Consider the following 52577-nt stretch of genomic DNA (forward strand, 5'->3'; position numbering starts at 1 on the left):
TCGCAGGGACCGCCGACCCGTCGCAGGCTTATGGGGTTAGGCGATAAGACCGCCACCGCTCGGCGCCCCGAGCTTGCAGGCCAACTTTCCGCGCGGAGCGTCATACCCTTCGTCGAAACGGTACTTCACATCACAGAACTCCGGGCGAAGGCCCGGCGCTCCGCCCAGCCCTCCACCAACTTCGCTGCGATTGCGCGAAGGCGCCGTCGCGTGTCCAGTCGCCTCCCCGACAGACAGGGGGGTGCGACCATGACGCCGCACCCCATCGCTTGATCGGAACCCGCGTCGGCCCTAGCGCTTTCCGCTCAAGCTTTATCCTCCACCAGGAAACCCCATGCTCGACAGCATAACCCCCCTGCTCTCCGATCCGGCCGCCTGGGCTGCATTGGTGACCCTCATCGTGATGGAGGTCGTGCTTGGCATCGACAACCTGATCTTCATCTCGATCCTGTCGAACAAACTGCCCGAGCATCAGCGGCAGAAGGTGCGGCGCATCGGTATCGGCTTGGCGCTGGTCATGCGTCTGGCCTTGCTGTCGATCATCGCCTGGCTCGTCGGTCTGGTGCAGCCGGTCTTCACCGTCATGGGCAATGAATTCTCTTGGAAGGACCTGATCCTGATCGCGGGCGGTCTGTTCCTGGTCTGGAAGGCGACCAAGGAAATCCACCACACAGTCGATCCCACGCCCAGCCACGATGTCATGGACAAGAAGGACGTGGTCATCGCCAACGCCGGCGCGGCCATCTTCCAGATCATCCTGTTGGACATCGTCTTCTCGATCGACTCGATCCTGACCGCCGTCGGCATGACCGAGCACCTGCCGATCATGGTCGTCGCCGTCCTGGTCGCCGTGACCGTCATGCTTCTGGCCGCCGACCCCCTGGCCAACTTCATCAACAAGAACCCCAGCGTCGTCATGCTGGCGCTCGGCTTCCTCCTGATGATCGGCATGGTGTTGATCGCCGACGGCTTCGGCTATCATGTGCCCAAGGGCTACATCTATGCGGCCATGGCCTTCTCGGCCGGTGTTGAGGCGTTGAACATGCTGGGTCGTAAATCCGCATCCAAGAAGGAAAAGGCCGAACTGGCCCGCAGCGAGGCGAACGCCGCCGAGGCCCGTGCCCAAAAGGCTGAGGCCGAAGCCGCCGCCGAGCGGGGCTGAGGCTCATAATGCGCCTGTCGTCCCGGCTCGCCGGCCTTGTCGCCGGTCTGTTGCTGACGACAGGCGTCGCCCTGCCGGTCAGGGCCGAAGTGCCGGTCCAGTCCTACGAGGTCGTCCGGGCCTATCCCCACGACACAGGGGCCTTCACAGAAGGCCTTTTCTTCCACGACGGCGGCCTTTACGAGAGCACGGGCCTGTATCCGTCCTTCATCCGCAAAGTCGATCTGGAGACCGGGCGCGTGGAGCGTCAGCGCGACCTGCCGACCATCTATTTCGGCGAGGGCATGACCACGCTGAACGGCAAGCTGTACAGCCTGACCTGGCGCAACCACATCGGCTTCATCTGGAAGCTGGACGACTTCTCGCCGCTGGGCGGCTTTTCCTATCCGGGCGAGGGCTGGGCGCTGACCACCGACGGCCGCCGCTTGATCATGAGCGACGGCACCGACCAGCTGCGCTTTCTGGACCCCGAAACCTTGGCCGAGACCGGCCGCGTCTCCGTCACCGCCGACGGCCGGCCGCTGGATCAGATCAACGAACTGGAATGGATCGACGGCGAGGTCTTCGCCAATATCTGGCAGGACAACCGCATCGCGCGCATCGATCCCGAGACCGGCGTGGTCAAGACCTTCATCGACCTGACCGCCCTGGTCCCCAATGGCGCGAACCTCGACCCCAACGACGACGTCCTGAACGGCATCGCCTGGGACGCGGCGGGCAAACGCCTGTTTGTCACCGGCAAACGCTGGCCGCAGCTGTTCGAGATCAAGCTGCGCTGATCCGCACGAAGAAAAGGCCGGACGCTGCGAGGCGCCCGACCCTCTTCTTTTTCAGCCTCTGCTCCAGCTCAGCCGTGCAGGTCGAACCGGTCGAGCTCCATGACCTTGGTCCAGGCCGCCACGAAGTCCGAGACGAACTTCCCTTCGGCGTCGGCCCCGGCATAAACCTCGGCCAGCGCGCGCAGCACGGCGTTGGAGCCGAACACCAGATCGACACGCGTGCCGGTCCACTTGGCTTCGCCCGTCTTGCGATCGCGACCTTCGAAGACGTCCTTGGCGTCCGAGGTCGCCGCCCACTTCACGTCCATGTCCAGCAGGTTGACGAAGACATCGTTGGACAGCACGCCCGGCCGCTCGGTCAGCACGCCGTGCGTCGCCCCGCCCGTATTGATGTTGATGGCCCGAAGGCCGCCGATCAGAACCGTCATCTCCGGCGCCGTCAGCGTCAGCCGCTGCGCCTGATCGATCAGCAGCGACTCGGCCGGCACGGCATAGCGGGCCTTCTGGAAGTTGCGGAAGCCATCGGCGACCGGCTCCAGATAGCCAAAGGATTCGACATCCGTGTCCGCCTGGCTGGCGTCCGTCCGGCCGGGCGTGAACGGCACGCTGGCGTCGTGGCCCGCCGCCTTGGCCGCCTGCTCGACGCCGGCATTGCCGGCCAGCACGATCAGGTCGGCCAAAGAGAGCTTCTTGCCGCCCGTCTGCGCCTGATTGAACTCGGTCTGGATGCGCTCCAGCGTCTTCAGCACCCGGTCCAGCTGTTCGGGCTGATTGACGGCCCAATCCTTCTGCGGCGCCAGGCGGATGCGGGCGCCGTTCGCCCCGCCCCGCTTGTCCCCGCCCCGGAAGGTCGAGGCCGAGGCCCAGGCCGTGCCCACCAGTTCGGCGGCGCTCAGGCCTAAGTCCAGCACCTTGGCCTTCAGAGCCGCCGCGTCCGTCGCGTCGATCAGCGGATGATCCACCTCCGGCACCGGATCCTGCCACAACAGGACTTCGCTCGGAACTTCCGGTCCCACGTAGCGCGAACGCGGCCCCAGATCGCGGTGCGTCAGCTTGAACCAGGCCCGCGCAAAGGCGTCGGCGAACGCTTCCGGATCATTCAGGAACCGGCGCGAGATCTTCTCGTATTCCGGGTCGAACCGCATCGACAGGTCGGTCGTCAGCATCGTCGGCCGCTTCTTCTTGGCCGGATCGTGGGCGTCGGGGATGATCTCGCCCGCGTCCTTGGCCACCCACTGATGCGCGCCCGCCGGGGACTTCTCCAGCTCCCATTCGAAGCCGAACAGGTTTTCGAAATAGAAGTTGCTCCACTGGGCCGGCGTCTGGGTCCAGGTGACTTCCAGGCCGCTGGTGATAGCGTCGGCGCCGTGCCCCGTGCCGAAGCTGGAGGTCCAGCCCAAGCCTTGCGCCTCCAGGCCGTCGCCTTCCGGCTCTGCGCCGACGTGGTCGGCAGGGCCCGCGCCGTGCGTCTTGCCGAAGGTGTGGCCGCCCGCGATCAGGGCGACCGTCTCCTCGTCGTTCATCGCCATCCGGGCGAAGGTGTCGCGGATGTCGCGCGCCGCCGCGATCGGATCGGGATTGCCGTCCGGCCCCTCCGGATTGACGTAGATCAGGCCCATCTGAACGGCGGCCAGGGGGTTTTCCAGATCGCGCGTATGCTCGTCGCCGTCCGCGTCGTCATCGCTGACCAGCACGGCCTCGTCGCCGGGCTTCACCACACCGTCCGAGCCGTGGGCATAGCGTTCGTCGCCGCCCAGCCAGGTCGTTTCGCGACCCCAATAGACGTCCTGATCCGGCTCCCAGGTATCGGCGCGGCCGCCCGAGAAGCCGAAGGTGCGGAAACCCATCGTCTCCAGCGCGACGTTTCCGGTCAGGATCATCAGATCTGCCCAGGAGATGGCCTGGCCGTACTTTTGTTTGATCGGCCACAACAGGCGGCGTGACTTGTCGATGTTGACGTTGTCGGGCCAGGAATTCAGCGGCGCGAACCGCTGCTGGCCCCGCCCGCCGCCGCCGCGACCATCGCCGACGCGATAGGTTCCGGCGCTGTGCCAGGCCATGCGGATGAACTGCGGGCCATAATGGCCGAAGTCCGCCGGCCACCAATCCTTGGAGTCCGTCATCAGCGCGCGCAGATCCGCCTTCAGCGCCTCATAGTCCAGCTTGGAAAAGGCCTCGCGGTAGTCGAATGACGCGCCCAGCGGATCGGACTTGGTCGAATGCTGGTTCAGCAGATCGACACGCAGCTGGTTGGGCCACCAATCGCGGTTCTGAACGCCGCCGCCAGCGACCGACTTGGGCGTCCGGCCGGAAAAGGGGCATTTGGCTTCGTCGGTCATGGTGTTTCTCCCTGCTGCTGACGCACGACGGCGAGCGATTTTTGCATCGCCCTGTAGATGATGGGGTCATACGACACGGGTCAAACGGATAAAGCCAATCGATTATCCTTGGCGTCAGCATAGGACGGGCCTATTTCGCTTCCATGCTCCCCACCCTGCGTCAGCTCCAGTATCTCAAGCTCCTCGCCGAACACGGCAGCTTCTCGCGCGCCGCCGAGGCCGCCCACGTCAGCCAACCCGCCCTCAGCGCCGGTGTGCAGGAGCTTGAGCGCATCCTGGGCGCGCCGGTGGTCGAACGCGCGCGAGGCGCCGTGATCATGACCGCCGTTGGAGCCGAGGCCGTTCGCCGCGCCGAGGACGTCTTGGCCCGCACCGAGGATCTGGTCGAGGCGGCCAAGAACGCCGGGCGTCTGTTGTCCGGCCGATTCCGCCTAGGCGTCATCCCCACCGTCGCTCCCTTCCTGCTGCCGGCCAAGCTCCCGTCGGTGAAGGCCGCCTATCCCAGCCTGAAGCTGTTTATCCGCGAGGATCTGACGCCTCGGCTGATCGCGGCGCTGAAGGCAGGTCAGATCGACGCGGCGGTCATCGCCCTGCCCTATGACGCGCCGGGCATCGCCCACGCCCGCATCGGCGATGACGAAATCATGGCCGCCGCCCCCGCCGACCATGCCTTGGCCGCGCCCGGCCCCATCCGTCCCGGCTCGCTGCGGGCCGAGGATCTGATCCTGCTGGAGGACGGCCATTGCCTGCGCGACCACGCTCTGGCGGCGCTGGACATCGAGGCCCCGCGCGGCGACGACGTCTTTGCGGCCACCAGCCTGCACACCCTGGTTCAGATGGTCGGCTCGGGCCTCGGCGTCTCCTTCCTGCCGAAGATGGCGGTGCAGGCCGGTCTGGCCGACAACCCCTCCGTCGCCATTCGCGCCTTCGAAAACCAGGCCGACGGCGCCCCGCCCCATCGCGAGATCGTCGTCGCCTGGCGCGCCGGCTCCAGCCGCGCCGCCGAGGCCAGGCTGCTGGCCGAGGCCCTGAAGCTAGAGTGAAGCTGGAGCGAAAACGGACTGAGGCTCGATTGATCGATTGACCTGAGCGCCGAACAGGCCGCTTGGAAACGGATGGCAACCGAAACCGTCTATATCGTCCAGGCCTACGTCCAGGGCCGGGGCAAGGCCCTGCGCGCAGAACCCCAGGTCGGCTGCAAAGACGCCGAAGAGGCGCGTCGCAAGGCCGAACGGCTGGCGCCGTTGCGTCTGGGCGTCGTCGCCTTCGCCGTCTCGGCCGACACCGAAATGGGCGACTACGACGAAGAGCCCACCATCCTCTTCAAGTCCGGCCAACTGCCGCCGCCGTTCAGCGATCCGGACTGACGACCAAGCAACCCGCCCCGACAGGTCGCGTTTGCTTTCCTGACAACGGATCGGCGCCGCCCCGGGCGTCCGACCGAAACTTCAGGACGCCCCATGGCCTATCGCACCCTCAATCCCTTCACCGAACAACTGGTCGAGGACTATCCGGAACACACCGACGACGCCGTCGAGGCCGCCCTGGCCAAGGCCGACGGCCTGTTCCATTCGGATTGGTCCAAGGGCGACATCCAGCCGCGCCTCGCCGTGCTGAAATCCCTGTCGGGCCTGCTGACCGAAAACCGCGACGACCTGGCCCGCACCATGGCCGAGGAGATGGGCAAGCCCCTGGCTCAAGGGCAGGGCGAGATCGATCTGTGCGCCGGCATCGCCGCCTACTATGCCGAGAAGGCCGCCGATTTCCTCAAGCCCGAAAAGATCGACAGCGAACTGGGCGAAGCCTGGGTCGAGTTTCACCCGATCGGCGTGCTGCTGGCGGTCGAGCCGTGGAACTTCCCGATCTATCAGCTGATCCGCGTGGTGGCTCCCGCCATCGCGGTCGGCAATCCCGTGCTCTATAAGCACGCGGGCATCGTGCCGCGCTGCGCCGCCCGGTTCGCCGAACTGGTGCGTGAGGCCGGGGCGCCCGAGGGCTTCGTCGCCAACCTCTACATCTCCTCGGACAAGGTCGCCGAACTGATCGGCGACGACCGCATCCAGGGCGTGGCCCTGACCGGGTCGGAAGGCGCCGGCGCCAAGGTCTCGGCCCGCGCCTCGGAAATGCTGAAGAAGTCCACGCTGGAACTGGGCGGCAGCGACGTCTTCGTGGTGCTGGACGACGCCGACATCGAAAAGGCGGTAGCGGCCGGGGTCGAAGGCCGCCTGTCCAACGCCGGCCAGGTCTGCACCGGCTCCAAACGCTTCATCGTCCAGAAGTCGGTCTCCGACGCCTTCATCACCGGCTTTGTCGAGGGCATGAAGAGCGCCGTCATGGGCGACCCGCTGGACGAGGCTACGGTGCTGGGTCCGCTGTCGTCCGAGGATGCGCTGAAGACCCTGACCAAACAGGTGGAAGAGGCGATCCAGCACGGCGCCAAGGCGCTGACCGGCGGCAAGCCCGCCGACCGCACCGGCTTCTTCTACGAGCCGACCGTCCTGACGGACGTCGCGCGCAATAACCCGGCCTTCTATCAGGAGTTCTTCGGTCCGGTGGCCCAGGTCTTCGTGGTCGAGGACGACGATGCGGTCGTGGCCCTGGCCAACGATTCCCACTTCGGCCTGGGCGGCTCGATCTTCTCGGGCGACACGGACCGCGCCCGCAAACTGGCCTCTCGGATCGAGACCGGCATGGTCTTCATCAACACCACCACGACCTCCATGCCCGAACTGCCGTTCGGCGGCGTCAAACGCTCGGGCTTCGGCCGTGAGCTGGGCGATGTGGGCATCAAGGAGTTCGTAAACCGCAAGCTGGTGGTCGTCAGCGCCGACTGACCACCACCCCTCGCCAAAGCAAAAGGGCCGGCGGATCGCTCCGCCGGCCCTTTCCTCATCTCGGCGAACCGCGACCTATTCGGCGGCGATCGGCGCTTCGGTTTCCGGGCCGCGCGCTAGGTTGCGCAGCACATAGGGCATGACGCCGCCGGCCAGCAGATAGTCCAGCTCGGTCTGGTTATCGATGCGGCAACGGACCGGGAAGCGGGCCATCTTGCCGTCCGACGGACGGAACAGCTCGACCCACAGGTCCTGGCGAGGCTTCAGCTTGCCGATGTTGGCGTCCGACAGGCCGCGGATCGTGACGATCTCTTCGCCCGTCAGACCCAGCTTCAGCCAGCCGTCCTGCTTGAACTGCAGCGGCACAACGCCCATGCCGACCAGGTTGGAGCGGTGGATGCGCTCAAAGCTTTCGGCGATGACGGCGCGAACGCCCAGCAGACGCGTGCCCTTGGCCGCCCAGTCGCGCGACGAGCCGGTGCCGTATTCCTTGCCGGCGAAGACGACCAGCGGGCGTCCTTCCGACTGATACCGCATGGCCGCGTCATAGATCGACATGGTGTCGCCCGACGGGAAGTGCTTGGTCACGCCGCCTTCGATCTCGGGCGTGATGCGGTTCTTGATGCGGATGTTGGCGAAGGTGCCGCGCATCATGACTTCGTGGTTGCCGCGACGGGCGCCGTAGCTGTTGAACTCGGCCGCCTCGACGCCGTGGTTGGTCAGATAGACGCCGGCGGGCGAGGTCTTCTTGATCGAACCGGCCGGGCTGATGTGGTCGGTGGTGATCGAGTCGCCGAAGATGGCCAGAACGCGGGCCTCGACCACGTCCTGAACCGGGGTCAGGTCCATCGACAGGCCGTCGAAATAGGGCGGGTTGGCGACGTAGGTCGAGCTGTCGTCCCACTCATAGGTCTGACCGCCGGTGACCTTGATGGCCTGCCAGTGCTTGTCGCCCTTGAACACGTCCTTGTAGCGTTTGGCGAACATGGCCGGGGTGACGGACTTGCGCTGGATGTCGGCGATTTCCTGCGTGGTCGGCCAGACGTCCTTCAGGAAGACTTCGTTGCCCTTCTTGTCCTGACCGATCGGATCCTTGGTGATGTCGATGCGCATCGAGCCGGCGATGGCGTAGGCCACGACCAGCGGCGGCGAGGCCAGATAGTTGGCTTGGACGTCGGGGTTCACGCGACCTTCGAAGTTGCGGTTGCCGGACAGGACCGAGGTGGCGACCAGGGCGTTGTCGTTGATCGCCTTGGAGATGGCCGGGTCCAGCGGACCCGAGTTGCCGATGCAGGTGGTGCAGCCATAGCCGACCAGGTTGAAGCCCAGGGCGTCCAGATCCTTCTGCAGGCCGGCGTCGGTCAGATAGTCGGTCACGACCTGCGAGCCGGGGGCCAGCGAGGTCTTGACCCAGGGCTTGGCCTTCAGGCCCAGCGCATTGGCCTTGCGCGCCACCAGACCGGCGGCGATCAGGACCGACGGGTTGGAGGTGTTGGTGCAGGAGGTGATGGCCGCGATGACCACGTCGCCGTCGCCGACGGTGAACTTCTGGCCATCCACCGAGACACGCTCGGCGTCGGACGGACGGGCGAAGACGTCGGTCAGGGCGGTTTCGAAGGCCGGAGCGGCGGTGGTCAGTTCGACGCGGTCCTGCGGACGCTTCGGACCCGCCAGCGAGGGTACGACGGTCGAGATGTCCAGTTCCAGCACATCAGTGAAGACCGGGTCTTCCGAATTCTCGTCGATCCACAGGCCCTGGGCCTTGGCGTAGGCTTCGACCAGGGCGACGCGCGCCTTGTCGCGGCCCGTGGCGGTCAGATAGCCGATGGTCGCGGCCGAGACGGGGAAGAAGCCGCAGGTGGCGCCGTATTCCGGAGCCATGTTGGCGATGGTCGCCTGATCCTCGATGGTCATGTTCGGCAGGGCGTCGCCGAAGAATTCGACGAACTTGCCGACCACGCCCTTCTTGCGCAGCATCTGGGTGACGGTCAGCACCAGGTCGGTCGCCGTCGTGCCTTCGGGCATCGAACCCGTCAGCTTGAAGCCGATGACCTCGGGGATCAGCATCGGGATCGGCTGGCCCAGCATGGCCGCCTCGGCCTCGATGCCGCCGACACCCCAGCCCAGGACGGCCAGGCCGTTGATCATGGTGGTGTGGCTGTCCGTGCCGACGACGGTGTCGGGATAGGCGACGGTCTTCTTGCCTTCATCCAGGGTCCAGACGGTCTGGGCCAGGTTCTCCAGGTTCACCTGGTGGCAGATGCCGGTGCCGGGCGGCACGACGCGGAAGTTGTTGAAGGCCGACGAACCCCAGCGCAGGAAGTTGTAGCGTTCGATGTTGCGCTCGTATTCGCGCTCGACGTTCTGGCCGAAGGCTTTCGACGTGCCGAAGTTGTCGACCATGACCGAGTGGTCGATGACCAGATCGACCGGCACAAGCGGGTTGATCTTGGCGGCGTCGGCGCCCAGGGCGCTCATGGCGTCGCGCATGGCGGCCAGATCGACCACGGCGGGCACGCCGGTGAAGTCCTGCATCAGAACGCGGGCCGGCCGGAAGGCGATCTCGTGCTCGACCGAGCCCTTGTTCTCAACCCAGGCGGCGACGGCCTTCAGGTCGTCTTCGGTGACGGAAACGCCATCCTCGTTGCGCAGCAGGTTCTCCAGCAGCACCTTCATCGAGCGCGGCAGGCGGGAAATCCCGGTCAGACCGGCTTCCTCGGCGGCGGGAAGGCTGTAATAGGCGTATTTCTTCCGCCCGACGGAAAGGTCCTGGCGGGTCTTGAAGCTGTCGATCGACGGCATGGAGAGTTCCTCTGGTCAGCGCCGCCCGACAATCCGGTTGCGCCTTCGCGCGGCAGACGCAGCGGCTCACAGGGCCCCTGCGCGCGCGGCGAAAGCCTGCTGCGGCGACCGTGCCTATAGCCCCGCCACGCCGCACCGTCCATGTGTCCACACCCCTGACGTGGACATTGAGAAGGGTTCGCAGATTTGGCGCGGCGGGTGAAGCGCGATGATCCACACCCTCACCCTCTCCGGCTTGACCGTCTCGCGCGGCGAGCGGCGACTGTTCGACGGTCTCGACCTGACCCTGCGCGCCGGCGAGGTGCTGGCCCTGACGGGCGCAAACGGGGCGGGCAAGACCAGCCTGCTGCGCGCGATCGCCGGCCTGTTGCGGCCAGACGCCGGGACGGTCGCCTTCCAGGACGGCGACGGCAATAAGCTGGACGAGCGGCAGGCGCGTGGACCTGAAACCCACTTTCTCGGTCATCTGGACGGGCTGAAGGGCGGCCGCACCGCGCGCGAAGAGCTGGGGTTTCAGTGCGATTGGTTGGGCCACACCCAGTACGGCGTCTACCACGCCGTCGAGGCCTTCGGCTTGAAGCCACTTCTGGACTTGGAGGTCCGGCGTCTGTCAGCCGGTCAGCGTCGTCGTCTGGCCATGGGCCGGCTGGTCGGATCGCCGCGCGCCCTGTGGCTGCTGGACGAGCCGATGGCGCCGCTGGACACGCGTTGGCGCGAAGCCTTCGCCGAGCAGATGCAGCGTCATCTGGACGCCGACGGCCTGATCGTCGCCGCCGTCCACGACCCCCTGCCGCTGCCGACCCGCTCTCTCGATCTGGGGGGGCTGAAGTGAGCCGCCACGATGTCGATCAGGAACCCCGTCCGCCCGGCCTGCGCGGCGCGACGCGCGTTCTGCTGGAGCGCGAGCTGGATCTGGCCTGGGGCGGGGGCGGCGGCCCCTTGCTGGCATGCGGCTTCTTCGCCTGTCTGACCGCCATACTGCCGCTGGCGGCCGGCGGCGATCCGCGCACGCTCGGCCCGGTCGCGGGCGGCGTCGCCTGGCTGGCCCTGGCCCTGGCGTCCCTGCTGTCGCTGGAGCGGCTGTTCGAGCGCGACATGGAGGACGGCGGCCTGGACCTGCTGGCTCTCGGCCATCTGGCGCTGGAGCAGGTCGTCTTGATCAAGGCCCTGGCGCAGTGGATCGCCGTTGGTCTGCCGCTCGCCCTGACCGCCCCCGTCGCAGCCCTGGCGCTTGGCCTGCCCGCGTCGCTGACGCCCCTGGTCGCACTGACCGCCCTGATCGGCGGCGCCGGCTTCGCCTTCACCGGGGCGCTCGGCGCCGCCCTTGCGCTGGGCGCAAAGCGTGGCGGACTGCTGATCGCCGTCGTCGTCCTGCCGCTCTTTATTCCCCCCGTCGTCTTCGGCGCCGGCGCCCTGGAGCGCGCCGGATCGGGCCAGCCGGTCGGCCCGGCGCTGGCCTTGCTCTGCGCCTACGTCCTGTTCGCCGCCATCGTCGCGCCCTTCGCCGGGGCCGCCGCCGTTCGCAACGCGCAAGGGTGAGCTTGCCCGCCGTCCATTCGTTGCGTAAGCGCTGAACCGATGTTCGGCCTGTCCAATCCGCAGCGCTTCATGGCCTTCACCGGCCCGTTGACGCCCGTTCTGTGGGGGCTCGCCGCCGTGCTGCTGGGCGTCGGCGCCTGGCTCAGCTTCACCGTTCCGGCCGATTATCAGCAGGGCGACACGGTGCGGATCATGTTTGTCCATGTCCCCGCCGCCACCCTGGGCCTGGGCGCCTATGCGGCGCTGGGCGTGTCCAGTTTCTTTACGCTGGTCTTCCGCCACGCCCTGGCCGACGCCGCCGCCCGCGCCGCCGCCCTGCCCGGCGCGGCCTTCACGGCTTTGGCCCTGTTCACCGGCTCGCTGTGGGGCCAGCCGATGTGGGGGACCTGGTGGGTGTGGGACGCGCGCCTGACCAGCGTGCTGGTGCTGTTTCTCTTCTACCTCGGCTATATGGCGCTGAGAGCCTCGATCGACGACGAGCAGAAGGCCGGGCGCGCCGCCGCCGTCCTGGGTTTGGTCGGCCTCATCAATCTGCCGATCGTGAAATTCTCGGTCGATTGGTGGAACACCCTGCATCAGCCCGCCAGCTTCCTGACCCCCGGATCGTCGGGGCTGGACCCCGTCTATCTGCCGCCCTTTCTGACCATGCTTGCGGCCTATGGGGTGCTGTTCGCGGCCCTGTGGCTGACGGCCATCCGCACCGAGATCCGCCGCCGCCGCGTCATGACCCTGCGCGGCCGTCTGGCTCAGGAGGCCTGACGCCATGCTCGACCTCGACATGACCCCTTACGCCGCTTTCGTCTGGCCCGCCTGGGGCGTCAGCGCCCTGGTGCTGATCGTCCTGACCATCCGCGCCGTCGTCGCCTCCCGCAAATGGAAGCGCGAACTGGCCCGACTTGAGGCAGACCAAGGCACACACCCACAAGCAGCGGACACCAACCGCCCTCAAGCAGCGCGAAGCGCGATAGGGCCAAAAGAAACGGGGGTTCGCCCGTGAACCGCTGGCTGGCCCTGATCCCGCTGGCGGTCCTCGCGGCTCTGGCGGCTATGTTCGTCGGCTGGTCGCTGAAGCGCGACCCGGCGTTCAAGCCCGACGCCCTGGTCGGTCAGACGATCCCCGAGACGGTCCTGCCCCTGCTGTCAGGCGACCAGGCGGGACCGGGCAATCTGGACCTGAAGACCGCCGGCGTCGGCCGGCCCATGCTGGTCAATGTGTTCGCCTCCTGGTGCGCGCCTTGCCGGATCGAACACCCCAAGCTGCTGGCGCTGAAGGCGCGCGGCGTCGCCGTGGTCGGCATCGCCTACAAGGACGAGCCGGTCGCCACTCGCGCCTTCCTCGACGAACTGGGCGATCCCTATTCGATGGTGCTGGTGGACCGCGAGGGTCGTGCGGGCCTCGACCTCGGCATTTCCGGCGTGCCCGAGACCTTCGCCGTCGACGCCATGGGGCGCATCACCGGCAAACAGTCCGGCCCCCTGCTGAACGACGCTGACATCGACCGACTGGTCGCCTCCATGCAGGCCCCGCCTCGTCCCGCACCGACCAAGCGGTGAGGCCGCGTTAACCCTTTTTCGAGGGTTTCCGTTAACCATGTCGGCATGAGCGCGATTCGTCCCGGCCTGCCGCTGAACACGCCCGCCCCGGGCCTTGATCTGCCGAGCGCCCGCAGCGCTCAGGCGGCCTTCTTCCGCGCTGCAATGGAGCAGACTGCGGCGCCCAAGCCGCCCGTCCCGTCCGCCGCCGTCATGTCCACCATCCGCACCGCCAACCCGGCCCGGCCGGTGGAGGCGCCCTCCGCCCCGGCCCAGCGTGAGGAGCCGCGGATCATGCGCCCCGGCTCCTACCTCGACATCCGGGTCTGATCAGTTCCAGCCGCGGCTGGCGATATACTGCTGCAACGCCTCGATCCGGGTCGCATCCGACGGGTGGGTCGAAGCGAACTGAGGCGTCTGGGTCTGACGTTGCGCCGCCATCAGCCGCCACAGCGCGACCGCCTGCGACGGCTTGAACCCGGCGCCGGCCATATAGTCCACGCCCAGACGGTCGGCCTCCAGCTCGTCGCGCCGTGAATAGGGCAGCAGCAGCCCGTACTGGGCGGCCAAACCCCCATAGGCGTTGACCGCATCGCCATAGCGACCCGCCGCCCCGCCGACAGCCGCCAGACCGACGCTGGTCACCGTCTGGTTCGAGGCGCGCTCGGCCGCATGGTTGGCGACGACGTGCCCGATTTCGTGACCGATCACGCTGGCCAGCTGGTCGTCATTCTGGACCAGGGCCAACAGGCTGGTCGTCACGCCGATCTGGCCGGACGGCAGGACGAAGGCGTTGGGGCTGGCCTCCGTGAACACCGCATAGTCCCAGGTCCGACCGCCCAGACCCGCCGCCTGAACCAGACGGTCGCCGACGCGCCGGATCCGGTCGACTTGGGCTCCGGTCGTCATCACGCCTGGCTTGGCGATAGCCTCGCGCCAGGCCGCCGTCGACTGCTGCGACAGGGCGGCGTTGTCCACCAACAGCAACTGATTGCGGCCCAGGGCTTCGTTATAGGCGCAGGCGGACACGGCCGAGGCCGCAACGGCGGCGGCCAGGACAAGGGCGGAACGGCGGGGCAGGATCACGGGGGCGACCTCTTCGAGCAGGACGAAACAGCAAGGCAAATGGTCGCGCTGCGCCTGGGGTTCCACCGTCACTCGATCGGCGTCGCGCCCAGCAGGGTCCGGCACGCCTCCGCCTCGGCCGCCAGGGCCTTGCGCTTGGCTTCCCCGAACTTCTCCAGCGTGCGGTAGGGCATGGCCAGCCGCACATTGTCCCGCAGCCGGCCGCAATTGCGCTCCAGAAAGCCCCAATACAGCCGGTTGAACGGACAGGCCGCATCGCCGCTCTTGCTCTTCACGTCATAGCGACACGCCCCGCAATAGTCGCTCATCCGGTCGATATAGGCCCCCGAGGCCGCATAGGGCTTGGACCCCACGATGCCGCCATCGGCGAACAGGACCATGCCGCGCGTATTGGGCATCTCGACCCATTCATAGGCGTCGGCATAGACGCACATGTACCAGTCATCGACCTGATCGGGATGCACGCCCAGCAGCAAGGCCAGATTGCCCGTCACCATCAGCCGCTGGATATGGTGGGCGTAGGCGTTGTCGCGCGTGGTCTCCACCACGTCGGCGACACAGGCCATGTCGGTCTCACCGGACCAGTAGAACCAGGGCAGCTTGCGGTCCGCATCCAGAAAGTTGCGCGCCCGATACTCCGGCGCCTTCAGCCAGTAGATGCCGCGCACGAACTCGCGCCATCCCAGGATTTGCCGGATGAAGCCTTCGACCGCATTCAGCGGCGCCTTGCCCGCCCGATAGACCGCCTCGGCGCGCTTGCAGACGTCTAGCGGGTCCAGCAGGCCCAGGTTGATCGACGTCGAGATCAGCCCATGCCACATCCACGGCTGACCCTCCGCCATCGCGTCCTGCCAGTCCCCGAACGACGGCAGGACGTCCTTCAGGAAATGCTTCAGCGAGGCTTCCGCCTCCTGCGCCGTCGTGGCCCAGCCGAACCCGTCCAGCGATCCGAAATGGTCGCCGAACAGCCGCTCGACATCCGCCATCGTCTCGCGCGCCACGGGGTTGGGCGGGATGCGCAGGCGATCGGGCGGCGTCACGCCCTTGGCCAGCTTCTTGCGGTTCTCGGCGTCATAGTTCCAGCGCCCGCCCTCCGGCTGATCGCCGTCCATCAGTATGCCCGTCGCGCGGCGCATCTCGCGATAGAAGAACTCCATGCGCAGCTGCGACTTGCCCGAGGCCCAGCGACGAAAACGGTCGTGGCTGCTGATGAAGCGGCGATCCTCGCGAATCTCGACCGGCAGCTCCGCCCCTTCCGCAAAGGCGGCCAGATGCTCGGCCAGCCGCCACTCGCCGCATTCGGTCATCACCACCGCCTCATGGGCGCCGTTGTCCAGCGCCCGGGCCAGTTCCCCGGTGATCGAACCGCTGTTGTCCGCATCGTCGATCCGCACATAGCGCACGTTGACGCCCCGGTCCTTCAACCGCTCGGCGTGACTGCGCATGGCGGCGAAGACCAGGGCCAGCTTCTGCTTGTGATGCCGAACATAGGTCGCCTCGTCGCGAACCTCGGCCATCAGAACCGTATCGACGTCCGGGTTCAGATCTCTCAGCGCCGACAGGTCGTCCGACAGCTGATCGCCCAGCACCAGCCTAAGCACGGACATGCGTTATTCCCATCACCGGGCCCATTTGCGAGCGAGAGACTGAAGTCGAGGACGCAGGCGCAGAAACACCCGGTACCCTCCCTCCAACGCCGCAAGGACCCAGGGGATGCGTGCGGCCAGGCCCAGCGGTCGCAACAGCGGGATGGCCCGCCACATCGCCGCAAACGCCGCCGCACCCGACAGCAGCCTTCCGTTTTCCGTCGCGTGGAATCGCGCCAGCAGCGTCTCGCGATCCAGCGGGCAACTCGTTTGACCATCCGACACATCGACGAAGCGGATCGCGTCGCGTCGATCCAGCCGGCGCATCAGGGCGATCTCGCGTCGGCACAGGGGACAGCCGCCATCGTACCAGACAAGCAAGGGGGTCATGACGGTCGAAGGCTCTCGGCGACGGCGAACGGGCTCGCCATCCTATACGGGCGTCCTCTACAGTCTGGATCGCAACCCGCCTCGACAGGTGTCCGATGACGATTGAACCCACCGGCCGACATCGCTTGCCGCCGCTCGCCCGCATACTGGGTTTCGCCGGCCTGCTGCCCCAGGCGGCGGCGGTTGTCGTCCTCATTGCAGGCGATGCTGACCAGCAGACCGCCGCCCTCGGCCTGGCCTACGCCTACGCCGCCCTGATCTTCAGCTTCCTGGGCGGCGTCTGGTGGGGACTGGCGGCCGCGACGGGCCTGAAGGCGCCCAAATGGGTCTGGATCGCGTCTGTGGTGCCCTCGCTTCTCGCGCTGGCGACCAGCGTCGTTTGGGCGGCGGGTTCCGACCCGGCCGCGTCTCTGATTTTGCTGGGCGTCTTCATCGCCGCCAGCGTCCTGGTCGATCTGAAGCTGAAGGCGGCCGGTCTGACGCCCGAGGGCTGGCTGGCGCTGCGGGCGCCGCTGTCGATCGGTCTGGGCGTGCTGACGCTCGTCGCCGGACTGATCTGAAAACATCTCAGGCAGCGGGCAAAAAATCGGGGCCTGCCGCAACCGACAGGCCCCTGATTTTATTCGTCTCGACTGGAGCGGGCGAAGAGATTCGAACTCTCGACCCCAACCTTGGCAAGGTTGTGCTCTACCACTGAGCTACGCCCGCACTCCGTAGGAGCTAGGTGCGCTCCCCGTCGAGGAGGGGGCGTATAGCGGAGGGTTGATCGGTCCTGCAAGAGAGAATTTGCAAAAAGCGATCAAGTCCCGCTCGCGCCCCCCGCGCCTCAGCGCGGCGCCAAACGAATGGCGCCGTCCAGACGGATGCATTCGCCGTTGATGTAGACGTTTCTAGCCAGCTCCAGCACCAGCGACGCATAGTCGGCCGGCGTGCCCAGACGGCTGGGGAAGGGGATGGCGGCGGCCAGGGCGTCCTGGATCTTCTGGTCCATCCCAGCCATCATCGGCGTCCACATGATGCCGGGCAGGATGGTGTTGCAGCGCACCCCTTCCTGAGCCAGATCGCGCGCGATCGGCAGGGTCATGGCATAGACGCCGCCCTTGGACGCCGAATAGGCCGCCTGGCCGATCTGGCCGTCCTGCGCCGCTACCGAGGCTGTGTTGACGATCAGGCCGCGCTCGCCGTCCGCCATCGGCTCCAGCGTCACCATGCCCGCCGCCGACTGCGACAAAACGCGGAAGGTGCCGAACAGATTGACCCGCACGGTGCGCTCGAACTGAGCCATGTCGTGGGCCTTGATCTCGCCGGTGTCCTTCTTGCGCGAGACGGTCTTCTGGCCCGTGGCGATGCCGGCGCAGTTGACGGTCAGACGTTCCTGGCCATGGGCGGCGCGGGCCTTTTCGAAGGCGGCGGCGACCGAGGCGTCGTCGGTCACGTCCACCTGGCAGAAGACGCCGCCGATTTCGGCCGCGACGGCCTCGCCCTTTTCGGCATTCAGATCGAACAGGGCGACCTTCGCCCCCGTCGCCGCGATGGCGCGCGCGGTGCCTTCGCCCAGGCCCGAGGCGCCGCCGGTGACCACTGCGGCGATGGTGTTGTCGAGTTTCATCCTGATCGTTCCTATATTGTCGTGAACCTGAGTTTCGTTTGAGGATTTAGCGGCCATGACCGCCAAAGCCAAACCCGCCGATCCGTCGGATGTCCTGGACCCGAAAAAGGCGCTCGTGCCGTCGGTGGTGAAGATCAACGAGGCCCGCGTGACCAAGGGCTTCTGGCCCAAGATTCAGCGCACGGCCGCCCGCATCCCCTTTGCGGACCAGGCCCTGGCCGCCTGGTACGCCGCGCGCGATCCGCAGACGCCGATGGCGGCCAAGGGCATGATCTTCGCGGGCCTGGCCTATTTCGTCATGCCGGTGGACGCCATTCCCGACATCTTCGCGGGCATCGGCTATACCGACGACGCGGCCGTCATCACCGCCCTGCTGGCCCTGGTCGGCGCCAACATCAAACGCCGCCACCGCGACCAGGCCGAGGACGCGGTGCAGCGGCTGAAGGCGAAATAACTCAGCTCTCGACCGTTACCACGATCTTGCCAAGAGCCTGACGGTCGCCCAGGGCCTTGATGGCCTCTCCGGACTTTTCCAGTGGGAAGGTCTTCGACACGCGCGGCCTGATCTTGCCGTCCGCGTACATCTGCATCAGTTCGACCATGTTGGCGGCGTGGGCCTTGGGATCGCGCATCACCGCCGCGCCCCAGAAGACGCCGATCACCGACACCGACTTCAGCAGCGTCAGGTTCAGCGGCAGGGACGGAATGCCCGCCGGGAAGCCGACCACCAGATAGCGCCCGTTCCAGTCCATGGCCCTCAGCGCCGGATCGGCGTAGTCGCCGCCGACCGCGTCATAGACCACGTCCGCCCCGTCGCGCCCGGTCGCGAGCTTGAACTCACCCGACAACGCCTTCTGCGCCGCCTTGTCCATCGGTCCCGACGGATAGATCAGGCCATTGTCGGCGCCCAGTTCAAGCGCGAACTCGACCTTGTCGTTGGTCGAGGCGGCGGCGACCACCTTGGCCCCCATAGCCTTGCCCAGTTCGACGGCGGCGGCGCCGACGCCCCCGGCCGCACCCAGCACCAAGAGGGTTTCGCCCGCCTTCAGCTGCGCCCGGTCCTTCAGGGCATAGTAGCTGGTGCCATAGGTCATGATCAGGGCCGCCGCTTCTTCGAAGCTCATGGCGTCGGGGATGGGGATGACCGTCTCGGCCCGCACCGCCAGCCGCTCGACCAGCCCGCCCCAGCCCGGCACGGCGATGACCCGGTCGCCCTTGCGCACGCCCTTGACGCCCTCGCCCACCGCCTCGACCACGCCGGCCACTTCGGCGCCCGGCGAGAAGGGCCGCTCGGGCCGGAACTGGTATTTGTCCTCGATGATCAGGGTGTCGGGATAGTTGATCCCCACCGCCTTGACCTCGATGATCACCTCGCCCGTCTTAGGCGTCGGGTCGAGCACGTCCTCCACGACCAGGGTTTCGGGGCCACCAGGCGTCTTGGACAGAACAGCGCGCATCTTTCCTCCTTGGCCGACATGGCGCGGCCTTCATCGCGACGCTAAAGAGCGCCACGCCCGTTTGAAAGAGGCGATGAAGACAAGGCTCAGGAAGACGACATGACCGCCCTCATCCTCCACGGCGGCGCCGGCGCCCGGCGCGAACGCAACTACGACGCCGAGGTCGTGCATATGCGCCAGGTGGTCGAGGCCATGAAGGTTCGGCTGGAGGCGGGCGACAGCGCCCTGGACGTGGCCACCGCCGCCGTCGTCATGCTGGAGGATTCCGGTCTTTACGTCGCGGGCAAGGGCGCCTCGCCCAATCTTGCCGGCGCCTATGAGCTGGACGCCAGCATCATGGACGGATCGACGAAACGCGCCGGCGCCGTCGCCGCACTTCAGGGCTTCCGCAATCCCGTCATCGCCGCGCGCGCAGTGATGGAGAAGACGCCGCATATCATGCTGGCGGGCGAAGGCGCTGGCCTGTTCGCCCACGACCAGGGGCTGGAGCCCATCGCTGACGAGGCCGCCTGGTTCACCGGCGCGGGCAAGGGCGAGGACAACCATCCACCCGGCACGCTCAGCCACGGCACTGTCGGCGCCTGCGTGCTGGACAGCCAGGGCCGTCTCGCCGCCGCCACCTCGACCGCCGGCGTGTTCGGCAAGATGCCGGGCCGGGTCGGCGACACGCCGATCCCCGCCGCCGGAACCTGGGCCGACGCCCACGCCGCAACCTCCTGCACCGGCCAGGGGGAATATTTCATCCGCGTCGCCGCCTCCGCCCAAGTCGCCTGGCGCGTCGCCGCCGGCCAGTCGCTGGCCGAGGCGACCCAAGCCGTCATCGACGAGATCGGTCAGATGGGCGGCGACGGCGGCATGATCGCCCTGGACGCCGCCGGAAACATCGCCGCCCCCTTCAACAGCCAGGGCATGAAGCACGCCTGGCTGACGCCCGCCGGCGAGATCGGCGTCCAGGTCTTCCGCGGCTAGGTCTTTGCGGACATCACGTCGGAAATGGCGGTCAGCAGAACCTTTAGATCGACAGGCTTGCTGACCACCGCATCCATGCCCGCCGCCAGATAGCTCTCGACCTGCTCCACCATCGCATTGGCCGTCAGGGCGATGATCGGCGTGCGGACCAGCCCCTGGTCGGCCTCGCCTTGCCGGATCGTCCGTGTCGCCGTCGGACCGTCCATGTTCGGCATCTGCACATCCATCAGGATCAGATCCCAGTCGCGCGTTTGCGTCGCTTCGACCGCCTGAAGACCGTCGTCGACGATCTCGACCTCGATCCCGACCTGGCCCAGAAGGCCGCGGATCACCTGCTGATTGACCGGGTGATCCTCGGCGACCAGCACCCGCAGCGCCCTCTCCGGCTCGGCGTCCGGCGCATCTTCGCTGGCCTTCACAGGTTGCGCCGGCGTCAGCGGCAGCGTGACGACGAAGGTCGCCCCTTCGCCCGCCTCGCTCTCCACCTCGATCCGGCCGCCCATCAGCTCCACCAGGGTCGCCACGATCGAAAGGCCCAGCCCGGCCCCGTCGCGCCGGTCGACGGCCGCCGCCTCGATCTGGGCGAAGCGCGTGAAGAGCTGCCCGATCTGGTCCGCCGGTATGCCCCGCCCCGTGTCCGACACGCGGAACACCGCCCCGGCGTCCGTCAACGCGACATTCAACGCCACCTGCCCCTGTGTCGTGAACTTGATGGCGTTGGACAGCAGGTTGAACAGGATCTGGCGCAGCCGGACCGGATCGGCGCTGACCCAGCCCAGGCCCGGCGACACGACGTGGAAGGCCAGGTCCTTGCTTTCGGCCAAGGGCCGCAGAGTCTCTGTGACCTCGTGGACCAGGGCGTCCGCATCGATGGGCTGCGGCACGATCTCCAGCCGCCCCTCCTCGATCCGCGACAGGTCCAGGATCTGGTTGATCAGGTCCAGCAGGGTGTGGGCCGAACGGTCCAGGATCTCCAGTCGCGCCTTCTGCCGATCCTCCAGCGCGTCGCCCGCCATGATCTGCGCCATGCCGATGACGCCGTTCAGAGGGGTGCGGATCTCATGGCTCATATTGGCCAGGAAACGGGACTTGGCGGCATTGGCCTCGTCCGCCTCCTGACGCGCGCATCGGGCGGCGTCGCGGTCCAGCACGGCCGCCTCATGCGCCGCCTGCACGTCCATCAGCAACGCCTTGTTGCGCTGGTCCGCCGCGAACAGATCGCACCACAGGGCGTGGGTCGCGCGCGAGATGATGAACAGGATCGTCGCCAACATGACGAAGGCCGCCGCCACCGCCAGGCCGTGCGGCCCGATTAGCGAGGGATAGATCACGACCAGCACGGTCGCGCAGATCGGCGCCGCCGCCAGCGCCAGCAGCCGAGGCGCCGCGCTGAACTGAACGAAAGCCACACCGATTGACCAGACCTGGATCAGCACCACCACCAGCATCACATCGGCGCGGGGGTTCATCAGCCAGGCGATCAGCGGCCCGGACACCCCCAGGGCGAACCGAATCGCCACGATGGCCATCAGCAGCGGGGGCCAGCCCGCGGCGGGCGCGTCGGTCTTCTGGTATCGCTTGACGCGCCCCTGGGCCCAAGCGTCGAACGCCATGCCGACCAGGGCGAACCCCAGCCCCACCCACGGCTGCCCGAGAGCCGCCAGGATCAGCCCGGCGGCCGCCCAACTGCCGTAAAGTACGGCGGGCGGAGTAACCATATTTTGCAGGACGAAGGCCCAGACCGCGATTTTTTCGTCGGAGACAGAAGTCGCTTTCGCTCGTCTCGGCACGCATCCTCGGCAGGGGGTCGCCGCTGACATGCGACATTGGGCGAATAGATCGCCGCCGGGGATTTGTCCATGAACGACCTGCGCTCCTTGCGCTTCATTACATCTCGGTAAGGTGCAAGACGCCCAATCGCTGATACGGTCTCGGCGCCCGGCGTTCCGGGCTTCGGAGCCTCTCATGAAATCCCGCCTGATCGCCACAGCTGCCGCCTCGGCCCTCCTTCTCGGCCTCGCCGCCCCCGCCTTCGCAGAGGGCGCCGCGCCCGCCGCAGCCGCCGCTCAATCGACGGGGCAGGCGCCGCAGGGCGTGACCGTGCCGCCGCTGGGCTTCACCAAGCGCGTTCTGGCGAACGGGCTGGAGGTCTATTCGGCGCGTGACGCCGACACTTCGAACGTCACGGTCCAGGTCTGGTACAAGGTCGGCTCCAAGGACGATCCAGCCGGCCGTTCGGGCTTCGCCCACCTGTTCGAACACCTGATGTTCAAGTCGACCACCAACCTGCCGCCCGAAACCTTCGACCGGCTGACCGAGGACGTGGGCGGCTCCAACAACGCCTTCACCGCCGACGACACCACCGCCTATTTCGAGACCGTGCCCGCAAACCATCTGGAGCGGATGCTGTTCGCCGAGGCCGACCGCATGGGTTCGCTGGTCGTGGACGAGCCGACCTTCGTCGCCGAGCGCGACGTGGTGAAGGAGGAATATCGCCAGCGAATCCTCGCCAACCCCTACGGCCGCCTGTTCGGCCTGTTCGTGCCCGAGACCATCTATCAGGACAGCCCCTATCGCCGTCCGGGCATCGGCTCGATCGAGGAGCTGGAGGCCTCGTCCCTGGAGGACGTTCGCCGCTTCCACGCCACCTATTATCGTCCCGATGCCGCCTATCTTATCGTGGCCGGCAACTTCGACCAGGCTCAACTTGACCGCTGGGTGGATCAGTATTTCGGCCCGCTGAAGAATCCGACCACGCCGATCCCGACCAACAATGTCGTCGAGCCCGAGCCGACGGGTCCGCGCAACGTGACCTACTATGCGCCGAACGTGCCGCTGCCGGCCGCCGTCGTCGCCTGGCCGACGGTGAAATACGCTGATGCCGACCGCGCCGCCCTGACCGTTCTGGACGGCATCCTGTCCACTGGCGAATCCAGCCGCCTGTATCGCTCGCTTGTCTATGACAAGCAGATCGCGGCCCAGATCGGTTCGACCCCCGACTTCTCTCAGCAGGCCGGCAATCTGTCCGCCCTGGCCATCATGGCCCAAGGTCACACGGCCGAGGAAGGCATCGCCGCCCTGAACGAGGAGATAGGCAAGCTGCGCGACACGCCTGTCAGCGCCGCTGAACTGGCCGAGGCCAAGAACGAGATCGTCGCCAATACGCTGCGCAGCCGCGAAACGGTCGACGACCGCGCGACGGCCCTGGGCTTCTCGCTGATCAACACCGGCTCGGCCGCCGCCGCCGACGAAGAGGTCGCCCAGATCCAGGCCGTCACCGTCGCCGACATTCAGCGCGTCGCCCGCAAATATCTGACGCCGCAGCGCCAGTCGACGATCACCTTCCTGGCCGCCGACGACCAGAACCCCGCCTCGGTCCAGAAGATGAACGTGGACGCCCCCGTGAAGGTCGCCGACCTGGCCCCCGCCGGCCCGCCCGCCGTCCTCCTGCCCGAGGCGGAGCGCAAGCCCCTGCCCCAGCCGGGCGCCGAGGTCGCACCCGTGACGCCGACCGTCGCCGACTTCCGCCTCGATAACGGCCTGCGCGTCCTGGTCGCCCCGACCGACGGCGTGCCGCTGGTCTCGGCCCGCCTCAGCTTCGACGCCGGTTCGTCGGATGATCCGACGGGCAAGGCCGGCGTCGCCGCCATGACCGCCGCCCTTCTGACCCAGGGCACCAAGACCAAAACCGCGCCCGAAATCGCCACCCAGATCGAACAGTTGGGCGCCAGCGTGGGCGCATCGGCCGGGGTCGATTTCTCGAACGTCTACGCCAACGCGCCGTCGAACGCCTTCCCGGCGACCGTCGCCCTGATGGCGGATCTGGTGAAGAACCCGACCTTCGCCGGCGAAGAGCTTGAACGTCAGCAGGCCCAGACCCTGGACGGCCTGCGCGTCGCCCTCAGCCAGCCGGCGTCCATCGCCGGCATGACGGTCGGCCGCGTCATCTACGGCGACGCCCCCTACGGCGCGACGATCACCCAGCAGACGGTTCCGGCCATCACGGCGGCCGACGTCGCCGCATTCCACGCCGCCCGCTACCGGCCGTCGGACGCGACCCTGGTCTTCTCGGGCGACATTACGCCGGCCGCCGCCCGCGCCCTGGCGCAACAGGCGTTCGGCGACTGGCGCCCGGCCGGCGCGGCCCCGGCCGCTGCGACCAATCCGGCCGGTCAGCCCCTGGCGCCGCGCATCGTCGTGGTGAACCAGCCGGGCGCCGGTCAGGCTGCGGTCGTCGCCGCCGTTCGCGGCGTGTCGCGCACCGATGCGGACTTCTTCCCGCTGACGGTCGGCAACACCCTGTTGGGCGGCGGCTTCTCGTCGCGCCTGAACCAAGAGATCCGCATCAAGCGCGGTCTGTCCTACGGCGCCTCGTCGTCGCTGGGCGCACGGGCGGATGCGGGCCTGTTCACGGCCTCGACCCAGACCAAGAACGAGACCGCCGACGAGGTCGCCGATCTGATCCTGGCCGAGATCGCCAAGCTGGGAACCGAGACCCCGACCCAGGCCGATCTGGCCCCGCGCCGCGCCACCCTGATCGGCGGCTTCGGCCGCTCGCTGGAGACGGTGGACGGCCTGGGCGCCCTGGTCGCCAACCTGGCGCTCTATGATCTGCCGATGAGCGACCTCGCCGACTACGCCGGCCGTGTTCGCGCCGTCACGCCGGAACAGGTCGAGGCCGCCTTCGCCGAACACCTGCCGGTCAACCGCGCCAGCCTGGTCATCGTCGGCGACGGCTCGAAGTTCCTGGACGATCTGCGCGCCAAACACCCCAATCTCGAAGTCATCGAGGCGGGCGACCTGAACCTGAACACCGGCTCGCTGAAGTAAGGCCGGATCGGCAAGCCCCCTTCTTCCCCTGGCGGCGAAGGAGGGGGTCGGCCGCCAGCCGTCCTATTTTCAGGACCGAAGTCGTCTCTTTTCAGGGACTTTCGGGCCGCCGTCGACAATCACCCATACAGGCGTCGAACGGGGATATGATCCATCCCTGATCTTTGACATCGCGATCCCCACGCCGAGTCCTTGACTCTCAAGGTCGGGTCCGACCGGCCTCGACAATTGCACGCGTTCAATTCGAGCGCAGATTTATCTCTGCGATTTCCGCCTCTTGGCGCCGAATTGCACGCCATTGCACCCTTTTCGTCGGGTGCAACTTCCGTCCGCTAGACCGACAGACACACCACCTGGGCCACGCGCAGGTCGCGCCTCAGCCGGTTGGCTACCTGGCCGTAATCCTCGGTCGTGATGGTCTGGCCGCGCGCATCGTCGGCTGGCGTCTGTTCGCCGCGAATGGCCGGCCCGAACGTCTCCGGCGCCGTCGTATAGATCCGGCCCCGCCTCGGCGCCTCGGCGATGGTGACGCCCACGACGCGGCCCTGCGCATCCAGGGCCGGCGCGCCGGACAGGCCCGACAATGTGCCCTCAAGCCCATTGGTGCGTCCGACCTCGGCCCAGGACAGCACCGGCTCGTCGCGCGCGCCGCGCCCGAAGACCTTCAGCGTCTCGCGCCCCAGCAGGCGTGATGTCACCTCGCCGGGACGCCCCTGAGGAAAGCCCGGATGGAAGGCGCGCTGACCCTTGCGCAGCGGCGCCTCGACCGCCACCGGCAGCGCTGCGGGACCGCCGTCGGTGATCAGCAAGGCGACGTCGGCGCGCGGCGCCAGACGGACGTCGGCTGCGACCGCCCGCCCCTCGCCGACCACCAGCGCCGGCTTGCGGCACCCCTCGACAACATGGCGCGCCGTCACCCAGCGCCCTCGTCCTGCGATGGAGAAGGCCGTGCCCGACGACGGCTTGAACGGCGCCTCGCCCGCATCGACGGTTACGGCGGCGTCAAAGGGGGTGATGGGGCCTAGCAGCGCGCCCTCGGCGACATCGGCGCCGGCCTCCGCGACCGGCGGCGCATCGGCGTTCTCGCGTCGCCCCAGGGACACCGCCAGAAACACGGCCGCCACCGCTCCATAGATGGCCCAGTCCGGCAGGCGGGGAAACTGCATCGCTCCGGCCGATCAGCCGGTCAGCGCGGCGGACAGGATGACGGCCGTCGCCAGCTTGGCGCCCAGCAGCACCACCGCCGCCGAAATCTCGCCGTGGCGGATCCGCTCGGGCAGGCCCGTCAGCAGCAGGTCCACGACCCGGAAGGCCAGAAGCTGCAGCACCACGGTCGCCACGCCCCAGATGGCGATGTCACGCACCGAGGTCGACACCGACAGCGATACCGCCAGCGGCACGGCCAACCCCACCAGAATGCCGGCGAAGGCGATGGCGGCGGCGACATTGCCCTGACGGATCAGGGCGACCTCCTTCCACGGCGTCAGCAGCGCATAGACCGTCGCCCCCGCCGCGAGCAGCAGCAGGGTCACGATCAGGTGCATCACCATGACCGGGAAGCCCGAGGCGAAAGCCTGAACCTCGGCGCTGGAAAGGACGTTCGACAAGGAGGGGTCCATGCCCAGACGCCTTGCCCGATTGTCGCCCCAATCCGCAAGCGCGCCGGGGACACACTGCGTGACATTATGTGTCCGAAGGTTGTGGAGAACCATTGCAGGAGTTCAACCCATAACCCATCCATTCATGCGACGGAGGAGCTTCATGACGGCACTGGCGATCCAGCAAACCATCACGCGCGTGGCCACTATCGCCGCTGCAGCCATGCTGGCGGCTTTCGCAGCAAGCTTCGCCTATGTCTTTTTTACGGGTATGGCTGGGACAGTCGTTGGTCTTCGCCAAGGTGTGCTGATGGCGTTCAGCGACGGCCTCGTTGCCGTCGCCATCCTTCTACACCTCTTCCCTATCATCCTTGGAGTCTTCCTCTTGGGAAGCTTCTGTGTCGGCGTACCGACCTACCTGATCCTCAGGCGCGTAGGCCGGGCGGGACCGTTGGCCCTCGCTGCCGCAGGGGCCGTGCTCTCAGGACTAATGGCCGTAATGATCTTTGGAGCCTTGGGACCATTGGCGGTTTTGCCAGCGCCAATGGCTGGCGCTATCGGGGCGCTAATCTTTCGGATCGTCGCAGAACAGATGCCTATGCCGCTTCCGCCCCCGCCGCCTGCTCCGCCTTCCTGAGCGTGCTGGCCCGGACCTTCTCGCTCTCGGACTTAAGCTGGCCGCAGGCGGCCAGGATGTCGCGGCCGCGGGGGGTGCGGATGGGTGACGCGTATCCGGCCTTGTTCAGGATGGCGGCGAAGCGCTCGATCGTCTTCCAGTCCGAGCATTCGTATTCGACGCCGGGCCAGGGGTTGAACGGGATCAGATTGATCTTGGCCGGAATGCCCTCGATCAGCTTCAGCAAGGCGCGCGCCTCTTCGGGGCTGTCGTTGACGCCCTTCAGCATGACGTATTCGAACGTCACACGTCGCGCGTTCGACAGGCCCGGATAGGCCCGGATCGCCGCCATCAGCTGGTCCAGCGGGTACTTCTTGTTCAGTGGCACCAGCACGTCGCGCAGGGCGTCGTTGGTGGCGTGCAGGCTGATGGCCAGCATGGCCGCCGTTCGGTCGCCCAAGGCCTGAAGCTGCGGCACGACGCCCGAGGTCGACACGGTGATCCGGCGGCGCGACAGGGCGATGCCCTCGTTGTCCGAGATGATGTCGATGGCGTCGGCGACGTGATCCAGATTGTAGAGCGGCTCGCCCATCCCCATGAAGACGATGTTGGACAGGCGACGGTCTTCCTTGGGCGACGGCCATTCCTCCAGATCGTCGCGGGCGACCTGGACCTGGGCCACGATCTCGGCGGCGGTCAGGTTGCGCACCAGCTTCTGTGTGCCGGTGTGGCAGAAGGTGCAGTTCAGGGTGCAGCCGACCTGGCTGGACACGCACAGCGCGCCGGCCCGGCCCACGTCGGGAATATAGACGGTCTCGATCTCGATGCCCGGCGCGGTGCGGATGAGCCATTTGCGCGTGCCGTCCTTGGACACCTGGCGTTCGACGACCTCGGGGCGCGCCAGGGTGAAATGCTCGGCCAGCTTGGCCTGCATGTCCTTGGCGACATTGCTCATGGCCGAAAACTCGGTCACTCCATAGTGGTGGATCCAGCTCCACACCTGGCTGGCGCGCATCTTGGCCTTTTCGGGCGGACAGACGTTGGCGTCGATCAGGGCCTGGCGCAGGCCGGCGCGCGTCAGACCGCTGAGGTTGACGGGCGCCTTGACGGCGGGCGCGTTCGAGACGCGCGAAAGATCGAGCGTGATGCTCAAGGTGGCGATCCTGCGTGAGGTTTAGCCGGCCTATATAGCACGGATCCCGGCGATTGCATGGCCGGGCGGACTCGACCGCCTAGAGGCCCACGTCCCAGACGCCGGCGTCGCGCATCCGGGTCTCGCGCGCCTCCTCGGCCCGACCGCCCATGTCCTTGGCCATGCTGCGGATCGCGGTCGAGACGGTGGTCTTGTGCACGCCCGGCACGATCGCGTGGGCGAACGCGGCGCCCGCCAAACCCAAAAGCTTGAAGCCGAAACCCGCCGAAGCGGCCATGTGCTGGAGATAAGTCTCGTCGACCTCGCGCGGGTGGTCGCGGAACAGGCGGTCGAACGGGGTCGAGCCCGAACGGCGGCGGTCGATCGTCGTCTGGCTCATGGCGGCGGCCTTCCCTGCTTCGTCGCCTTATGGTCACGCCGGACGGCCGGCGACGCAACCCCCATCGCGATCTGTTCATTGGACGTGACCGACGCGCGACCCGCTCGCTTCAGACCCATCGTCAGAAACGAAAACTCGGTCTAGGGTCGGCGTTCGATCAAGGAAATGCCCATGCCGATCCGCCTTTCGCCCGCCTCTTCCATGGCCGTCGCCCTGGCCCTGCTGGCCTCAGCGACGCCGGTGCTGGCGCAATCGGGCGCGGCAGGCCTGCCCTATGACGCCCGGCGCGGCGTCTTCAGCTTCTCGTCGGGGCTCGAGGGCTCGCTTCCGGCGGTGGTTCAGGTCACGACCCTGGGCCAGTCGCGTGGTCCAAGTTCGGACGCGGCCGACCCCAAACCCTACGCCTCCGGCTCCGGCGTCATCGTCGATGCGGCCGAGGGGCTGGTGATCACCAATAATCACGTCGTCGAGGGCGGGCGAAAGTTCACCGTCGATCTGACGGACGGCCGCCTGTTCGACGCTGTGCTCGTGGGGGCGGACAAGGCGACCGACATCGCCGTGCTTCGCATCACGCCTGACGGTCGGCCGCTGAACCTCAAACAGGTCCAGACGGTGGATTCCGACACCCTGCGCACCGGCGACCTGGCCTTCGCGGTCGGCTATCCGCTGGGCCTGGACCAGACCCTGACCATGGGCGTCATCTCGGGCCTGAACCGCTCAGGCTTGGGCGATGCGGTCGAGGACTACATCCAGACCGACGCGGCCGTGAACTCGGGCAACTCCGGCGGGCCGTTGCTGGATAGCCGGGGCCGGCTGATCGGCATCAACACCTCGATCCTGTCAGGAGGCCTCGGCGGCGGCAATGACGGCATCGCCTTCGCCGTGCCGACGCGGATCATGCTCTACGTCGCCGACCAACTGAAGAAGAACGGCGAGGTCAAGCGCGGCGCGACCGGGGCCATCTTCGGCTCGCTGAACGCCGAACGCGCGCGCGACCTTCATCTGGGCATCGTGCGTGGGGCCGTCGTCGCCGATGTCGCGCCGGGATCGCCAGCCGAACGCGCGGGCCTGCGCCATAACGACGTGATCACCCGGATCCAGGGCCGCCCCGTCGCCAACGCCGGCTCGGTCAACGCCACCATCGGCATCGCCGCGCCGGGCTCGGATCTCAGCGTCTCCTATCTGCGCGGAGGACGCGAAGCGACCACGTCGCTGGCGGTCGAGACACCCGCTGATCAGCCCGTGATCGTTGGGGCCCAGTCGGTGCTGGCCTATGGGGCGACGCTGCGAGACCAGGACGGCGGCGCCCAGGTCACGGCCGTCGCGGCCGGCTCGCCCGCCGCTCAGGCCGAACTGACGGCCGGCGATGTGATTACCGCCATCGCAGGCGCGCCCGTCGCCGACGCTCGCGCGGCCGCCACCGCCCTGCAGGGCGCCTCGGGATCGGTCGAAGCGACCGTGCTCAGAAACGGAGAGGCCCTGAACCTGACCCTGTCGCTCTAGGCGGGATCAAACGCCGACGTTTCGCTGCTGGCAGGCTCCAGACAGCGAAACGCCCGCCTTGCCAGGGAGGGGGAGGGGAAAGGCAGGGCGGGCGCTCGCTTGGAGGAAGCATCGGCCGCCGGAGCCCGTAAACTGGAAACATCCAGGGGGGCTGGGGGGGCTGTTCAGGATCCGGGACGCTTCCGAACTCCGACGAGCCGATGGTCGATATTTCGTTCCGCATACGGGCGGGCGAAGGACCGAAACGGGGCCATTTCGTGTCTGCGTCGATTTCCTGGCCGCCTCTGGCGTGGGGCCGCCAGCGGCCTAAGTTGAGCCTATGAGCCTGAACCCTCACGACACGACGCCGGCGCCCGGCCCCGTCTTCTTCGACCGCCGCGAACTGGACCCGATCCTCAGGGTCTATGGCCGCATGGTCGCGCAGGGCGAATGGCGCGACTACGCCATGGTCGGGCATAAGGACTTCGCCGAGTTCGCCGTCTTTCGCCGCAGCGGCGACGCCCCGCTCTACCGCATTGAAAAGCGACCTGCCCTCCAGACCCGCCAGGGCCAGTGGGCCGTCATCGGCGAAGGCGGCCAGATCCTGAAACGCGGCCGCGATCTGGCCCAGGTGCTGCGCGTCTTCGACGGCCGAAAGTTCCAAGTGGTGGAGTAAAAACAAAAAGGGCCCCGCGAGGGGCCCTTTCCGTATCCGTCTTTCGACAGACCCTAGTTCCGGTTGCCGCCCATGAAGGCCAGCAGGAATTGGAACAGGTTCACGAAGTTGATGAACAGGCTCAGAGCGCCGAAGCCGGTCGCTACGCCCATCGCGTTCTGGTCGCCGCCCAAGGCGTAGTAGGTCATCTTCAAACGCTGGGTGTCGTAGGCGATCAGGCCCGAGAAGATCAGCACGCCCAGGCCCGAGATGATCAGATAGAAGGTCCCGGACTGCAGGAACATGTTCACGATCGAGGCGATGATCAGGCCGATCACGCCCATGATCAGGAAGGTGCCCATGCCGGTCAGGTCCTTCTTGGTGGTGTAGCCCACCAGGCTCAGACCGCCGAAGGCCGCCGCCGTCACCAGGAAGGTGGTGGCCAACGAACCGCCCGTATAGCGCAGGAACAGAATGCCCAGGCCCGCGCCGATCGTGGCGACCACGGCCCAGTAGAGCATGTTCACGCCGCTGGCCGTCGGGTTCTTCATGAAGAACATCGAGCCGAACAGCATCACCAGCGGCGAAAACTGGACGATCATGCCCAGGATCGTCAGGCCGATCCGGCCGTCCGCAGTCTGGACGAACAGCAGCTGCTGCACCGCCGGCACATTGCCGGTGACATAGGCCAAGGCGCCGGCGACCACGAGGCCCAGAGCCAGCTTGTTGTAGACGCCCAGCATAAAGCTGCGCAGGCCGGCGTCGACCGACATGTCGGCCGTCTGCGGCAGAGGACGGGCGTAACCGTTGTTGAAATCGCTCATGGCGACGAACTTTCTCCGATTGGCCGGAGAGGCTTCTCCGGTCGCAGGCTTTGAATATCGTGAGCCGAGGCCCGCGCTGCAAGGAAAACCGGACTTGGAGGCTTGTGTTCCGGCCGCTACTTTCGGTCGCATGCTTCGTCTGTTCACCGCCCTGACCCTGCCGCCCGACGTCGCAGAGACGCTGAAACGACGGCAATCGGGCCTGCCCGGCGCACGGTGGCGGCCGCTGGACGCCCTGCACGTCACGCTCGCCTTCTATGGCGAGATCGATGAACGCCGCGCCGACGATTTGGCGTCGGAGCTGACGCGCGTGACGGGCGGCCCGTTCGAGATCGCGCTGAAGGGCGTCGGCTGTTTCGGCGACGACCACCGCAGCCATACGCTGTGGGCCGGGGTCGAAACGCCCAATGAGCGCCTGTCGGTTCTCGCCGGCCGCTGTAAGGCCGCCGGAGAACGCGCCGGGATCGGCATGGAGGCGCGCACCTACAAGCCGCATGTGACTCTGGCCTATCTGAAGACCCAAACCAATCCCGACCGGCTCGGCGCCTGGGTGTCGGGGCATAATCTGCTGCATTCGCCGCCGATCCGCATTGATCGCTTCGGCCTGTATTCCAGCGTCCTGACCGACAGCGGCAGCCATTACGAACTGGAGCGGGAGTATCTGCTGTGAGCACCGCCTACGCCCTGCCGCCCCATGTCGCTCTGGGGCCGACCCTGGAGACCGAGCGGCTGATCCTGCGTCCGCCGGCGGTTGAGGACTTTCCCCGCTGGGCTGAGTTCATGGCCGATCCCGAGACCGCCCGCTTCATCGGCGGGGTCCAGCCCGCGCCCCAGGTCTGGCGCCTGATCTGCACCGTCGCGGGCATGTGGGCCCTGACCGGAGAGGGGATGTTCTCCATCCTGGAAAAGGAGACCGGCCAGTGGATCGGCCGCATCGGGCCGCTGCACCCCTATGGCTGGCCCGGCCGCGAGGTGGGCTGGAGCCTGCATCGCGACGCCACCGGCAAGGGTTATGCCGTCGAAGCGGCCGCAGCCACGATGGACTACGCCTTCGAGGTGCTGGGCTGGGAAGACGTGATCCACTGCATCGCGCCCGAGAACCTGCCCTCGGCGGCGGTCGCGACACGGCTGGGATCACGCAATCGCGGGCCGGGCGCCCTGCCCGAACCGCTCCAGGACATCGCCATCGATCTGTGGGGCCAGACGCGCGACGAATGGGCGATCAATCGGACGCGCCTGAATCGCTGACCGACAACCGAACGCGTCGGCGCATCGTATCCCTTCCAAACCGAACGAGGATACGCCCATGTTCCGCGCCAGCCTGATCGCCGCCTCCGCCGCCCTCGCCGTCCTACCGGCGACGGCATTCGCCCAGGCGTCGAACGTCGATCTAAACCGCTTCGACGGCCGGTGGTTCGAGATCGAGCGCAATCACAACAACGTCCAGAAGGACTGCAGCCGGGCACAGATCGATTTTACGCCGCAGGGCGCCGCCGACCGCTACGCCATCACCGTCACATGCGTCCGGCGCGCCGATGGCAAGGTCGAGACGCTGCGCGCCAACGCCCGCGTCACCGACACCACGACCAATGCGAAGTTCCGGTTCAGCCTGACTGGCCTGCTCAGCTTCGGCGGTCTGGCGGGCCAGAACTACTGGGTCTACGATCATGCCCCGGACTACAGCTGGGCCATCATGGGTCTGCCGGACAAGTCGAACTGGTGGATCTGGCACCGCAACCAAAATGCGCCGCAGGCTGAGCGCGACCGCATTCTGAGCCGCGTCCGAGCCTTGGGCTTCAGCACCGGCCGCCTGATCCACACCGGCCTCTAAGGCGCCGCTTGCGATGAGAGCAATCTGCCGCAGCGCTCAAGACCTCACACGATCCATCCGCAGACAGGTGTTGCGTGTGTACTGAGCGCATAATTGTTGGCGACAACCACCAGTATGTACGCTAGGCTACTCCCTCAAACTGAACGAGGATATGTCGATGATACGCGCCAGCCTGATCGCCGCCTCCGCGGTCCTGTCACTCATTCCCGCCACCGCGTTCGCTCAGTCGCAAAGCGTCGATCTAGGTCGGTTCGACGGGCGTTGGTTCGAGATCGAACGCAGCCAGAACGACGTCCAGAAGGACTGCAGTCGCAAACAGATCGACTTCAACCCGAGCTTTGGCGACGATCGATATTCTATGGCCGTCAGATGCACCAGAAGCGACGACGGCGGTGTTGAAACGCTACGCAGGAACGCCCGCGTCACCAACACGTCCACCAACGCCAAGTTCACGTTCAGCCGGAATGGCATCAGCGTAGGCCGTTTGGCGGGCGACAGCTATCGGGTCTGGGATCACGCGCCGGACTACAGCTGGGCTATCATGGGTCTTCCTGACAAGTCGAATTGGTGGGTCTGGCATCGCGATCAGAATGCATCTCAGGCCGAACGCGACCAAATTCTAGCTCACGTTCGTGCCCTAGGCTTCAGCACAAGCGATTTGGTCCGAACCGGCCTCTAAGGCGCCGCTTGCGATAGGAACGTAGGCGGAACATAAACTGTCGGCATGTCCGCCATCGCCCATCTCGAACTCGTCTTCAGCCGTCCCGAGACCACCCTTTCGGTCACGCGCGGCGCGGCGCGGCTGATGATGGACATGGGCTATGCACCGCTCCTGGAAGTCTGCCTGCCCAACGGTCGCCGCGCCGATGTCATGGCGATCGGGCGCAAGGGCGACATCGTCATCTGCGAGGTGAAGTCGGGCGTCGAGGACTATCGCGTCGACCGCAAATGGCATGAATACGGACCGTTCTGCGACGCCTTCTTCTTCGCCGTTGCGCCCGAGTTTCCGCAGGACATCCTGCCCGACGAACCGGGCCTGATCGTCGCAGACGGTTTCGGCGGGGCGGTCGTGCGAGACGCGCCGGTGATCGGCTTGGCGCCCGCCCGCCGAAAGGCGCTGACGCTGGCCTTCGCCCGGCTGGGCGCGATGCGGACCTTGCGGGACTAGAGCCGACGGAAGACGGCGGTCGCGAAACCCTCGGCGACCAGACGCGCCTCGACCTCGGCCAGGGTCTCGATCACCACGCCTTTGCCGCCCGTCGCGTGAATGATGCGTTCGCCATCCAGCATCAGCGCCGAATGGCCCGTCCAGTCCTGATCGTCGTTCGGCGCCAGCCAGACGACGATGTCGCCGCGCTGGAGGTCCGATGAAGACGCCGCTCGACCCATCTGGGCCTGCGCGTCCGACCGGCGGGGACCGGGCAGGCCGCATGCCAGCAGGGCCTGCTGCACCAGGCCGGAACAGTCGGTGGAGATCGAAGACCGCGCGCCAAGTTCATGCGGCCGCCCGAGCAACCGCTCGGCCACCGCGACCAGATCCGCCTCGAATGCGCCGATCGGCTTCAGATCAGCCTCCGCCACATCCGTCGCCTCGATCACCAGAGCGTTCAGCGGCAGGACGGCATCCACGCCGGCGATCCAATGGGTCGCCAACGGCGCGCCGGCCGACAGACTGTCCAGGACGACCCAGCCGACGACGCCGTCTCGACGCGCCCGGCCCCAAGCGCGGCCGTTCGACCGATCCAGAACGTCGAAAATCTCGCCATGCAGCAGCTGGTCGATCCGACCGTCAACGTCGGACAGGATGTCGGCCACGGCGACACGACAATGCATGGCCTCGGTCGCCCGATAGGCGTCTGCGCGCACCAGCCCTTCCAGCGCCTGTTCGGCGAGGTCAGGGCGAACGAGGCGGTCGCCGGGCGGAAGAAGGTCGAGGACGTCGGTCAACGTGAACTCGCATTGCTGAACCCACAGCTTTATCCCCCGATGGCTTAGGGGCCGTTAACGCGAGACGCTTTTGCGAAAGAAAATCAACAGAACCGTGTTCTCGAAATCACCAAGCCGCCTTGAAGCGTCGCTTGGTCACGCCATGTCACAGAGGGAACGTCATGTCGACGCGTTGGAGGTTCTGGTGCTTTTGTGGCTGTTCTTGCTGATCGTGCTAGTCCTGACGATTGCTGACCAGGGACCTGTCGGGATCGCTCTGAGACGATGGCTCGTGGAAGCGCCGGCGCGCCATCTCTCGCGTCTGACCGCAGGACAGACGGCGGGCCTTTGTCTGGTCTTGACGCTGGGCGTCGCCGCAATTGTTCTGTTCGAGGCGGATGGCGCCCGAATGTTCGCTTTGGCGGCGCCAGACATGATGGCCTGGGCGCTGATGTTCGACGTGACCGTGATCTTCGATCTGGTCGTACTAGCCATCAGTCTGCGCGCTGTCGCCGGGTGGCGTGGCCTGATGCGGCAGCGGGAATTGGCGACCCGCGTTGTCAGCACCGTGTTGGGTCGCATCAGACGCCGCGCACGGTCGCGGGGCGGACGCCTCGGAAAGCCCAGGCCGCCGCGATCCCCGTCCGACGACGCCGAGCCGGAGCCGGGGTTCGCCTTCGCCTGATCGTCAGTCGACGTAGCGCGCCCTGAGCATTGCGTAGCACGCCCTTAGCGCTTGGGCCTCACCGCCTTCCGGATAGCCGGGGCGGGCGCGGGGGTTCCAGGCGAAGATGTCCATGTGCGCCCAGGCCCCCGTGGTCGGGGCGAACTTTTGCAGGAATAGGGCCGCCGTCACCGATCCGGCCTGGGCCCACCCGGCCGGGTCGTTTCGCAGGTCTGCGATCTCGGCGTCCAGCGCGCCGCGATAGCCGGGCCACAGCGGCATCCGCCACAGGGGATCGCGCACCTGACCCGCCGCCGCCAGCAGCCCGGCGGCCAGGGCTTCGTCGTCTGTATAAAGAGGCGGCAGCTCCGGACCCAGGGCGATCCGCGCGGCGCCGGTCAGGGTGGCGAAGTCCAGCGTCAGGTCGGGTTGGTGCTCGCCCGCCCGTGTCAGGGCGTCGGCCAGGATCAGCCGGCCTTCCGCGTCAGTATTGCCGATCTCGATGGTCAGACCCTTGCGGCTGTTCAGGATGTCGCCGGGCCGGAAGGCGTCGGCGGACACGGCGTTCTCGACCGCCGCGACGATGACCACCAATCGCACGGGCAGGTCGGCCTGCATCACCAGACGCCCCAGGGCCAGGGCATGGGCCGCGCCGCCCATATCCTTCTTCATATTGCGCATGCCGGCGGCGGGCTTCAAGTCCAGACCGCCGGTGTCGAACACCACCCCCTTGCCGACCAGGGCGATCAGCGGCAGGTCGGTTCGGTCCAGCTTCCAGCCGATCTCGATCAGGCGCGGCGCCCGGTGCGGGGCGGCGGCGCGCCCCACCGCGTGGACGGCCGGATAGTTGTCTTCCAGCAGGGCGTCGCCGGTCGTGACGGTGATCTCGGCGCCGGCGCTCTCTGCGATCTCGCGAGCGATGGTCTCGATCTGCAAAGGCCCCATGTCGGCGGCGGGCGTATCGACCATTTCGCGGGCCAGGGCGCAGGCGGCGGCGATGCGCGAGATTTCGGCGACATCCACCCCGTCCAGCGCGACCAGCCGCACGGGCGTCCGGTCCGGCCGGGCCTTGTAGCGGTCGAAGACGTAGGCCCCCAACAGGAAGGCCAGGGTCGCCAGTTCCGCGTCCTGCGCGGCGACCTCAAGCCGATACAGACCGCCCGGCAGTCGCGCCGACAGCCCCCGCACGCTCATCGGATCGAAGGTCGCGCCCGCGCCCACGACCACCTGGCCGATCTCGCCGTCCGCGTCCGGCACGACCAACAGCTGGCCTGGCTTGCCTTCGAACCCATGTCGATCGCCCCAGCGCCGGGCCGCATCGTCCAGCACACCGCCCGCCTGAACGAAGCGGATCGGGATGGCGCCGTCTTGAGCGGAAACCAGCAGAGGATGCGAGACGGACATGAGGCCCTCGAAACGAAGTTAACCATCGGTTGACGCGAACCGGCGATTCTAGGGGCGAGACCTCTAGGACCGTCTGGACCTGACCCATGTCGCGCATGCCCGCCCTTCTCGCAACCGTCGCCCTGATCGCCCTGTCCGGCACGCCGGCGCTGGCGGCCGATCCGACGGCGGCGACCGCGGCCCAGGCTCGCGCGCCGTCGTCCGCTGCGGTGCGGGCCACCTATGACCGGATGGACGCCCTGTCGCGCTCGGTCTTCTGGGCCTCGGAGCAGCAGGCCGATCCGACCGACGCCGTGGCGGGCGTGAAACTGGCCCAGGCCCTGCGAGAGCTGGGCCGCTACGATCAGGCGGCCGAGGCCGCCCAGGCGACCCTGACGCTCCAGCCCAATAATCTGGACGCCCTGCTGGAGCTGGGCCGCGCCCACATCGCGCGCGGCCAGGCCTTTTATGGCGTGGCGCCGCTGGAGCAGGCGCGCGACTTGGCGCCGCGCGATTGGCGACCCTACTCCCTTCTGGGCGTGGCCTATGAACAGGTGCGTCGCACCGACGACGCTCGCGCCGCCTGGAACCAGGCCCTGGCCCTGTCGCCCGACAACCCCGATGTCCTGACTAACGCCGCCACGGCCGCCCTGACGCACGGCGATGCGCCGGGCGCCGAGACCCTGCTGCGTCGCGCCGTGGCCCAGCCGACCGCCTCGGCCAAGGTGCGCCAGAACCTGGCCATGGTGCTGGGCCTTCAGGGCAAGATGGGCGAGGCCGAACAGATCCTGCGCCGCGAACTGCCGCCCGAGCAGGCCGAGCAGAACCTGCAATGGCTGCGTTCGCGCAGCACAGGCGGCGCGGCGACGTCCGGCGGCGGCGCGGCGAGTCCGTCGCCCGCGACCGACACCGCCCGCACCTGGAATTCGCTGCAAGGCGGCTGATCCGCCCGTTGCGGTCTGACCGCCCGCATGGTGGATGAGGCCATGACCGCCCTCCCCGCGTCCCGCGCCTATCAGGCCTTCCTGTTCGACATGGACGGCACCCTGATCACCTCAACCCTGGCCGCCGAGCGCGTCTGGACCCGCTGGGCCGAGCGCCACGGGCTGGATGCGGCCGCCTTCATCCCCACGATCCACGGCGTGCGCGCGATCGACACCATTCGTCGCCAGAACCTGCCCGATATCAACCTGGACGCCGAGGTCGCCTGGGTCGAACGCGGCGAGATCGAGGACGTGGACGGCGTCGCCCCCATCCCCGGCGCCGTCGACTTCGTCAAACGCCTGCCGCCCGACCGCTGGGCCGTGGTCACCTCCGCCTCGGTCCCCCTGGCGCGCGCCCGTCTTGAGGCCGCAGGCGTCACCCCGCCCGCCGTGATGATCACCGCCGAGGACGTCGAACGCGGCAAGCCCGACCCCGCCGGCTATCTGAAGGCCGCCGCGACGCTGGGCTTCGACATCGGCGACTGCCTGGTGTTCGAGGACGCCGAGGCCGGCATCAAGGCGGGCGAAGCGGCCGGCGCCGATGTGCTGGTCGTCACCGCCGCCTGGACCCATCCGTTGGAGACGGATCATCCCACTCTGGCGGACTACGACGACGTCAGGCTGGAGATCGGGCCGGACGGGTCGCTCTCATTGAAGGTCTAGCATCGCAATTCTCCCTCCCCGCTTCGGGGAGGGTCGTCGCGCAGCGATGGGGTGGGGGCGGCCCGGCAGGGACGCACGTGCGTGATACAGGACAATCCTGTGGGACGTCGCTGTGCCCTCCCCACCCGACCTCGCTCTGCTCGGCCACCCTCCCCGGACGGGGAGGGAGAGGTTTCGCGCGGCGTTCGAACATCCTATCTTCGCCCCATGATCGACGACCTCTACACCGCGCGCATCCTGTCGCTGGCGGCGAACCTGCCGCATGCGGGGCGTCTGCCAACTCCTCAGGGCACCGGGGAACGGGTGGCGAAACTGTGCGGGTCGCGCGCGACGGTCGATGTGACGCTGGACGACGAAGGCCGCATCGCCGACTTCGCCCAGGACGTCAAAGCCTGCGCCCTCGGCCAGGCCGCCGCCGGGGTGCTGGGTCAGTCTGTGATGGGCGCTTCAGTCGATGATCTCAAAGACGCCCGCGACGCCATGACCGCCATGCTGAAATCCGGCGGCGACGGCCCCCTCGGCCGGTTTGAGGAGCTGCGCCTGCTGAAACAGGTCGCCGACTACCCCGCCCGCCACGCCTCTACCCTGGTCTCGCTGGAGGCGACGCTGGAGGCGGTGAACAAGGCCCTCGCCGCCCGAACTCGTCTCGCCGGCGCGGCCTGACGGGCACGACCGGTTGATCCCCCTGCTGCAACAGGGGATAAGCGCGGCGAACCTCTCAAGCCCCCGGCGAAGGGACATATGTCTCTCTATGAACGCGGCGTGCGCGCGGCCCATCGGGGCTACAAGCTGACGCTGTCCCCCCTGATCGGCCAGCAGTGCCGGTTCCTGCCGACCTGTTCGGATTACGGGCGCGACGCCCTGATCCAGCACGGACCGGTAAAGGGGGGATGGCTCACCGTGCGCAGGCTCTGTAAATGCCATCCCTTCGGCGGGTCGGGATACGACCCGGTTCCGCCAGTAAAGACGAAGCCATGATCGACTTGAAATTCCCCGATGGCGCGGTGCGCCAATACCCGGCCGGCTCCACGGCGCGCGATGTCGCGACCTCCATCTCGCCGTCGCTGGCCAAGAAGGCCGTGCTGGCCGAACTGAACGGCGAACAACGCGACATGGGCCGGGTGCTGGAGATGGGCGGCGACTTCCGCCTGATCATGCGCGACGACCCCGCCGCCCTCTATACGATCCGCCACGACACCGCCCACGTCCTGGCTGAGGCGGTTCAGACCCTGTTCCCTGGCACCCAGGTCACGATCGGCCCGGCGATCGAGGACGGCTTCTACTACGACTTCTACCGGGAAGAACCCTTCTCGACCGACGACTTCGCCGCCATCGAAAAAGAGATGGGCCGGATCGTGGATCGCGACGCCAAGTTCGAGCGCGAGGTCTGGGAGCGGGACGAGGCCATCCAATTCTTCGAGGCGCGCGGCGAGAAGTTCAAGGCCGAGCTGATCCGCGACCTGCCGGGGACCGAGACCATCACTCTGTACAAACAGGGCGACTGGATCGACCTGTGCCGGGGCCCGCACTTCCCCTCGACGCGCCACGTCGGCAAGGCGTTCAAACTGACCAAGCTGGCCGGCGCCTATTGGCGAGGCGACTCCAAGCGCGAGCAGCTGCAACGCATCTACGGCACCGCCTGGGCCACCAAGGAAGATCTGGACGCCCATCTGCAGCGTCTGGAAGAGGCCGAGAAGCGCGACCACCGCAAGGTCGGCAAGGCCATGGAGCTCTTCCATATGCAGGAAGAGGGCCGGGGCATGGTCTTCTGGCACCCGAAGGGTTGGGTCCTGTGGCGCGTGCTGGAGGCCTATATGCGCCGCCGCCTGGACGCTGCGGGCTATGTCGAGGTCAAGACGCCCCAGGTGCTGGACCGCAAATTCTGGGAGCAGAGCGGCCACTGGGATAAGTACCGTCCGAACATGTTCGTCTGCGAGACGGTCGAGGGCGAAGAGTTGTCCCTCAAGCCGATGAACTGCCCCGGCCACGTCCAAATCTTCGACCAGGGCCAGCGGTCCTATCGCGAACTGCCGCTGCGTATGGCCGAGTTCGGCGCCTGCCACCGCTATGAGCCGTCGGGATCGCTGCACGGCCTGATGCGCGTGCGCGGCTTCACCCAGGACGACGCCCACATCTTCTGCCGCCAAGACCAGATCGTCGAGGAGACGGCCGAGTTCATCAAACTGGCCCGCAGCGTCCACGCCGACCTGGGCATGGAGACGGCCTACATCAGCCTGGGCACCCGCCCCGAGAACCGCGCCGGCACGGACGAGTTCTGGGACAAGGCCGAAACCCTAATGGCCGAGGCCGCCCGCGCCGCCGGAACCGAGCCGGTCGTCACCGAAGGCGACGGCGCCTTCTATGCGCCCAAGTTGGACTTCATCGTCAAGGACGCCATCGGCCGCGAGTGGACCTGCGGCACGATCCAGCTGGACTACGTCCTGCCCGAACGCCTGAACGCCACCTACATCGCCGAGGACGGCCAGAAGCACCGCCCGGTCATGCTGCACCGGGCGATCCTGGGCTCGTTCGAGCGCTTTATCGGCATCATGATCGAGAACTACGCCGGCGCCTTCCCGCTGTGGCTGGCCCCGACCCAGGCTGTGGTGGCCACCATCACCTCGGACGCCGACGATTACGCCCGCGATGTGATGGCCAAGTTCAAGGCCGCCGGCCTGCGCACCGAGATCGACCTGCGCAACGAAAAGGTCGGCTACAAGGTGCGCGAACACTCGGTCGGCAAGGTCCCGGTCATCGCCGTGGTTGGCAGGAAGGAAGCGGAGGACGGCATGGTCGCCATCCGCCGCCTCGGCTCTCAGGCCCAGACGTTGGTCACGGTCGAGGAGGCCATCCGCATCTTGACCGACGAAGCGACCCCGCCGGATCTCAAGCGCGCCGGTTGATCCGCTCCGCGCGAATTCGCGCATAGGAACACTAACGGGATGGATCGCTTGTGATGGGGCGCGCGCCTGCGCTCCATCACAGATGCGAGACCTCACCATGGCCGACAAGACCCTGGACACCCTGTTCCACGACACGCTCAAAGACATCTATTACGCTGAGCGCAAAATCCTGAAGTCCCTGCCCAAGATGGCCCGTGCGGCTCAGTCGCCAGAGCTGAAGGCCGCCTTCGAGAAGCATAAGGGTCAGACCGAAGGCCAGATTGAACGCCTGCAACAGGTCTTCGAGCTGATCGGCAAGCCCGCGCGTGGCAAGACCTGCGACGCCATTGAGGGCATCCTGGCCGAAGGCGACGAGATCATGGAAGAATACAAGGACACTGCAGCTTTGGACGCCGGCCTGCTGGCCGCCGCCCAAGCGGTCGAACACTATGAGATCACCCGCTACGGCACGCTGAAACGCTGGGCGCTGGTGTTGGGTTTGAAGGACGCCGCCGCCCTTCTGGACGAGACGCTTCAGGAAGAAGCCCAGACGGACGAAGACCTGACCGGCATCGCCGACGCGGCTGTCAATTCGGACGCCATGAAGACGGCCGCTTGATACAGAGATGGGAGGCGGCTGATGACCGCTTCCTGCCTTTTCGCTCATTCCGCGCTATGTCCGGCGCCGGACACTTCACGCATAAAGCTTAGCGTTCATAGTCTCTTAGTCGGATTTGGGCGACGATACGTGATCGAACCCCGAGATCCGACGATGACGAACCATACGCCAGGCCAAGATCGCTCATTGCTGCAGCATCTGATTGCCAACGGTCATATGCGGTATCTGATCATCGCCAGTTGGGCGGTCGCTTTGTTTACCGTCACCGATTGGGCGACAGCAGTGTTGTGGTTTGCAGCCGCGACCGCGTCAGGTCTGCTTCGGACGTTCGCCGAACGTGTGCTGGTATTGCGGGATCAGGGGCTTCACAGCCGGATCAAGCTGATGGCCGCCACCATTTCCTGCATCGCCTGGTCAGCAGCGCCGCTGCTCGCCTTCCTCTACGGCGGCGCCTATGGCGTGCCGCTGGGCGTCGCCCTTCTCATGGCCGGCTATGTGCTGGTATTCACCCAGATGCGCGCCGCGCCCCGTGAGGCTCTGATCGTGTCGGCGCCCTATTCGGTGGTCGTGGTGCTGCTGTTGGCGAAACTGTGGGGCACGCCCGGCTTTTGGGTGGTGCTCAGCATGATCCCGGTTCTGGCGCTGGCCTTGTTGATCAAGGTGGCCATCACCCAGATGAAGGACAGCGATCTGGAAGCCGTCAACCGCCGCCAGGCCGAACTGATCGCCGAGTTGGAAACCGCCCGTGACACGGCCAACGCCGCCAGCGCCGCCAAATCCAACTTCCTGGGCGTCATCTCGCATGAGCTTCGCACGCCGATGAATGGGGTTCTGGGGGCCGCGCAACTGTTGCAGATGTCCGAGCTCAGCGACCGCCAGAAAGAATTCGTCGGGGTCATCCGCGACTCCGGCGAAGGGCTCATGGTGCTGCTGAACGACATCCTCGACATCACCAAGATCGAGTCCGGCAAGATGGAACTGGACTTCGTCGATGTCGAAGCCGAGACCCTCGCCGCCCGCCTGACAGGCCCGTTCAAGGCCCAGGCCGAAGCGCGCGGCCTGACCTTCACGACCGACATCCGGGGCCCGCTGCCGCCGCTTCTCAGAATGGACCCGCTGCGCCTGGCGCAGGTGACGCATAACCTGCTGGCCAACGCCATCAAGTTCACGCCCCAGGGCGAGGTTCGCCTGATTATCGACAGCGAGCCGGCAAGCGACGGCCGCACGACCTTGCGACTTGGTGTCGTCGATTCCGGCATCGGTATCGCCGCCGACGATCTGACGCGCCTGTTCCAGCCCTTCTCTCAGGTGGACGGGTCCTCTACCCGCAAGTTCGGCGGCACCGGTCTGGGCCTCAGCATTTGTCAGCGTCTGGCCGCCCTGATGGACGGCGAGATCACGGTGACGTCGACCCCCGGCAAGGGATCGACCTTCACCCTGCACGCGACTTTCGACACGCCTCAGATCGAGGCAGTTCGCGTCGCCGCCTGACTAGAGCCTGATCCGCTTGAGTTGAAGCCTTCGCGCTTCGACAAGGCGGTGAATCAGGCTCGAGATTCAACCTGGACCTTGATTCACGGCCTCAGCGGGATCGCGAAGCGATCCCTCCTCAGCCGATCAAGGTCTAGTCGCGCAGCAGTTCGTTGACGCCGGTCTTGGCCCGCGTCTGCGCGTCCACACGCTTGACGATGACGGCGCAGTACAACGACGGCCCGCCATTGGGATCCGGCAGCGACCCCGGCACGACCACCGAATAGGCCGGCACCTCGCCTCGGAACACTTCGCCGGTCGCCCGGTCCACGATCTTGGTCGAGCCTGACAGATAGACGCCCATGGCCAGGACCGCGCCCTCGCGCACGATCACGCCCTCGGCGACCTCGGCGCGGGCGCCGATGAAGCAGCCGTCCTCGATGATGGTCGGATTGGCCTGCAGCGGCTCCAGCACGCCGCCGATGCCCGCGCCGCCCGACAGGTGCACATTCTTGCCGATCTGAGCGCAGGAGCCGACCGTGGCCCAGGCATCGACCATCGAGCCCTCATCGACGAAGGCGCCGATGTTCACGAACGACGGCATCAGCACCACGTTCTTGGCGATATGCGCGCCGTGACGGACGATGGCGCCGGGCACCGAGCGGAAGCCGGCCGACTGATAATCCGACGCGGTCCAGTCGCCGAACTTGTTGGGCACCTTGTCCCAGAAGGGACCAACGGCGACGGGATGATCCACCGACAGCGGCATGACGGACGGGGCGCCCGCCCGCATGATCTGGTTGTCGTTCAGACGGAAGGACAGCAGCACCGCTTTCTTCAGCCACTGATGCGTGGTCCAGACGCCATCCGCGCCGCGCGAGGCGACGCGCGCCTGCCCGGAATCCAGCAGGGCCAGGGCGGTTTCAACGGCGTCGCGCACCTCGCCATGCGTGGCGGCAGACACCTCGGCGCGCTGTTCCCAGGCGGCCTCGACGACGGATTCGAGATGCGACAGATCGGTCATGCGGCGTCCTTGAAGCTCAGATTAGAAAGGAAGTCGAAAAGGTCCGGGGCCACATGGTCGATATGCGGCCCGATCGGCTTGCCATGGCCGTCGCCGATCAGGACCGTCGCCATGCCCAGCGCCTTGGCCGGCTCAAGGTTCTTGGGCGTGTCCTCGAAGAAGGCGGATCGGTGCGGATCGATGCCGAACTGCTCCAGCATCCGGCGGAAGGTCGCGGGATTGGGCTTGGGCGTCAGATCCCCATCCTCGATGGCGAAGACGCCTTCGAAACAGTCGGCGACGCCGATCCGCTCCAGAACACGATGGGCGTATTCACGCGCGCCGTTGGTGAAGACATAGCAACGACCGGGCAGAGCCTTCAGCCGCTCGGCCAGACGCGGATTGGGCTCGACACCGTCCAGCGGCACGTCGTGCACCTCGCGCAGGAACCGTTCGGTATCGACCGCATAGTTGGCCATCAGTCCGGCAAGGGTCGTGCCGTGCTCGTCCAGAAACTGGCGCTGCATCGCGGCTCCGGCCTCGGGCTCCAGCCCGACGGCCTCGACCACGAAGGCGTTGATGCGCGCCTGGACCAGCCGCATCAGACCCTGCTCACGCGGATACAGGGTGTCGTCCATGTCGAACACCCAGGCGCGCACATGCCCAAGGGATGTGGAATGGGGGTCGATCAAAACGCCTTCACCAGGGTGCCGGCGCCGAACTCGGTGAACAACTCGACCAGCATGGCGTGCGGGCGACGCCCATCCAGAATGACCACCGCCTCGACGCCCGCGCGAACGGCGGCCATGGCGGTCTCCAGCTTGGGGATCATGCCGCCGGTGGCCACGCCGGTGTCGATCAGGTTTTGCGCCTCGTCCAGCGTCATCTGACGGATGATGTCGCCGTCCGCGCCCTTGACTCCCGGTACGTCGGTCAGCAGCAGCATCCGCTTGGCGTTCAGCGACCCCGCGACCGCGCCCGCCACCGTGTCGGCGTTGACGTTGTAGGTCTGGCCGTCTTCGGCCACGCCGATCGGGGCGATGACCGGCACCCAGTCTTCGGTCTCCGACGCGATCAAGCCCGCGATCAGTTTGGGATCCACCTTCGTCGGCTCGCCGACATAGCCCAGGTCGACCTCGTGCTCGATCATGCTGTCGGGATCGCGCTTCGTCCGACGCGTCTTCTCGACGGTCAGCAAACCGGCGTCCTTGCCCGACAGACCGACGCCGCGCACGTCCGCCTCCTTGCCGGCCATGGTGATCCAGTGGGCGATCTCCTTATTGACCGCGCCCGACAACACCATCTCGGCGACCTCCATCGTCGCCGGATCGGTGACCCGCAGCCCGTCGACGAAGCTGGATTTCACCCCCGCCTTGTCCAGCATGGCGCTGATCTGCGGCCCGCCGCCATGAACCACCACCGGGTTCACGCCCATCAGCTTCAGCAGCACCACATCGGCTGCAAACTGACGCGCCACGGCGCTCTCGCCCATGGCGTGACCGCCGTATTTGATGACCACGGTCTCGCGGTCATACACCTGAATATACGGCAAGGCCTCGGCGAGCGTCTTCGCCGTCTCCCAGCTGCGTTCTTCCGACTGGCGTTCTGTTTCGTTCATCACGCGCGCGAGATAGCGGGGGATGCGGGCGGTGTCACGGCCTGTATTATTCGCTCGACCATTCAGGCGGCCGCTTGCGACTTGCTTGCAGCCCCTCATGACCTATTGGAGTTGCATGGCCCGAATCTGCGTCGACGGTTTCAATCTGGCATTGCCCCGCCCAACAGGGATAGGGAACTATGCGCGTTCTCTGCTCCACGCCCTGCCTGGCATCGGACACGAGGGAGAGGTGCTTTTCGCACCAGAACTTGACAGAAGCGGACAGGCGATCTTGGACGAAACCGCGATTTTTGCTTTGCCAAAGCTTGGTAAGCTGACTTCGATCGAACGCCTGAGGCGTGAAACGCGCACCTTGAACCGAGCCGCTCTTTGCGCGACCGCATCCCCGCTTGAAGAGACGGGCAAAGTCATCTGGCCAGGCGGAACGGATGGACGCCCTAGAGCTCAACAGCTGTGGTCTTGCCCACATTTATTCACGGACGCGAAGCGCATTTTTCAGCGTTTGGGCAAGCCCGTAGATGTTCGCTTCCACGACGCTAAAAGCCCCTCGGTGATGCACTGGACCTCACCTATTGCGGCAAAGGCACGCAGAACGCCGAACATTTACACCATCCATGACTTGGTGCCGCTGAAGCTACCCTCCTCCATAGACAATGACAAAGAGCGCTTCTACTCGCTCTGCAAATCCATCGCCCGCACAGCAGATTTGATTACGACAGTTTCCGAGTCTTCAAGAAAAGATATCATCGACATACTACAAATAGAGCCATCACGGGTCATCAATACATATCAGTCTTCCATTTACTTTTCGGCAGACCTACCATCGACTGACTACGTAGGGCGAGAGATTGAAAGTAATTTTGAGCTCCCCTACGGCGGATATTTTCTACATGTTGGAACTATCGAGCCCAAGAAAAATCTCGGTCGGATCATCGAGGCCTATCTAGCCTCCGGCGTGAAGCCCCCCTTAGTCATAGTGAAGTCGCGCGGTTGGCTTGAGCACGATGAACTGGAACAACTGGAGGCGTTGAGACGCTCAAAAGTTACGGCCAACGAACGCGTGCGAATCTTCGAAGGCTTGCCGCCGCATAGATTAGCCAATCTTATAAGCGGTGCCCGAGGTGTGATCTTCCCCTCGCTCTATGAAGGCTTCGGTCTTCCGGTGCTGGAGGCAATGATCTTCGGCGTCCCGGTTCTGACCTCTCATTGCGGCGCTTTGGCGGAAATTGCCGGCGGCGCGGCGATCACAGTCGACCCCTACGACACAGTTGCCTTGGCAACGGGGATTCGTCAGCTGGATGCGGATCAGGATTTAAGGTACGCTTTGCGCCTCAAGGGATTTGAACGCGCTCAGTTCTTTAGCCCTGAGAACTACCAATCTAGGCTCGCGCGGCTTTACCGTAACGTGCTTTAGTTTCTGACCGTGACAGGCGATTCACCCGCCATGCATCGCTTCGCCCACGCTCAATGTAATCCCACACCTCTTTTTGAGACGGACTGCGAAAACCGTTGAATAGCCGAACCCCGTGGGCAGTCCAATGAGGATTGCGAGAGGGATCTAGCAAGGCGTCCGGCCCCCAATGTAGAGCCAGACTGGCCATCTCCCCCTTGGCCCACGCCAGTTTTTCAGATGAATCGGCCTGCCCTCGCGTGCGGGACTCGAAATGGGTTAGGACGAGATCGCCTCGATAGAGCACACGTTCCCCAGCCTCTCGCGCCTTAAGGCAGAAATCGATGTCATTGCAGGCAACCGCATGGTGCAAAGGGTCGAACCCACCGATTGCGTTGAACAAATCTCTACGAACAGCGAGGAACGCACCGCTAACTGCCGCCGCAGCACGTGATCTCGTCCATCGGTCCAGTGGCCCGGCTGCGTCGCTCTGCTCACCCAGGCCCTCGTGCACCGGTTCTCCATTAAAGGAGCCCAACGACAGTCCTGCATGTTGAACGTACCCGCCCGGATAAAGCAGGCGTGCACCCACGACCCCAGCCCCCCTCAAAGCGAAGCTGTCACGCAGAATTTCGTCCCAACCCTCGGTCAACATCTCCATATCATTATTGGCGAAGACGAAAATCTCTTCATTTCGCCTCGCCACGGCAAGATTGTTGAATCGAGACCAATTGAACGGTTCATCCACCTCTAATACATCGACCTTACCGTTTCTGCTCCATTGTCGAAGCAAATTGAGCGCGTCTTTCGATCGACTTCGGTTGTTCATGACGACGATCCGAAGATCTGATTTTCGTTTCGCCTTTTGCAGTAAACTGTTGACCATGTTCCGCAACATCGCCCCCTCGTCTCGCGTCGGAATAGCAACGAGGATTCGATCCCTTCGATCATGTGCGGAATCTTGCCCAAGAACTGATCCTTCGGGCGCGCGACCAACTGTGACTTCAGACCGGGAGGCTAGCAAAAGCGGTACATGCACGACGACGCCCTCGTCAAACGCCTTCATCAGCAAACGGCGCACATCAGAGGGGCTGTTGACCGCACTCTCGGTGACGATGTCGCCCGGAGATTTTGAAAAAAGCGCCATGATGGGCGGTCGCGGCGTGGTCCGCATATCTTCCCTGTCCGCCGCCGAGCGAAAGGCTGGCGCTTCCCAGGTCCGTCCGTGCACGGGATGATCGAAGAACACATCGTCGTCGGAGAAGACGGCGGATACGCGCGCGTCCTCGATCGTGGCAGCCAACCAGGCAAGAGCATGAGGCTCAAGATGAACTCCGGGCGTGAGAAGCAGCCATGGTCCACCATCATCCGGCAACTCTGCCCATGACGAAGCGAACGACACCCGATCATCGTCATGCCCCAAACTTCCAATCGGGTGGTCTTGAAAGTCATCGCAAACGATATGCGCCCGCCAGGTTTCATAACGCGACTCCAGCAAGGAGATCAGGGTGCCGCGCAAAATCGATGGGGGCTGACCTCGACTGTCGAGAAAGACGTTTAGGGTAAGGCTGGGCGACGCGGGAGGCATGTCCTGTTTCAAGCTTCCGCGGAAGCGCGCGTAGGTCTTCATGGCGCGAGCCGTGCCGCTAGCAATGTCGTCCGCTCCGCGAACAGTCGTCAGCATTTCCGCCAACTGCCTGTTAAGAGCACGCCGGCCAGGGCGGATCGCCAAAGCTTCACGGAGCGCGGCCTCCGCCAACTCCACCTCACCCGCGGCGAACAGCGTCTTCGCCAAGCGTGATCGCACAGAAACATCACTCGGGTGGCGCTTTAGATAGGCTCGATAGGCGTCGATAGCTAAAGGCCAGTTCCGCTCGCGCCTAGCCCGCTCAGCATCGCCGATACCTCTACGCTGACGAAGGGCCTCGAAGATCTGCACGCGCCAAGCGATAAAAATACCCAGTACCTGTGACATTGGGTCGGCCATTATATCCGGTCAACCCGGAGCCGGCGAACGAGACTGAGCGGCCGGCCTTTCCATCGTGGCCTCCGGCAGCTATCGAATCTGTATATGCACCAGTATCGACCTAGGAACGAAATGGAGTCCGGAACGATAATGATCTCTCCTGTCGTTAAAATATCCACGAGGCGATTTGTGGATTCGCGAGGCTGGTTTTCCGAAACCTATTCCGAGGCTCGCCTGGTGGAGATGGGGATAGACGTCCGGTTTGTGCAGGACAATCACTCAATGTCCACCCAAGCAGGAACGGTGCGTGGCATACATTTCCAAGGCCCACCCCATGTTCAGGCCAAGCTGGTGCAATGCTTGAAGGGCAGCATAATGGACTATGCCGTAGACCTACGTCTCGGATCCCCTACCTACGGGCAATGGGCATCAGCACTGCTGTCCGCCGAGAATGGAGATCAGCTTTATATTCCGGCAGGTTTTGGGCACGCCTTCATGACCTTGGTCGATGATGTCGAGGTCGCCTACAAGGTGTCCGCCCCATACGCACCCTCTAGCGAGGGAGGGGTAAAATGGAACGATGCATCAATTGCCATTGATTGGCCTCTGGATCAAATCGATGCAAGATTGTCGGCAAAGGACGCGATGCTTCCGACACTCAAATTTTTCAACAGCCCTTTCGAATATAAAGAGGGGGACGCCCCGCTTGTTGCCGGGAAGCTGTAATGTCATCATCTGACGTGCTAAAAATCCTGATCACCGGAGGCGCTGGTTTTATCGGATCAGCTCTGACACGCCACCTCATCGAGACGAGCAGTCACGAAGTACTAGTGTACGACAATCTTACCTACGCCGGGATGATGTCGTCACTTGATCCAGTCTCGTCATCGCAACGATTTCAGTTCGTTCAAGGCGACATCTGCGACGCTCAATCCGTTCAAAAAGCGCTGAACGACTTCCAGCCGGACATCGTTGCTCACCTCGCCGCCGAAAGTCATGTCGATCGTTCCATCGATGGGCCGGGAGGTTTTGTCCAGACGAACGTCGTCGGAACCTTCGTCCTTCTGGACCAAACGCGCGCTTACTTTGAGAGGTTAACAGGGGAACGTCGTAGCCGTTTCCGTTTCCATCATATTTCAACCGATGAGGTCTTCGGGTCTCTCGGGGACACAGGACGCTTTGTTGAGACTACCCCGTACGACCCTCGCTCGCCCTATTCTGCTTCAAAAGCCGCATCGGATCATTTGGTCCGAGCTTGGGGGCACACCTACGGATTGCCTGTGCTCATAACCAACTGCTCAAACAACTATGGCCCGTATCACTTTCCTGAAAAGTTGATTCCGTTGGTGATCATCAAGGCGTTAGCAGGCGAGCCGTTGCCGGTTTATGGCGACGGCCAGAACATCCGCGACTGGCTGTATGTGGAAGACCATGCGCGAGCCCTAAGACTAGTTTTCGAGAAGGCGCAGGTCGGCGAAACCTACAATGTCGGTGGAGATTCCGAACGCACAAATCTACAGGTGGTACGAGCCATCTGTGACGCGCTGGACAACCTAGCGCCCCGCGCTGATGGGGCCTCCTATCAACACCAGATCACCTTCGTGAAGGATCGACCGGGACACGATCAACGCTATGCGATCGATGCGTCCAAAATTAAGCGCACTTTAGGATGGACGCCTGAAGTCACATTCGAGGACGGCTTACATCGAACTGTCTCTTGGTTCGTGTCCAATGAGGATTGGTGGCAGCCAATACTAATGTCCAAAGACGCGACGAGGCGGCGAGGCGAAGCATGAACGCCACGCGGGCCGATGTTTTAGTCACCGGCGCAAACGGTCAGCTAGGCTCCGCCCTCAAAGAAAGCCGATGGCCTACGACGCTTAGGCCTCAATATGCATCCAGACATGTTCTAGACATAACCTCTCACAATTCGGTTGCGAAATGGCTTGATAATTCGTCGTGTCAGATCATCATTAATGCCGCGGCATATACTGCGGTGGACCGCGCCGAGCAAGAAGTTGAACAGGCCTTCCTTATCAACTCCTATGGACCGGCGGTCTTGGCATCGGAAGCACGGAAACGAAACATTGCCCTCATCCACATCTCTACCGACTATGTCTTTGATGGAACCTTCGATCGCCCCTATGCTGAATGTGACCAGCCTCACCCAATCAACGTTTACGGCGCGAGCAAGTTAGCAGGCGAGGTCGCAGCCCTTACAGTCAGACGTTGCGTCGTTCTGCGAACGGCTTGGCTGATCAGCCCTTTCAGCGAGAATTTCGCGAGGGCTATAGTCAAGAAAGCGCAAATGCACGAGCCTATACGCGTCGTCTCCGATCAGATCGGCAGCCCGACTCACGCGAAGGATGTCGCCGAAGCGATCACGACCATCGCAGCCCGTTTAGCAAATGACGAACAATGCCCAACAGGCATCTTCCATTACGTGAACTCGGGACACGCAAGTCGATATGAGCTCGCACACGCTCTGTTGGATCACACGCCGTGGAAAACACCACCTACCCCTTCGTCTACCCAGGACTATAACCTGCCCGCACAA

Annotated in this window: 54 protein-coding genes and 1 tRNA gene; 35 read left to right on the forward strand and 20 right to left on the reverse strand. The window is 65.7% G+C overall.

What is annotated here, in order from left to right; translation table 11 throughout:
* The first annotated feature begins 334 nt into the window (after window positions 1-334).
* Together BVE01S_RS14460 and BVE01S_RS14465 are read left to right on the forward strand one after the other, a co-directional pair.
* A complete protein-coding gene (locus BVE01S_RS14460; protein ID WP_066629030.1) occupies window positions 335-1162 on the forward strand; it encodes a TerC family protein in 828 nt (275 codons plus the stop codon).
* An 8-nt stretch (window positions 1163-1170) separates the two neighbouring features.
* The gene (locus tag BVE01S_RS14465) at window positions 1171-1941 is read left to right on the forward strand and encodes a glutaminyl-peptide cyclotransferase (protein ID WP_306301767.1); all 771 of its coding nucleotides are present in this window, start codon (window positions 1171-1173) and stop codon (window positions 1939-1941) included.
* A gap of 68 nt (window positions 1942-2009) precedes the next feature.
* Here the strand turns inward: BVE01S_RS14465 and katG are convergent, their stop codons facing one another.
* Window positions 2010-4280 carry a catalase/peroxidase HPI gene (gene katG / locus BVE01S_RS14470; protein WP_066629046.1) on the reverse strand — a complete coding sequence of 757 codons (2271 nt, stop codon included), beginning with the start codon at window positions 4278-4280 and terminating at the stop codon, window positions 2010-2012.
* A gap of 143 nt (window positions 4281-4423) precedes the next feature.
* Between katG and BVE01S_RS14475 the strand changes: the two genes are divergently transcribed.
* From BVE01S_RS14475 to BVE01S_RS14485, 3 genes are all read left to right on the forward strand, one after another.
* Window positions 4424-5323 (forward strand): hydrogen peroxide-inducible genes activator, encoded by a 900-nt coding sequence (locus BVE01S_RS14475; protein WP_066553170.1) that lies wholly within the window; start codon window positions 4424-4426, stop codon window positions 5321-5323.
* Window positions 5324-5395: 72 nt separating this feature from the next.
* Window positions 5396-5647, forward strand: a complete 252-nt coding sequence (locus BVE01S_RS14480) for a hypothetical protein (protein WP_055807296.1) — start codon at window positions 5396-5398, stop codon at window positions 5645-5647.
* 93 nt (window positions 5648-5740) lie between these two features.
* Window positions 5741-7114 (forward strand): NAD-dependent succinate-semialdehyde dehydrogenase, encoded by a 1374-nt coding sequence (locus tag BVE01S_RS14485; protein WP_066629049.1) that lies wholly within the window; start codon window positions 5741-5743, stop codon window positions 7112-7114.
* A 75-nt stretch (window positions 7115-7189) separates the two neighbouring features.
* Here the strand turns inward: BVE01S_RS14485 and acnA are convergent, their stop codons facing one another.
* Entirely contained in the window at window positions 7190-9916 is a 2727-nt protein-coding gene (gene acnA / locus BVE01S_RS14490) for an aconitate hydratase AcnA (protein WP_066629060.1), read from the reverse strand.
* Window positions 9917-10124: 208 nt separating this feature from the next.
* On the opposite strand from acnA, the gene ccmA reads away from it, so the two are divergent.
* The 6 genes from ccmA to BVE01S_RS14520 are packed head-to-tail and all read left to right on the forward strand — an operon-like array spanning window position 10125 to window position 13318.
* Window positions 10125-10748, forward strand: a complete 624-nt coding sequence (gene ccmA / locus BVE01S_RS14495; protein ID WP_066629062.1) for a heme ABC exporter ATP-binding protein CcmA — start codon at window positions 10125-10127, stop codon at window positions 10746-10748.
* Window positions 10745-11455 carry a heme exporter protein CcmB gene (gene ccmB / locus BVE01S_RS14500; protein WP_084375429.1) on the forward strand — a complete coding sequence of 237 codons (711 nt, stop codon included), beginning with the start codon at window positions 10745-10747 and terminating at the stop codon, window positions 11453-11455. Before ccmA ends, ccmB begins: the two co-directional genes overlap by 4 nt.
* Before the next feature lie 39 nt (window positions 11456-11494).
* The gene (locus tag BVE01S_RS14505) at window positions 11495-12214 is read left to right on the forward strand and encodes a heme ABC transporter permease (protein WP_066629064.1); all 720 of its coding nucleotides are present in this window, start codon (window positions 11495-11497) and stop codon (window positions 12212-12214) included.
* A gap of 4 nt (window positions 12215-12218) precedes the next feature.
* On the forward strand, window positions 12219-12452 hold the full coding sequence (ccmD, locus tag BVE01S_RS14510) for a heme exporter protein CcmD (protein ID WP_066629067.1): 234 nt from the start codon (window positions 12219-12221) through the stop codon (window positions 12450-12452).
* On the forward strand, window positions 12449-13009 hold the full coding sequence (locus tag BVE01S_RS14515) for a DsbE family thiol:disulfide interchange protein (RefSeq protein WP_066629069.1): 561 nt from the start codon (window positions 12449-12451) through the stop codon (window positions 13007-13009). The genes ccmD and BVE01S_RS14515 overlap by 4 nt, the downstream gene beginning before the upstream one ends.
* Window positions 13010-13054: 45 nt before the next feature.
* A complete protein-coding gene (locus tag BVE01S_RS14520) occupies window positions 13055-13318 on the forward strand; it encodes a hypothetical protein (protein ID WP_066629073.1) in 264 nt (87 codons plus the stop codon).
* On the opposite strand, the gene BVE01S_RS14525 is transcribed toward BVE01S_RS14520, so the two are convergent.
* From BVE01S_RS14525 to BVE01S_RS14535, 3 genes are all read right to left on the reverse strand, one after another.
* Window positions 13319-14074 (reverse strand): M48 family metallopeptidase, encoded by a 756-nt coding sequence (locus BVE01S_RS14525; protein WP_066629140.1) that lies wholly within the window; start codon window positions 14072-14074, stop codon window positions 13319-13321.
* A 68-nt stretch (window positions 14075-14142) separates the two neighbouring features.
* A complete protein-coding gene (locus tag BVE01S_RS14530) occupies window positions 14143-15681 on the reverse strand; it encodes a cryptochrome/photolyase family protein (RefSeq protein WP_066629075.1) in 1539 nt (512 codons plus the stop codon).
* A gap of 12 nt (window positions 15682-15693) precedes the next feature.
* Window positions 15694-16050: a thiol-disulfide oxidoreductase DCC family protein gene (locus tag BVE01S_RS14535; RefSeq protein WP_066629078.1), complete on the reverse strand. Its 357-nt coding sequence runs from the start codon at window positions 16048-16050 to the stop codon at window positions 15694-15696.
* A 95-nt stretch (window positions 16051-16145) separates the two neighbouring features.
* Here BVE01S_RS14535 and BVE01S_RS14540 point away from each other — a divergent pair, with 95 nt between their 5' ends.
* Window positions 16146-16610: a DUF3429 domain-containing protein gene (locus BVE01S_RS14540; protein WP_066629081.1), complete on the forward strand. Its 465-nt coding sequence runs from the start codon at window positions 16146-16148 to the stop codon at window positions 16608-16610.
* A 73-nt stretch (window positions 16611-16683) separates the two neighbouring features.
* Here the strand turns inward: BVE01S_RS14540 and BVE01S_RS14545 are convergent.
* Window positions 16684-16758 (reverse strand) — tRNA-Gly (locus BVE01S_RS14545).
* Between the two features lie 118 nt (window positions 16759-16876).
* On the reverse strand, window positions 16877-17659 hold the full coding sequence (locus tag BVE01S_RS14550; RefSeq protein WP_066553203.1) for an SDR family NAD(P)-dependent oxidoreductase: 783 nt from the start codon (window positions 17657-17659) through the stop codon (window positions 16877-16879).
* A gap of 55 nt (window positions 17660-17714) precedes the next feature.
* Between BVE01S_RS14550 and BVE01S_RS14555 the strand changes: the two genes are divergently transcribed.
* Window positions 17715-18113, forward strand: a complete 399-nt coding sequence (locus tag BVE01S_RS14555; RefSeq protein WP_045809996.1) for a YkvA family protein — start codon at window positions 17715-17717, stop codon at window positions 18111-18113.
* A gap of 1 nt (window position 18114) precedes the next feature.
* Here the strand turns inward: BVE01S_RS14555 and BVE01S_RS14560 are convergent, their stop codons facing one another.
* On the reverse strand, window positions 18115-19116 hold the full coding sequence (locus BVE01S_RS14560; protein WP_066629084.1) for an NADPH:quinone oxidoreductase family protein: 1002 nt from the start codon (window positions 19114-19116) through the stop codon (window positions 18115-18117).
* Between the two features lie 99 nt (window positions 19117-19215).
* Here BVE01S_RS14560 and BVE01S_RS14565 point away from each other — a divergent pair, with 99 nt between their 5' ends.
* On the forward strand, window positions 19216-20085 hold the full coding sequence (locus BVE01S_RS14565; protein ID WP_066629087.1) for an isoaspartyl peptidase/L-asparaginase family protein: 870 nt from the start codon (window positions 19216-19218) through the stop codon (window positions 20083-20085).
* Here the strand turns inward: BVE01S_RS14565 and BVE01S_RS14570 are convergent.
* Window positions 20082-21803, reverse strand: a complete 1722-nt coding sequence (locus tag BVE01S_RS14570) for an ATP-binding protein (protein ID WP_066629089.1) — start codon at window positions 21801-21803, stop codon at window positions 20082-20084. The genes BVE01S_RS14565 and BVE01S_RS14570 overlap by 4 nt on opposite strands.
* Before the next feature lie 247 nt (window positions 21804-22050).
* On the opposite strand from BVE01S_RS14570, the gene BVE01S_RS14575 reads away from it, so the two are divergent.
* Window positions 22051-24915, forward strand: a complete 2865-nt coding sequence (locus BVE01S_RS14575) for a M16 family metallopeptidase (RefSeq protein WP_066629091.1) — start codon at window positions 22051-22053, stop codon at window positions 24913-24915.
* Window positions 24916-25247: 332 nt separating this feature from the next.
* Here the strand turns inward: BVE01S_RS14575 and BVE01S_RS14580 are convergent, their stop codons facing one another.
* Together BVE01S_RS14580 and BVE01S_RS14585 are read right to left on the reverse strand one after the other, a co-directional pair.
* Entirely contained in the window at window positions 25248-26081 is an 834-nt protein-coding gene (locus tag BVE01S_RS14580; RefSeq protein WP_066629098.1) for a S1 family peptidase, read from the reverse strand.
* 12 nt (window positions 26082-26093) lie between these two features.
* Window positions 26094-26534, reverse strand: coding sequence for a DUF350 domain-containing protein (locus BVE01S_RS14585; protein WP_017506264.1), 441 nt, complete (start codon window positions 26532-26534; stop codon window positions 26094-26096).
* A gap of 142 nt (window positions 26535-26676) precedes the next feature.
* On the opposite strand from BVE01S_RS14585, the gene BVE01S_RS14590 reads away from it, so the two are divergent.
* Window positions 26677-27150: a hypothetical protein gene (locus BVE01S_RS14590; protein WP_105625182.1), complete on the forward strand. Its 474-nt coding sequence runs from the start codon at window positions 26677-26679 to the stop codon at window positions 27148-27150.
* Here the strand turns inward: BVE01S_RS14590 and rlmN are convergent.
* Together rlmN and BVE01S_RS14600 are read right to left on the reverse strand one after the other, a co-directional pair.
* Window positions 27110-28282, reverse strand: coding sequence for a dual-specificity RNA methyltransferase RlmN (gene rlmN / locus BVE01S_RS14595; RefSeq protein ID WP_066629102.1), 1173 nt, complete (start codon window positions 28280-28282; stop codon window positions 27110-27112). The two genes, BVE01S_RS14590 and rlmN, sit on opposite strands and share 41 nt — an antisense overlap.
* Window positions 28283-28361: 79 nt before the next feature.
* A complete protein-coding gene (locus BVE01S_RS14600) occupies window positions 28362-28661 on the reverse strand; it encodes a DUF6356 family protein (RefSeq protein WP_066629105.1) in 300 nt (99 codons plus the stop codon).
* A gap of 171 nt (window positions 28662-28832) precedes the next feature.
* Here BVE01S_RS14600 and BVE01S_RS14605 point away from each other — a divergent pair, with 171 nt between their 5' ends.
* Together BVE01S_RS14605 and BVE01S_RS14610 are read left to right on the forward strand one after the other, a co-directional pair.
* Window positions 28833-30164: a trypsin-like peptidase domain-containing protein gene (locus BVE01S_RS14605; RefSeq protein WP_205678543.1), complete on the forward strand. Its 1332-nt coding sequence runs from the start codon at window positions 28833-28835 to the stop codon at window positions 30162-30164.
* Window positions 30165-30483: 319 nt separating this feature from the next.
* On the forward strand, window positions 30484-30819 hold the full coding sequence (locus BVE01S_RS14610; protein ID WP_055807234.1) for a DUF2794 domain-containing protein: 336 nt from the start codon (window positions 30484-30486) through the stop codon (window positions 30817-30819).
* Between the two features lie 53 nt (window positions 30820-30872).
* On the opposite strand, the gene BVE01S_RS14615 is transcribed toward BVE01S_RS14610, so the two are convergent.
* Window positions 30873-31622, reverse strand: coding sequence for a Bax inhibitor-1/YccA family protein (locus BVE01S_RS14615; protein ID WP_066629107.1), 750 nt, complete (start codon window positions 31620-31622; stop codon window positions 30873-30875).
* Window positions 31623-31752: 130 nt separating this feature from the next.
* Between BVE01S_RS14615 and thpR the strand changes: the two genes are divergently transcribed.
* The 5 genes from thpR (at window position 31753) to mmcB (ending at window position 34621) form a co-directional block, all read left to right on the forward strand.
* Window positions 31753-32292 (forward strand): RNA 2',3'-cyclic phosphodiesterase, encoded by a 540-nt coding sequence (gene thpR, locus BVE01S_RS14620; RefSeq protein ID WP_066629109.1) that lies wholly within the window; start codon window positions 31753-31755, stop codon window positions 32290-32292.
* Entirely contained in the window at window positions 32289-32870 is a 582-nt protein-coding gene (locus BVE01S_RS14625) for a GNAT family N-acetyltransferase (protein WP_088582579.1), read from the forward strand. The genes thpR and BVE01S_RS14625 overlap by 4 nt, the downstream gene beginning before the upstream one ends.
* Before the next feature lie 58 nt (window positions 32871-32928).
* Complete coding sequence (locus BVE01S_RS14630) at window positions 32929-33453, forward strand: lipocalin family protein (protein ID WP_066629112.1); 525 nt, start codon at window positions 32929-32931, stop codon at window positions 33451-33453.
* A gap of 157 nt (window positions 33454-33610) precedes the next feature.
* Window positions 33611-34132: a lipocalin family protein gene (locus tag BVE01S_RS14635; RefSeq protein WP_105625222.1), complete on the forward strand. Its 522-nt coding sequence runs from the start codon at window positions 33611-33613 to the stop codon at window positions 34130-34132.
* A 45-nt stretch (window positions 34133-34177) separates the two neighbouring features.
* Complete coding sequence (gene mmcB, locus BVE01S_RS14640; protein ID WP_066629115.1) at window positions 34178-34621, forward strand: DNA repair putative endonuclease MmcB; 444 nt, start codon at window positions 34178-34180, stop codon at window positions 34619-34621.
* Here mmcB and BVE01S_RS14645 read toward each other — a convergent pair.
* Window positions 34618-35400 (reverse strand): C40 family peptidase, encoded by a 783-nt coding sequence (locus BVE01S_RS14645; RefSeq protein ID WP_066629117.1) that lies wholly within the window; start codon window positions 35398-35400, stop codon window positions 34618-34620. The two genes, mmcB and BVE01S_RS14645, sit on opposite strands and share 4 nt — an antisense overlap.
* Window positions 35401-35584: 184 nt before the next feature.
* Here BVE01S_RS14645 and BVE01S_RS14650 point away from each other — a divergent pair, with 184 nt between their 5' ends.
* Complete coding sequence (locus tag BVE01S_RS14650; protein WP_146112016.1) at window positions 35585-36064, forward strand: hypothetical protein; 480 nt, start codon at window positions 35585-35587, stop codon at window positions 36062-36064.
* Window positions 36065-36067: 3 nt separating this feature from the next.
* Here the strand turns inward: BVE01S_RS14650 and BVE01S_RS14655 are convergent, their stop codons facing one another.
* Complete coding sequence (locus tag BVE01S_RS14655; RefSeq protein WP_066629121.1) at window positions 36068-37447, reverse strand: leucyl aminopeptidase family protein; 1380 nt, start codon at window positions 37445-37447, stop codon at window positions 36068-36070.
* Between the two features lie 86 nt (window positions 37448-37533).
* Here BVE01S_RS14655 and BVE01S_RS14660 point away from each other — a divergent pair, with 86 nt between their 5' ends.
* The 7 genes from BVE01S_RS14660 to BVE01S_RS14685 all read left to right on the forward strand — a co-directional run bounded on the left by BVE01S_RS14660 (window position 37534) and on the right by BVE01S_RS14685 (window position 44064).
* Window positions 37534-38370, forward strand: a complete 837-nt coding sequence (locus tag BVE01S_RS14660; protein WP_066629124.1) for a tetratricopeptide repeat protein — start codon at window positions 37534-37536, stop codon at window positions 38368-38370.
* A 42-nt stretch (window positions 38371-38412) separates the two neighbouring features.
* Entirely contained in the window at window positions 38413-39072 is a 660-nt protein-coding gene (locus tag BVE01S_RS14665; protein WP_066629147.1) for an HAD-IA family hydrolase, read from the forward strand.
* A gap of 207 nt (window positions 39073-39279) precedes the next feature.
* Window positions 39280-39735 carry an iron-sulfur cluster assembly scaffold protein gene (locus tag BVE01S_RS14670; protein WP_066629127.1) on the forward strand — a complete coding sequence of 152 codons (456 nt, stop codon included), beginning with the start codon at window positions 39280-39282 and terminating at the stop codon, window positions 39733-39735.
* Window positions 39736-39813: 78 nt separating this feature from the next.
* Entirely contained in the window at window positions 39814-40050 is a 237-nt protein-coding gene (gene yidD / locus BVE01S_RS16610) for a membrane protein insertion efficiency factor YidD (protein WP_082503497.1), read from the forward strand.
* Window positions 40047-41975, forward strand: a complete 1929-nt coding sequence (gene thrS, locus BVE01S_RS14675; RefSeq protein WP_066629130.1) for a threonine--tRNA ligase — start codon at window positions 40047-40049, stop codon at window positions 41973-41975. Before yidD ends, thrS begins: the two co-directional genes overlap by 4 nt.
* Window positions 41976-42072: 97 nt before the next feature.
* The gene (locus tag BVE01S_RS14680) at window positions 42073-42573 is read left to right on the forward strand and encodes a YciE/YciF ferroxidase family protein (RefSeq protein ID WP_066629148.1); all 501 of its coding nucleotides are present in this window, start codon (window positions 42073-42075) and stop codon (window positions 42571-42573) included.
* A 186-nt stretch (window positions 42574-42759) separates the two neighbouring features.
* Window positions 42760-44064 (forward strand): sensor histidine kinase, encoded by a 1305-nt coding sequence (locus BVE01S_RS14685; RefSeq protein WP_066629133.1) that lies wholly within the window; start codon window positions 42760-42762, stop codon window positions 44062-44064.
* Between the two features lie 133 nt (window positions 44065-44197).
* On the opposite strand, the gene dapD is transcribed toward BVE01S_RS14685, so the two are convergent.
* The 3 genes from dapD to argB are packed head-to-tail and all read right to left on the reverse strand — an operon-like array spanning window position 44198 to window position 46664.
* Window positions 44198-45067 carry a 2,3,4,5-tetrahydropyridine-2,6-dicarboxylate N-succinyltransferase gene (dapD, locus tag BVE01S_RS14690; protein ID WP_066629134.1) on the reverse strand — a complete coding sequence of 290 codons (870 nt, stop codon included), beginning with the start codon at window positions 45065-45067 and terminating at the stop codon, window positions 44198-44200.
* A complete protein-coding gene (locus tag BVE01S_RS14695; RefSeq protein ID WP_280513218.1) occupies window positions 45064-45705 on the reverse strand; it encodes a pyrimidine 5'-nucleotidase in 642 nt (213 codons plus the stop codon). The genes dapD and BVE01S_RS14695 overlap by 4 nt, the downstream gene beginning before the upstream one ends.
* Window positions 45706-45734: 29 nt before the next feature.
* Entirely contained in the window at window positions 45735-46664 is a 930-nt protein-coding gene (gene argB / locus BVE01S_RS14700) for an acetylglutamate kinase (RefSeq protein WP_066629135.1), read from the reverse strand.
* Window positions 46665-46779: 115 nt separating this feature from the next.
* Between argB and BVE01S_RS14705 the strand changes: the two genes are divergently transcribed.
* Window positions 46780-48078 (forward strand): glycosyltransferase family 4 protein, encoded by a 1299-nt coding sequence (locus BVE01S_RS14705; protein ID WP_167544795.1) that lies wholly within the window; start codon window positions 46780-46782, stop codon window positions 48076-48078.
* Here BVE01S_RS14705 and BVE01S_RS16615 read toward each other — a convergent pair.
* Window positions 48044-50029 carry a glycosyltransferase gene (locus BVE01S_RS16615; RefSeq protein ID WP_169802129.1) on the reverse strand — a complete coding sequence of 662 codons (1986 nt, stop codon included), beginning with the start codon at window positions 50027-50029 and terminating at the stop codon, window positions 48044-48046. The genes BVE01S_RS14705 and BVE01S_RS16615 overlap by 35 nt on opposite strands.
* A gap of 141 nt (window positions 50030-50170) precedes the next feature.
* Between BVE01S_RS16615 and rfbC the strand changes: the two genes are divergently transcribed.
* From rfbC to rfbD, 3 genes are all read left to right on the forward strand, one after another.
* Window positions 50171-50746 (forward strand): dTDP-4-dehydrorhamnose 3,5-epimerase, encoded by a 576-nt coding sequence (gene rfbC, locus BVE01S_RS14710; RefSeq protein WP_066629150.1) that lies wholly within the window; start codon window positions 50171-50173, stop codon window positions 50744-50746.
* The gene (rfbB, locus tag BVE01S_RS14715; RefSeq protein WP_066629136.1) at window positions 50746-51816 is read left to right on the forward strand and encodes a dTDP-glucose 4,6-dehydratase; all 1071 of its coding nucleotides are present in this window, start codon (window positions 50746-50748) and stop codon (window positions 51814-51816) included. Before rfbC ends, rfbB begins: the two co-directional genes overlap by 1 nt.
* On the forward strand, window positions 51813-52577 hold a 765-nt coding region (gene rfbD / locus BVE01S_RS16620), incomplete at its 3' end, for a dTDP-4-dehydrorhamnose reductase (protein ID WP_084375435.1). The genes rfbB and rfbD, both read left to right, overlap by 4 nt.

The sequence above is a fragment of the Brevundimonas vesicularis NBRC 12165 genome (genome assembly GCF_001592205.1).
GTDB lineage: Bacteria > Pseudomonadota > Alphaproteobacteria > Caulobacterales > Caulobacteraceae > Brevundimonas > Brevundimonas vesicularis.

Excerpts from the sequence above, each read along its gene's own strand:
- BVE01S_RS14610 (WP_055807234.1), top strand. The coding sequence starts at position 30,484 with ATGAGCCTGAACCCTCACGACACGACGCCGGCGCCCGGCCCCGTCTTC.
- BVE01S_RS14570 (WP_066629089.1), bottom strand. The coding sequence starts at position 21,803 with ATGGTTACTCCGCCCGCCGTACTTTACGGCAGTTGGGCGGCCGCCGGG.
- BVE01S_RS14505 (WP_066629064.1), top strand. The coding sequence starts at position 11,495 with ATGTTCGGCCTGTCCAATCCGCAGCGCTTCATGGCCTTCACCGGCCCG.
- BVE01S_RS14540 (WP_066629081.1), top strand. The coding sequence starts at position 16,146 with ATGACGATTGAACCCACCGGCCGACATCGCTTGCCGCCGCTCGCCCGC.
- BVE01S_RS14590 (WP_105625182.1), top strand. The coding sequence starts at position 26,677 with ATGACGGCACTGGCGATCCAGCAAACCATCACGCGCGTGGCCACTATC.
- BVE01S_RS14480 (WP_055807296.1), top strand. The coding sequence starts at position 5,396 with ATGGCAACCGAAACCGTCTATATCGTCCAGGCCTACGTCCAGGGCCGG.
- yidD (WP_082503497.1), top strand. The coding sequence starts at position 39,814 with ATGTCTCTCTATGAACGCGGCGTGCGCGCGGCCCATCGGGGCTACAAG.
- BVE01S_RS14550 (WP_066553203.1), bottom strand. The coding sequence starts at position 17,659 with ATGAAACTCGACAACACCATCGCCGCAGTGGTCACCGGCGGCGCCTCG.
- BVE01S_RS14520 (WP_066629073.1), top strand. The coding sequence starts at position 13,055 with ATGAGCGCGATTCGTCCCGGCCTGCCGCTGAACACGCCCGCCCCGGGC.
- BVE01S_RS14575 (WP_066629091.1), top strand. The coding sequence starts at position 22,051 with ATGAAATCCCGCCTGATCGCCACAGCTGCCGCCTCGGCCCTCCTTCTC.
- BVE01S_RS14475 (WP_066553170.1), top strand. The coding sequence starts at position 4,424 with ATGCTCCCCACCCTGCGTCAGCTCCAGTATCTCAAGCTCCTCGCCGAA.
- BVE01S_RS14460 (WP_066629030.1), top strand. The coding sequence starts at position 335 with ATGCTCGACAGCATAACCCCCCTGCTCTCCGATCCGGCCGCCTGGGCT.
- BVE01S_RS14600 (WP_066629105.1), bottom strand. The coding sequence starts at position 28,661 with ATGAGCCAGACGACGATCGACCGCCGCCGTTCGGGCTCGACCCCGTTC.
- rfbC (WP_066629150.1), top strand. The coding sequence starts at position 50,171 with ATGATCTCTCCTGTCGTTAAAATATCCACGAGGCGATTTGTGGATTCG.
- katG (WP_066629046.1), bottom strand. The coding sequence starts at position 4,280 with ATGACCGACGAAGCCAAATGCCCCTTTTCCGGCCGGACGCCCAAGTCG.
- BVE01S_RS14560 (WP_066629084.1), bottom strand. The coding sequence starts at position 19,116 with ATGCGCGCTGTTCTGTCCAAGACGCCTGGTGGCCCCGAAACCCTGGTC.
- ccmA (WP_066629062.1), top strand. The coding sequence starts at position 10,125 with ATGATCCACACCCTCACCCTCTCCGGCTTGACCGTCTCGCGCGGCGAG.
- BVE01S_RS14705 (WP_167544795.1), top strand. The coding sequence starts at position 46,780 with ATGGCCCGAATCTGCGTCGACGGTTTCAATCTGGCATTGCCCCGCCCA.
- BVE01S_RS14580 (WP_066629098.1), bottom strand. The coding sequence starts at position 26,081 with ATGCAGTTTCCCCGCCTGCCGGACTGGGCCATCTATGGAGCGGTGGCG.
- BVE01S_RS14615 (WP_066629107.1), bottom strand. The coding sequence starts at position 31,622 with ATGAGCGATTTCAACAACGGTTACGCCCGTCCTCTGCCGCAGACGGCC.
- dapD (WP_066629134.1), bottom strand. The coding sequence starts at position 45,067 with ATGACCGATCTGTCGCATCTCGAATCCGTCGTCGAGGCCGCCTGGGAA.
- BVE01S_RS14660 (WP_066629124.1), top strand. The coding sequence starts at position 37,534 with ATGTCGCGCATGCCCGCCCTTCTCGCAACCGTCGCCCTGATCGCCCTG.
- BVE01S_RS14535 (WP_066629078.1), bottom strand. The coding sequence starts at position 16,050 with ATGACCCCCTTGCTTGTCTGGTACGATGGCGGCTGTCCCCTGTGCCGA.
- BVE01S_RS16615 (WP_169802129.1), bottom strand. The coding sequence starts at position 50,029 with ATGTCACAGGTACTGGGTATTTTTATCGCTTGGCGCGTGCAGATCTTC.
- mmcB (WP_066629115.1), top strand. The coding sequence starts at position 34,178 with ATGTCCGCCATCGCCCATCTCGAACTCGTCTTCAGCCGTCCCGAGACC.
- BVE01S_RS14680 (WP_066629148.1), top strand. The coding sequence starts at position 42,073 with ATGGCCGACAAGACCCTGGACACCCTGTTCCACGACACGCTCAAAGAC.
- BVE01S_RS14465 (WP_306301767.1), top strand. The coding sequence starts at position 1,171 with ATGCGCCTGTCGTCCCGGCTCGCCGGCCTTGTCGCCGGTCTGTTGCTG.
- BVE01S_RS14530 (WP_066629075.1), bottom strand. The coding sequence starts at position 15,681 with ATGTCCGTGCTTAGGCTGGTGCTGGGCGATCAGCTGTCGGACGACCTG.
- BVE01S_RS14665 (WP_066629147.1), top strand. The coding sequence starts at position 38,413 with ATGACCGCCCTCCCCGCGTCCCGCGCCTATCAGGCCTTCCTGTTCGAC.
- BVE01S_RS14485 (WP_066629049.1), top strand. The coding sequence starts at position 5,741 with ATGGCCTATCGCACCCTCAATCCCTTCACCGAACAACTGGTCGAGGAC.
- BVE01S_RS14670 (WP_066629127.1), top strand. The coding sequence starts at position 39,280 with ATGATCGACGACCTCTACACCGCGCGCATCCTGTCGCTGGCGGCGAAC.
- thrS (WP_066629130.1), top strand. The coding sequence starts at position 40,047 with ATGATCGACTTGAAATTCCCCGATGGCGCGGTGCGCCAATACCCGGCC.
- BVE01S_RS14630 (WP_066629112.1), top strand. The coding sequence starts at position 32,929 with ATGTTCCGCGCCAGCCTGATCGCCGCCTCCGCCGCCCTCGCCGTCCTA.
- ccmD (WP_066629067.1), top strand. The coding sequence starts at position 12,219 with ATGCTCGACCTCGACATGACCCCTTACGCCGCTTTCGTCTGGCCCGCC.
- BVE01S_RS14555 (WP_045809996.1), top strand. The coding sequence starts at position 17,715 with ATGACCGCCAAAGCCAAACCCGCCGATCCGTCGGATGTCCTGGACCCG.
- BVE01S_RS14605 (WP_205678543.1), top strand. The coding sequence starts at position 28,833 with ATGCCGATCCGCCTTTCGCCCGCCTCTTCCATGGCCGTCGCCCTGGCC.
- BVE01S_RS14655 (WP_066629121.1), bottom strand. The coding sequence starts at position 37,447 with ATGTCCGTCTCGCATCCTCTGCTGGTTTCCGCTCAAGACGGCGCCATC.
- acnA (WP_066629060.1), bottom strand. The coding sequence starts at position 9,916 with ATGCCGTCGATCGACAGCTTCAAGACCCGCCAGGACCTTTCCGTCGGG.
- BVE01S_RS14585 (WP_017506264.1), bottom strand. The coding sequence starts at position 26,534 with ATGGACCCCTCCTTGTCGAACGTCCTTTCCAGCGCCGAGGTTCAGGCT.
- rfbB (WP_066629136.1), top strand. The coding sequence starts at position 50,746 with ATGTCATCATCTGACGTGCTAAAAATCCTGATCACCGGAGGCGCTGGT.
- argB (WP_066629135.1), bottom strand. The coding sequence starts at position 46,664 with ATGAACGAAACAGAACGCCAGTCGGAAGAACGCAGCTGGGAGACGGCG.
- BVE01S_RS14565 (WP_066629087.1), top strand. The coding sequence starts at position 19,216 with ATGACCGCCCTCATCCTCCACGGCGGCGCCGGCGCCCGGCGCGAACGC.
- thpR (WP_066629109.1), top strand. The coding sequence starts at position 31,753 with ATGCTTCGTCTGTTCACCGCCCTGACCCTGCCGCCCGACGTCGCAGAG.
- BVE01S_RS14635 (WP_105625222.1), top strand. The coding sequence starts at position 33,611 with ATGATACGCGCCAGCCTGATCGCCGCCTCCGCGGTCCTGTCACTCATT.